This window comes from Pusillimonas sp. ANT_WB101, assembly GCF_008369125.1.
Lineage (GTDB): Bacteria > Pseudomonadota > Gammaproteobacteria > Burkholderiales > Burkholderiaceae_B > Allopusillimonas.
Map to the genome: position 1 here is coordinate 1 of NZ_VOAY01000005.1, position 57,671 is coordinate 57,671.

Below are 57,671 nucleotides of genomic sequence, written 5' to 3' on the forward strand. Positions count from 1 at the left end.
CGCCAAACCCCGTTACTTCATTCGGATCAGGGCTGGCAGTATCACATGCCCGCGTATCGACGGCAGTTGGCAGAACATGGGTTGACCCAAAGCATGTCACGCAAGGGAAACTGCCTAGATAACGCCTGCATGGAAAGCTTCTTTGGCATACTCAAGTCGGAGTTCTTCTATCTAAACAAATTCGATAGCGTTGAACTACTTGACGCTGGCCTGCGGAAGTATATTCACTACTACAATCACGAGCGGATCAAGACCAAATTAAAAGGACTGAGTCCAGTTCAATACAGAACTCAGTGCTCAGTGGGTTAACCACCTGCTTCAAATGTCCAACTAATTGGGGTCAGTTCATTGCCGGGGAAGAGTCAAAAAACCCGCAATGCGTTTAAACATGCGGGTTTCTATACTGTAATCAACTGCCGTAGACTAATTCGTGACGCTGAGGGGGAGCCATATCAAAGCATGAAACCCGTATGGATAAACGCTCTTGCGGTAGTTTTATTTCCCTCCACCCAAAAAAATAACCCTACAATCTAACAGTTGGCGCAAGCACCGGCACTACCCTTCCTATTATCGAGCCTACGCTACCAACTCGCGCAACACCTCCGGATGGCGCACAGCCACCGCCAACAGCGTTTGCGCCGCGCCGGACGGCTTGCGGCGGCCTTGCTCCCATTCTTGCAAAGTGCGCACCGATACTCCCATCAGCTTGGCGAACTCTGCTTGCGACAGCTCGGACGCTTGTCTGGCCTGCGTCACCGGAGAATGCACCACCGTACCCATTCCGGCCTTCATTTGTTTAACGGAGGCTAGCAACTTGCGACCCAGCTCGTCGCCCGTCATTTTTTCAATTTTCGTCATTTTCCAGCTCCTCTTTAATGGCCTTCAGGATGTGCGCCGGGATATTGCCCCGCACCGTCTTGGCGTAGATCACCAGCAGATGAATACGGCCGTTCTCCAGCCGATTGAAGTAGATCACCCGTACACCACCACGCATGCCCATACCTGGGCGCGCCCAACGCACCTTGCGGCAGCCGCCGGAGCCAGGAATCACGTGTCCCGCTTCCGGATGCTGCGCTAGCCAAGCACAAAACTCACCGCGCTCATCTTCTTGCCAGATGGATGCCGCATCTGCGCTGAAAAGCGGGGTTTCGATAATCGTGTACATGCCAAGCTATTATACGTCATTGCCGTATAACAATCATCTGGGCTTGCTGCACCGCCAATGCTATATAGGCCGGACGCTACTCGCTTCATGGCTTTGCAGCCACCGGAGGGGAGGTGGGTCACATCTATTGGCCATTAACAGCAAGCATCAAAAAGCCGCCGTTTTACACCCAGGTACGGTCGAGCGTTGGTACTAGTCTTGCGTCAAGCAGAGAGGGTCTGAGCTATCGGGCCGAAGCCGCCCGCAAGTGCTGGCACAGATGAGTATTTACTTAGCCGTAAAAAGGGCTACGCCACGATGCTGGTGGACTCAAAGAGCCGCAAGGTGTTAGCTGTGATGCTGGAACACTCTGAATCGAGCTTGTGTCGCTATGTAAAGCGTTTGCGAGGGCGCGAACAGGTCAAGGTGGTTGTGATGGATATGTCCGCGAAGTACCGTACACCGATGCGAGACTGCGCTGCGGGGAACCTTCTAGTTTGTCTGGGCGGGACGCGCACTGACCAACAACGTATAGTCCTGCAACTCGAAGCCATGCGCCTGGCTGACAACTAGTCCGACAGCTACCAAACGCTTGAGCGCCGCGTCGACGAAAGCCGACTCCCTACATCTTTGACAATCAGCAGATGCTGGGTTTCGATGGCGGGCAGCGGCTTATCGATCTGAAACAGCACGGTCAGCACTCCGAGCCTGAGCACGGTGACTGACAATCCTGCATCTTGTAATGCGCGCGTAGCCAAAGGGCCAATGTTCATATCAGCTGTCTTCATCTATCCTCCAGCCTCCGCCTAAAACGCGGTATAGATCGACGGCGCTTTGCAGATGCAAGGCTTTCAACTGCGCCGCCATATCCTGGGCTGCGTAGAGCGGTCGCTGAGTGTCGAGCAGCGTAAGCAGGGTCTCGGCACCCGCGCGATACCGGGATTCTGCCAGTGTCAACGCCAGCTGTGCCTGGGTCAGTTCCTCGAATTGAGCGTTAAGCTGTGCTTGCACACCGTGCATTTGCGCCAGCGCCATCTGCACATCCGAAAAAGCCATCACAATAGCCTGACGGTAATCGGCCAACAACTCCTCGCGCCGGGCCTGCGCCAAATCATGCCCCGCAGCCAGCCTGCCAGCATTGAAGATGGGCGCCGCCAGTCCTGCGGCCAGCGAATACAGGGGATTGTCAAAAAGGCTGCCCAGGCGATTGCTATTGGCACCCGCATAAGCCGCAAAGGTCAGATTGGGCAGCATGGCTGCCCGCGCAACGACCACATCGGCATCGGCCGCCGTCAATTGTGCTTCAGCACGAGCAATGTCGGGGCGTCGCACAAGCAGCTCAGATGGCACGCCTGCGTCAATGGCCGGTATGCGGATCGAGGCCAATGTTGGGGTGTTAACCGTAACTTCCCTCGCCTGCCCTGTAAGGTGAGCCAAAGCGACGCGTGCCTGGTTCGCCTGCTGGCGCAACGCGGCCAGGCTTCGTCGCTGGCTCGCGACCAGCGTACGTTGCTGCGCCACCGCCAGCTGCGTGGCCGATCCGGCCTCGTACTGCGATTGCACCAGCGACAGCAGACGTTCAGCTCTGTCCAGGTTGTGCTCAGCAATGGCCGTACGTTCAGCCAGCGCCACGGCTTGCACCCAGGCATTGGCAGTACCGGCCGTCACTGTCAAACGCACGGTATCGTGATCGAAACGTGTTGCCGTCAGAATGTTGACAGCACTATCACGTGCGGCGCGGTTTCGCCCCCAGAAGTCCACCTCGTAGCTGGCGCTCAGGCCCGCTGCGTAAAGGGTGCCATCCACATCAGCATGCCCGCCCAGCCTGACTTGCCGCCCAGCATCCAGCCCAGCCGAGACCTCGGGCAACAGTGCCGCCCCCGCGATCCGCGCGCTGGCCTGGGCCTGGCGCACCCGAGCCGTAGCGGCGGCAATATCTTGGCTCTGCGCCTGGGCTTGTGTCACGAAGACATCCAGCTCGGCGTTATCAAAGCTGCGCCACCAGTCGGCGCTCAAGCTGTCCTGCGAAAGTGTCCCGGCACCACTGTCAGGCTGAGTCCATTGCGCGGGCAAGTCGGGCGGTTGGGCATCCAATGCCGGTGACGTAGCGCAACCCGCCAACGTCAAGGCACCCACTATCGCGAACAAATGTCGATGAAAGCTTCCCATCCTCACTCCCCCGCCAGCGCCACGACCGGATCCAGCCGGGCAGCGGTGCGTGCCGGCATAAAACCGAACAGCATGCCGGTGACTACTGCACAAGCGAACGCCCCGGCCATGGCTGTGACCGAGAACACCAGCGGGACCGCAGCGGCGATCAATGCCGCGCCAATGACTAATCCCAGAGTCAGCCCCAGTACGCCGCCCACGACGGTAAGCAGCATGGCTTCAGTCAGAAACTGGCGCAAGATGTCGCGCTGACGCGCGCCAGTCGCCATGCGGATGCCGATTTCCCGCGTACGCTCTTTAACAGTCATCAGCATCACGTTCATGACCCCGATACCGCCTACCAACAGCGACACGGCAGCGATCAGCCCCAGCATCATGGTCATGCTGCGCCGGGTGGCTGCTTCGGCCTGCAAACGAGCGGCCGCGTTGCCGATGCCGAAATCCGCGCGCCCACCGTGGCGGGTCAGCAGCAATTGGCGCACGGCTTCTTCAGCAGCCAACACCCTGTCGGAAGACACCGCTTCCATCACCACATAATCCGGCTGCGTCTGCGCCTGGTAAACCCGGGCTCGGCCCGTCTGGTAGGGAATAAACACCATGTCGTCATAGTCCTGCGCGCCCGAATCGGCGCCGCGCTCAGCCATGACGCCGATGACCTCGAAGGGTGCGCTGCCAATCAGCAATTGCTCACCCAAGACGTCGGCATCGCCAAAATAATGTGTGCGCGCTTTCGCACCCAGTACGACAAGCGGCGCCAGATCCCGGTCTTCCGCTTCCGTGTAGTAACGCCCTTGCTCTACCGACCAATGGTGAATGCTGGGCATGTCCTCATCCGACGCAAAAACATAGACTTCTCGGCTGACGTTCCCGTAGCGTATCGTCAGCGGATCGCCGATCACAGGCATTACTCGGCGGATGTCGGGCAAGGCTTCCACTGCCTCCAGGTCTTCTTCAGTGAGTATGCCTGCCGGCCCACCGTTAGGCGGCGCCCGGCTGCTCATGTACATGATGGTCGTACCGAGCGTGCCCATCTGCGCCATTACCCGCTGGCGTGCGCCTTCGCCAATGGCGAGCATGACAATGACCGAGGCTACGCCGATGATGATGCCGAGCAAGGTCAGGAAAGTGCGCGAGCGGTTGATACGCATCCCGCGCCAGGCGGTGCGCAATGCTTCCTGCATCTCGGCCCAGCCGGCACGGGGATCTTGATGCGCAGCATTCATATCCAGTATGGGCAAGGCGCGTGGGCTAAGCTCGTCCACGTTATCGGCCGCTTCCAGGTCCGCCTTCTGCGCATCCTCCACAATACGCCCATCGTGGATCTCGATGACGCGCCTGGCCTGTTCGGCCACCTGCCTGTCGTGGGTAATCACGATAACGGTATGACCGACATCGGCCAGCTCGTGGAACAATGCCATGACCTCGGCGCCGCTGTGGCTATCCAGCGCGCCGGTCGGTTCGTCAGCCAGAATAATGCGACCGCCGTTCATAAGCGCCCGAGCGATCGACACCCGCTGTTGCTGGCCCCCCGAGAGTTGGTGAGGCCGATTGTTCTGCCGTTCCGAAAGCCCAAGCCGCGCCAGAAGAACAGCGGCACGCTCTGCACGCACATCAGTTGATGCCCCGGCATAGATGGCGGGCACTTCCACGTTTTCACGCGCGGACTCAGTCGCGATCAAGTGATAGCCCTGGAACACGAAGCCAAACGCCTCGCGGCGCAACCACGCCAGGGCGTCAGCATTCAATGTAGCAACATCTTGACCACTAAAGCGATAGACCCCGCTACTGGCACGGTCCAGGCACCCCAGAATATGCATCAGTGTGGACTTGCCCGAGCCGGACTGCCCCATGATGGCAACGAATTCTCCTGCCCGAATGCTTAGATCAATTCCGTGCAGGACTTCAACGGCAGGCACCCCGTCCCTGCCGCCATATTGCTTGCGAATGCCTCGCAGCTCGATAAGAGGAACTGAGCCAAGCTTGCTTTGCAAGAATGCCGCATCCTCTACCATTGCAACCAGCTCCAGCCTCGCTCGACTGGATGCTCGGCCGTGATCAGGCGCGCTCCTTCGCTCAGACCTTCCAGTATCTCGGCTTGGTGGCGGCTACGTACGCCCAGGCGAACAGGGCGGCTCTGCGCCTGACCGCCTGCATCCAGCACTCGCGCCCGGTATTGCCCATCCACCCTTTGCAATGCCGATAGCGGCACGGCGACGGCTTGGCCGACCTCTGCCGTAATAAAGGCCACCTGCGCGGTCATCTGCGGCATCAGCTCGCCATCCGCATTGTCAACATCAAACAACACCGTGTAGACCACCGCCTTCGTTGCCGCCGGTGCGGCACTGCCCTCGGATGCCGGCACTACAGGTGGTGTAGGCAATACTTGACGCACTGTGCTTTCCCATCGGCGCGGCACATCCTCGCCGCCGCCCAGTGTTGTGAAGAATACCGGCATCCCCGCCTTGACCCGGCTTACATCGGCTTCCGAAACTTCGGTCCAGACGGTCATGCCCGACAGATCGGCGATACGCAGGATGTTGGGTGTCTGATAGGTGGCATTCAGCGTCTGCCCCTCACGGGCTTCGACCGAAACCACTGTACCGGACATAGAAGCATAGATGCGGGTATAGCCCAGCCGCGCCTCTTCGGCCCGCTGGCTGGCCTGGGTCTGATCTATCTGGGCATTCAACTGCGCAATGCGGGCCACAGCGTAGGCCAATTCGGCCTGGGCAACCTGCACATCTTCTTCCCGGGTGGAGCCGTCTTTCGCCATACGCTGCTGGCGCAAATGCTTCAGTCGCGCCAGTTTATGCGCGGCCTGCTGTTCGGCCAGTTGCGCGCGCAAGCCCGCTACAGCAGCGCGGCCTGCATCAACCACCGCCTGCTGCACGCTAGGGTCGATCTCTACCAGCAATTGGCCCTGCTCGACCACATCACCGGGCTGAGCCCCCAGGCGCGTGATCTGGCCGGAAACTTGTGCGCCGACATCCACGTAGCGGCGCGGCTGCAACGTACCAATGGCATTGACCCTGGCCTGGATATCGGCGCGGGCAACCGCCACCGTATCGTAACGAGGGCTGGTTGGCCCTTGCGTCCACAGCAGTACTGCGGCGAGCACCACCAGACCTCCGACCAGCATCCCTATGCGCCCATGCCGGCGCTTCAGCAAACTACGAGACATACGACAGCGTTAGCGCAGATCAATGCGTACCACGCTATCGGCGGCGTCTTTACGCCATGCCGGGTGCTTCTCGCCATGCGGTGCCTTGACCGTTACGTACAAGGTGGCGCCATCTGGCGTCAGCGCCAGGCTGTTGGGATGCACGGGCAGATCGAGCGTACGCTTGACTTCATAGTTCGCGCCGTCGATAAAGGTAAGCGCGCCGCTGCCATCAGGTTGGCTGCGCGACACGCCTCTATTCGTAGTGATCACCTCATTACGCTGCGCGTTGTAGATCACATCAAGTGCCCCTATGCCAATAGGGACAGTCTTGACGGTCTTGCCACTGGCAATGTCGATCACATAAACTTGATTCGTGCTGGCATCGGTGGAAAACAACCGCTGCCCTTTCACGTCTATCGCCAGATTGATGAAGAAATGCTTAGAGTTCTTGGCGACTGTGGCGTCGGTGGTGTCGCCTGTACTGAAGCTATTCACCACTTGGCCCGCATCCGGATCAATCACCAATATTTCGTTAATACCGCCTTGGCTTACATACAAGCGATTCGCCTGCTCATCGTAAGCCGCTCCCGCCGTCCACACACCATCACTGGTAATGGTGTGGGTCAGGGTGTTGGTTGCGCCATCCACGATCCAGATCAACCCCGGCTGCCCAGGGCTAGTGACAAAAACACGATTGTGTTTCTCATCGATGATCACCTTGCGGGTGTGCGGCATCGATTCCTCGCCTTTCTCGTCCTTGACAGGGACTGCCAGCTGTATCACGCCTTTGACGATGCCGCTGGCGCCATCCACCACCGACAGCGAACCTTCCATGGTATTGCCCACATAAAGCGTATTGGTGACGCGGTTCACACCCAGAGCAAAGGAGCGGTGCGGCACCTGAATGGTTTGCAACAGCTGCAAGCTGCGCGCATCAAGGCGCTGGATGAAACCTGCGTTTTCCTTGCCAAAGCCATTGATGCTGGCCACGAACACTGACCCCGCGCCCGCAGCAACCGTGACTTCATAGATGCCTTTGAACGCATCCTGACGCAGCATGGGTGAAGCATCCACCGAAGCCGTCGCATCGATGGCTGCCCGAGGCTGCACACCGGCGGTTTGGCAACCGGAAAGCAAAAGAGCCGCAGCGACCAATGAGGCAAGATGAAGTCTAGACTTGAAGAAAGGAGACATGAAAAATCCGATGGAGGTGAATGGAATATAGTGACGGGCCGGCGAGCGCTATTCAAAAGCACGGCCTTTTATTAATAAGACGTTCGAGCCGCCCAAAACCCGTACTCAAGGGCTTAAATGTTGTAACCAGTGGTTTACAGAAGGTCTAACGAGCTCTACATCCGATATTCTGCGCGTACCATGGCGTTCAGCGGCGCACCGTAACGCACTCCGCTTCCATCCCATGATGCGCCCAGCGCAGTGCGATAACGCCGGTCGAACAAGTTATCGACGTTCAAAACAAGATTGAGGTTCTGATTTACGCGATAGCCGGCCATCAACCCGACCACCGCATATCCGCCCTGGCGTGCCTGGAACGCACCATTATCCACAAATACCGCACTTTGCACGTATACCGAGCCGCCGAAGTTCCAACGGTGCCAGTCGCCGGCAGGTCGATAGTTAGTGAATACCTTAAACAGGTGGCGCGGCACCTCGTCGCTAATGCGTTTGCCTACCCGTGCCGGATTACTGTCCTTGGTATAGCGGGCGGCATTGTAGGTATAGCCGCCGCCTACCTGCCACGCCGGTGTCAGTGCCCCGCTGATCTCAACGTCGATACCCTTGCTTTCGACTTCACCCGCCGCGCGCGAGCACGATATGGGTCCGCCTGCCGGGCAGTTTTCGTCGTCCGAAACCGCGCGATTGCGCTGCTTGATCTGATATAGCGCCAGACTGGTGTTCAGTGCACCGTCAAAATACTCGCCCTTGATGCCGACTTCCAAGTTCGTTCCGGTCATCGGATCAAGCTGCGCGCCATTGAAATCTACCGCGCCTTGTGGCTGGAAAACCTGCGCATAGCTAGCATAAACGGAATGCCACTCGTCCAGATCCTGCACGATGCCTGCATAAGGGGTCAACTCGGCATCTTGACGTACGGCTTCGCCCCATTCGCGCTGGCCGAAGTACCACCCCGTGCCCTGCTGTTCGTACCATCCCAAGCGTGCACCCAGGATCAGCTTGGTGGAATTGGTAAGGCTGAATCGCGTGGTGCCGAATATGCCCGTATTCTTGGAGCGGTTGTCCCACTTCATGGGGTCACTGCTTGGCGTAAGGCCGGAACCAGGCGACATGTGCGGATTGAAATTGTAGGGGTCGACTATATAGGAGCTTCCGTCATCGTCCCAGGGGCTGGCCGCCTTTGAGAGTTCGTTGCGGTAGGTTGCGCCAACAACAATCTCATGCTCGCGACCCAGCAACTGAAAGGGGCCGGTCAGAGTCGCTTCCACATTGGTTTGGCGTGTACTGTAGTCCCAACCGGTACTGCTGAAGCTGAAATGATCCGGATCGCCTGAGATGCGGCTGAAGAAGGGGTAGACCGAATCCGACTCGCCCGTGGTGTGCATAGCGCTCACCTTAGACTTCCAGCCATTGCCAAAATCGTGATTCAAGTCTGCGAAATAAGTTGCAGTTTCACGCTGCTGCGATGACCATGCCTGACCCCATAAGGCGCTGCGCGACAAATCGAAGGGCGTACCGTCCAGATGCGCGGGTGTGCCGGCGTGGATGCCATCCACTCGATAGCGTTGATACGAAGCGCCCATACCAAGCGTCGTGCGCTCGCCGAGGTCAAATTCCATTACCCCGTACAGACTACGGTTGGTGCTGCGCGAAACATCGACGAAACCATTCTCGTTCTGGTAATTGGCTACTAGTCGTCCGCGTACGTTACCCGTGGGCCCGATTGCGCCGCCACCATCAAACATTGCTGAATAGCGGTCATGGGTGCCTGCGCCAATAGAGAGGTTCAACAAAGGATCGGCGGTGGGACGCTTGCGCACCATGTTCACCGCTGCCGAGGGGCTACCCACGCCATATAGAAGACCGGCTGCCCCGCGTAATACCTCGACCCGGTCGTACATGCTCATATCGCCGGAAATGGTGCGCAGGTTGAAATTACGGCGATCCGTGGCCTGTCCATCGATCAGGATGTTGTCTACCCCAAAACCGCGTGACTGAATGTTGACCTCCTGGTCGGAAACACCGTCCGGCCCAGTGACGAACATGCCGGGTGTATAACGCATAACATCCTGCAGCGTGTTGAGGTTGTAGTCTTCAATCTGTTGGTGCGTAATGACGCTGACCGACTGGGGCGTCTCACGCAAGGATAAGTTCAGCCTCGTGGCAGTATTACTACTATCCGTTGTATACGAGTTGGTGCCTTCCGTCGTAGGCGAACGGCTCCCTACAACCCTAACAGCTTCTAGCTGAGCCGCCGATGCAGGCCCGCGGGTCAGGGAAACACGCGTCCCATTGCGCCGGAATTCAACTCCGGTCCCTGCCAATATCTGTTGTAATGCCTGATCCGGTGTCAGGCTTCCCGTGAGCGCAGGTGCATTCAATCCTCGTACCGTCTCTGGCAAATAGAAAATTTGCAGTGACGCTTGTTCACCTAACTGAATCAAGGCATTACTTAGCGATTGCTCGGGGATGCTGACCCGCACGGGGGTTTCTTGCGCATGCGCCTGAAGAGGCAGCGTGCCAAAAGCCAGCGCAATGGAGATCGTCAGCGTATTAAAACCCACACCTAGACCCAATAATCTTGTGCCGCGTGCCGTGGACACTCGCCGTGCATCCTGTTTGTCCGTCATGAATGATGTTCCAGAAAATAAGTTCTCGCGCAATGCGCGCCCGACACTCTTGGCCAAAGGCCACGTCCGGGGCTGCGCTGTCCTGCGCTAAAACCATCCCCTTCACCATTAAGACGTCAGAAACGAAAATATTCCGGAATGATTTTCATTACGAAATAGATACAAAATGTATCTGACTTAAGACGGAATGCGCCAGATACCCGACAGCCTCCGATCTAGAGGGTGGCTGGACTGGTATTCGGCGGAAAGGAAAGAGAGCGTTAACGAGCCGCAAGCACCGCGCTGCCATTCTCAAGACGCAGCACCATGATCGGCGCAATGTCCGGCAGCACGTCCAGGACTGATTCAGGCGAATCAATGCCGACGGTGCCCGATACACGTATACGCCCGACACGCGCATCATTGATGCGTAGCGGTTGCGCGAGATAGCGGTTCAGCTCGGGGACCACTTGGGATAGCGGCGTATCCTGGAACACCAATCGTCCACGCTGCCACGACACAAGCGTCGCGACGTTGTCCTGATACGGCGTCACCAGTGCCTCATTTGCAGAAGCTCGGGATACATAGCCTGCAGTCAGCCGCGCCGTATTGCGGTTCCACCAAGGGCCGGCCGACAACTCCACCGTCCCTTCTTCGACCGCGACGGTCACGGCGTCCTCATCGCGACGTACATTGAAGCGCGTACCAGTAACCAACACCTCGGCGCGGTCGGCATCCACGGTGAATGGCTTGGCGGCATCCGGGCTCACCGAAAACAGCGCTTCCCCGGTAAACAGTTCAACCACACGACGATTACCATAAAAAGCGACAGTAACCTGCGTAGCGGTATTCAGATCTAGGACAGAGCCATCCGGCAGGCCGAATTGCTTGCGCTCGCCCCTGGCAGTGAGAAACTTTGCCGTAAATTCCGGCGTGCCCAGCCAAATATTTTTTCCAATGACACCAACCACCAGTGCGGCGGTACAGGCCGCGCCCGCGCCCATCATGAAATGCCGTCGCCGGTAAAACACAGGAGTGTCTTCTTCGAACTGGGTCAAGATGGCTCGCATTTCGTCTTTAGGTAGTTGATCAGCGATTTCCCACAGGCTCTCCAACGAGCGGTATTGTCGGTCGTGCTCGGGATTCGCTGCCCGCCATGCATCACACTCGTACTGCTCTTGGGTCGAGAGCGTACCAAGGCGCGCCTTGGTAAACCAATGCAGTGCCTGGTCGCGCGGTGTCGCAGAAGGGTTCTGGTCGTTAGATTCGGTCATCACGCGTGGCGTTTGTCCAGCTTACGGGGCTATAAAAACGATACCTCTCATTTATAAGACGCCTGGCACGCCGAAATTCCGGAATCAATGTGGCGCATAGCCTTGTAACTTTTCTTGAATATGGCGTAATGTGCGCTTCATGTGTTTTTCAACCATGCTTTGCGACAGTCCCAGTTTCTGTGCAACTTCTTCCTGGGTATAACCTTCAATTTTATTCCAGAGAAACACTTGCTGACACTTCAAAGGTAATTCCAACAGCGCGAGTTTAAGCGCCTCCGCCAACTGCGCCGCCCGAATAGCGGACTCAGGGTCGTCGCTCAAGGGTTGCTCGTCTTCGGCCAACGCATCCATACTGATCCTCTCGCTCCTGCGTTGCCGCCTAAACTCGCCTACTAAGCGATTTTGGCTGGCACCGTACAGGTAGGATTTCGAATCCAGTACCGCAGCATCACCCTTTTGGAGCAAATTGACTACAACATCGTGTGCGGCATCCTCTGCATCATGCGGCGACGAACTTCTCTTCGTCCACGTCCCGATCAGCCCACGATAGTACGTGAGCCAACCTTTGTGGGACGTAGGTGAGCGAGACATAGCAGACGGAATCGGAAATAAGACAAAGTCGATATATTAACAATCATTCTCATTCGTGTTTGTTTGCGGAGCAGATTTGCAACGCTATACGCCGCTGATGTCAATCTTTACTGCCGCGTGACACCCCAGGCCGACTTTCAAGCTATCTCCTCTCTTACAAACAGGCGTTAAAGAAAAAAGTTCGGTACGCTTACGATAATTATTAAAAAAGGATCTTGCGGTTTGCAAGCCCTACACTTGGCCACGATGCCATGCAAAGCATCAGCATTTTTGCGATGGATGGCTGGTGGACCTTGAGGCAAATAACCCATAACCTCCTGAGTTAATTTAAGTTTCCAAAATTCGAGCTTGGGGAAACGCCTCATTTATGGAGCCTTTCTATCGAGCTGGCAACGCGGACTGATCTTTGGTCTCAAGCCTGAAACTAGCGGATTGGGTGCAGACGACTTCCCCCTTGGACATCGGCATTGGTGTTAAAGACACCTGCAGCCCGACACCGTGGCTTCAGTGCTGGCCACCTTCGGCCAGCGCGCCCCGGCGGGCTCCGTACTGAACTTCGATGCGATGTGCTGGCTGGCCGTCGGGCGCGCCAAGCCGCACCCTTCGGTCATGCACATCGACGCCCAGTTCCACTGGGGGGCCGCGCAAGCTGTCCGACCTGATGCAACCCCATGCGCGCCTGTCGCTGCAGGCGGCCTACCCGATCATGGAAAGCTATAACGCCTTCTATCGATATCTGGCGCCATGCTTCAGGGCCATTACCGGCTTACCACTGTATGCGGCATATGCCCTGCGGAAACACTAAACGCCAACAATGCAAGAATGAAAACAGGGCCGGCCCGCCAAGGAGTCCGTCCAGCTGATACCGTCCTATGTGCTATGTAGTTGGCCGTCATGTCGACCCCTGCCTTAAGACCGGCATCACAACTGGCCGCGCAGGGTCAGCATCCAACTGCGCGGCGCGCCATACCAGTTACTGTTAGAGACACTCCCGACTTTTTCATAGTATGTGCGGCCAAAGACATTGTTCACGTTCAAGCCCAAGACCCATTGCGGCGTCACCTGATGGCAAAACAGGTAAGACCGTGGTCGGCGAAGCCCGACGGCCCCCTAGCGCTATGAGCGCGGATTAACGATTGGGGCACCGACCAGCACATTCCATCAGAGACAGTGGTAAAACCACAGAGAAAGTCCGAACGTACAGGTGCAATCTTTATCTAATGCTTGAAGCGTTGGAGGCTTGGCAAACCGGGAGCGTCCATGTAAGGGGGACACAGGTATTCATTAAACTTAGTTTTGCGAAGAACAAGCCCGTCTATGTCAATCAACCACCGTGAACGGCTGTAGACAATAAAAAACCCGCAATGTGTTTAAACATGCGGGTGATACTGTCATCAATGGTTGTAGATGTATTCTTGGCGGACAGAGGGGGATTCGAACCCCCGATACGCTATAAACGTATACACGCTTTCCAGGCGTGCGCCTTCAACCGCTCGGCCACCTGTCCTACACGCTTCTTGAACAAAGCGAAGTCCGCTATTCTAACAGAACCAAAAATTTTTGGTTTTATGAGTGCGAGATGTACAGCGGTATTTACACCCTCGCACGCAACACCCCAGCAATTTACGCGTCTGCAGCCTGGCGGTAATGCACGGTCGACATCATGCGTTCGACGTAGCGCGCAATCATATCCACTTCCAGGTTAACCAACATGCCCTCCTGCAAGTTCCTCAAAGACGTTACCTGCACGGTGTGCGGTATAAGGTTAATGCGGATCTCACAACCGTCTGGCCCGTCTTCCACCTGGTTCACGGTTAGGCTGACGCCGTTGACGGTCACAGAGCCTTTGTACGCCATATAAGACGTAAGGTTGCCGGGTACCTGTATGCGTAGATCCCACGACTCACCCACAGGCTGAAAATGGCTGACCTGACCCAGACCATCAACATGGCCTGACACCAGATGGCCATCAAGCGAGTCACCCATGCGTAAGGCATGTTCAAGATTGACGTCGCCCATGGCATCAAGACCAGCCGTGCGGTTAAGGCTTTCGCGCGAAACATCAACAGTAAAGCTATCTGCCGTCATCGCAACCACCGTCATGCAGGCCCCCTGGATGGCAATAGAATCGCCCAACTTGGTATCGGCCCGCAAAAACCCGGGCGCGCTGACGACCAAGCGCAAACCAGAGTCGCTTTGATCTTGGCTAAATGGTGTGACCTCGGCAATTTTTCCTACCGCCGAGACTATGCCTGTAAACATGCTATTTCCTTTCTATACCCACGGCATCCAGCAAAGCGCCCCAGTGCGAGGCTTCGCGAGCGCGCAGCCTTACATCGGGCGCAACTGGCCGGGACTCAATAAATTCAAACCGCCGTGCTTGCGACAAATTATGGAGAACGGGCAGGCGTACCAGACCCAGCCCCTCACCCACCAACATCGGGGCCATATACAGCAACAACTCATCAACCAAGCTGGCTTCGAGCAACGCACCGCTAAGCGTAGCGCCCGCTTCGACATGCACTTCATTGATGTCGTGCTGACCCAGCCATTGCATGACTGCAGCCAGATCTACCCGGCCAGCGTGCTCGGACACTTGCACCACCTGCACATTTTTTTGCGCGAGCCGCGCGGCCTTATCTGCGCGCGTGGCAGTGGTAAATATAAACGTACGCGTGCCATCAAAAATGCGTGCGTTTTCAGGGATGTCGAATCGCGTATCGACTACCGCCTTGGCAGGGCGTCTTTCTGTTTCTACATGCCGAACATTCAACTGCGGGTCATCAGACAGTATGGTGCCTAACCCGGTCAGCACAACACAACTGCGGGCACGCCAATGGTGGCCATCGGCCCGTGCGGCAGCGCCCGTAATCCATTGAGACTTGCCGTTTAGCAGCGCAATGCGACCATCTAGCGTGGCAGCCAGTTTGACCCATACCCATGGGCGCTGCCGCGTCATGCGCGACACAAACCCCGGGTTTAGCACCAGCGCCTCTTCGGCCAGTACACCTGTTGTGACCTGAATGCCCGCCTCGCACAGCCGACGCACGCCCGCGCCCGCTACCAGGGGGTTGGGGTCAGACATGGCAATAACGACACGAGAGGGCTTTGCCGCGATCAGCGCATCAACACATGGAGGCGTACGCCCATAGTGACTGCAGGGCTCAAGCGTTACATAAACAGTAGACCCAACAACGTCAGCATTACGCTCGCTGGCCTGCCGTAGTGCCATCACTTCAGCGTGAGGCCCCCCAGCACGTTGTGTGGCTCCTGCGCCTACAACACACCCATGCTGCACAATGACGCAACCCACACGAGGGTTGGGAGCAGTCAGGTACATAACGCTTTCCGCCAACCCCAGCGCCTGGTGCATCCAGTGCGTGTCGTCAGTGGCCAGGCCTGCACTCATGGTTTGGGAGTGACCTTGATTTCGTCAATGGTTTTGACAAACTCACCGATGTCCTGAAAGCTTTTGTACACCGAGGCAAACCGCACATAAGCGACCTCGTCCAGCTTTTTGAGCTCTGCCATGACCAGCTCGCCGATGAAGTCAGACTCAACCTCACGGTGACCACTGGTAAGCAGGCCTTCTTCGATGCGGGCGATAGCCGCATCAACTTCTTCGGTATTAACCGGTCGCTTGCGTAGAGCCAGGCTCAGGCTGCCCCGCAGTTTGGCATCGTCAAACTCGACCCGAGTACCGTTGCGTTTTACCACGGCGGGCATGATCAGCTCAGCCCGCTCATAGGTGGTAAACCGGCGCTCGCACGCCATACATCGACGGCGTCGCCGTATGGTGTCGCCCTCTTCGGAAACGCGAGAATCAACAACTTGGGTATCGATGTTTCTGCAAAATGGGCATTTCATGGGCGGCGGACCCCGCACAAGGCGGGGCTGTCAGGGTTAGCGATAAACCGGCAAGCGCGCGGTAAGCTCGTTAACACGAGCGCGCACAGCGGCGATATGATCGGCATCACGCGGGTTGTCGAGCACGTCGGCGATCAGGTTGCCGGTGAGCTCGGCCTCGGCCTCTTTGAAACCACGCGTGGTCATGGCTGGTGTACCAAGACGCACGCCGCTGGTAACAAATGGCTTTTCGGGGTCGTTGGGGATGGCGTTTTTGTTGACGGTGATGTGAGCCTCGCCCAGCGCGGCCTCGGCCTCTTTACCGGTAATGCCCTTGGCACGCAGATCAACCAGCATGACATGGCTTTCGGTACGGCCTGAAACAATACGCAAACCACGCTTGACCAAAGTTTTGGCCAGTACGTCGGCATTTTTTACAACTTGGGCTGCGTAGTCTTTGAATTCGGGCTGCAGGGCTTCTTTGAACGCCACTGCCTTGCCGGCGATGACATGCATGAGGGGGCCACCCTGTATGCCGGGGAAAATGGCCGAGTTGATGATTTTGGCGTACTCAGCTTTCATCATGATGACACCGCCACGAGGGCCGCGCAGCGACTTGTGCGTGGTGGACGTGACAAAATCAGCGTAAGGAACCGGGTTGGGGTAGGCGCCGCCGGCAACCAGCCCAGCATAGTGAGCGATGTCTACCATGAACAGGGCACCGTTTTCATGCGCAATGCGCGCCATGCGCTCAAAGTCTATACGCAGTGAATAGGCAGACGCGCCGCCCACGATAAGTTTAGGCTTGTGCTCTTTGGCAAGACGCTCAAGCTGGTCATAATCAAGCGCTTCGTCGGCATCAAGGCCATACGAAATAAAGTTGTAAAGCTTGCCTGAGGCGTTAACTGGCGAACCATGCGTCAGGTGGCCACCTTCAGCCAGGCTCATGCCCAGTACGGTATCGCCCGGCTTGAGCACCGCCATGTAGACGCCTTGGTTGGCCTGCGAGCCCGAATTGGGCTGCACGTTTGCGGCCTCGGCACCGAACAGCTCTTTGAGGCGGTCGATGGCCAGCTGTTCGACAATATCGACATACTCGCAACCGCCGTAATAGCGCTTGCCGGGGTAACCCTCTGCATACTTGTTGGTAAGCTGGGTACCTTGTGCCTGCATGACAGCAGGGCTGGTGTAGTTTTCGGAAGCAATCAGTTCAATGTGCTGCTCTTGGCGGACATTTTCTTGCTGAATTGCTGCCCAGACATCGGCATCGACGAGATCGAGAGTACGGGAACGGTCAAACATGGAGATTCCTGAGAAAATGGCGGAAGGCATAAAACGAATTGGCCATTTTAGCCCGAATAGCCGCCACGTTAGGCCCTGAAAGCGAGCAACCCCCAGGAACCAGCCAGTTTTGCCCGGTTAAACCGGGCAAACAGGGGCGTGGCTCAAGTCAGCGTGAGCCACTCTCATGTAAAGACGCCTACTCTTTGACGATGAGGCGCGGGTTTAGGGTATACATGCCGGTGATCGAAGCCTGGCCAAGTATATGGTCTTGCATTGCCTTGATGGCATCATGGCCCGTGAACTTGCCCTCGAAAGGCAGTTCAGCCACATCAAGCGCATACACCGTGAAAATATAGCGATGCAGGATGGCGTCATTCCAGGGCGGGCAAGGACCGTCGTAGCCGAAGTAATCACCGTTCATGTCGCGGTCGGCGGCGAACCACGAGGTAAAGTCGTTAATGCCCTGACGTGTACCATCAAGCGCCAGCGGGCCGGCCTTGCCACGCGGCGTGACACCGTCAGAGTATGCCCCTTCGGCAATTTCTGTTGTGGCGGCAGGAACATCAACAAGCACCCAATGGTAAAAATCGACACGAGGCAACGTGGCAGGCACCTCGCGGTCGGTTTGGTTCACATCGTCGGGTTTACTTGGTACGTCTGGGTCGTGGCAGATAATAGCGAAGGACTTCGTGCCTTCGGGTATGTCAGACCATGCCAGGTGCGGATTAGCATTGCCGGCCAGCGCGACGTGGTTGTGCCCGTCGGGTTTGCCGAAAGCATTACGCTCGGGGATGCTCCCCTGATCCGTAAACGAATTACTGGTGAGCTTCATACGTACTCCTGTAGAAGGGTATCAACCGGTTAAGGTAACACGGGCGAACTTGCGTTTGCCAACCTGCATGACATATGTACCGGCAGGCAATTGCAACGATTTGTCTTCGACACGATCGCCGTTTACCCGCACGCCACCCTGCTCGACGTTGCGTTGGGCTTCGGTGCCCGATGTGGCAAGACCGGCTTCGCGCAATATTTTTAAAATACCGATGGGGGCCCCTGCCACCGAAACTTCGGGCATGTCATCAGGGATGGCGCCATCGCGAAACCGGGCTTCAAATGTAACCAGCGCGTCTTCAGCGGCTTTGCGCGAATGAAAACGCTGCACAATTTCTTGCCCCAACGCCACTTTGGCCTCGCGCGGGTTCAGACCTTGTTCGATCTGTTTTTTAAGCGCTTCAATGTCATCCAAAGACCTGAACGACAGCAACTCATAATACTGCCACATCAGCGTATCTGAAATTGACATGAGTTTGCCAAACATAGAATCAGGCGCTTCGGTAATGCCAATATAGTTGCCCTTGGACTTAGACATTTTTTCAACGCCGTCGGTACCCACCAGCAACGGCATGGTGAGCACACACTGGCGCTCCTGGCCATATTCTTTCTGCAGCTCACGGCCCACAAGCAGGTTGAACTTCTGGTCGGTGCCGCCCAGCTCAAGGTCAGCCTGAAGCTGCACGGAGTCATACCCTTGCAGCAGCGGGTAAAGAAACTCATGCACAGAGATGGGTATGCCGCTTTTGAAACGCTTGGTGAAGTCATCGCGCTCTATCATGCGGGCCACCGTATAGCGCGACGCCAGCTGGATCAAGCCTCGGGCACCAAGGCCATCACACCATTCTGAGTTGTAGCGAATTTCGGTTTTGGCAGGGTCAAGCACTGCACTGGCCTGGGCATAGTAAGTTTTGGCGTTTTCTTGAATTTGTTCGGCGGTAAGGGGAGGACGCGTGGCATTGCGCCCACTGGGATCACCGATGGTGGCAGTAAAGTCGCCAATCAAGAAAATAACGGTATGCCCCAGGTCTTGCAGCTGACGCATTTTGTTAAGTACTACCGTGTGCCCCAAATGGATGTCGGGGGCCGTCGGATCCAGCCCCAGCTTGATGCGTAGCGGCTTGCCAGTTTGATGGCTGCGGGCAAGCTTCGCGGCAAACTCGGTTTCGACCAGCAGCTCATCGCAGCCGCGCTTGGCAATGCGCAGCTCTTCTTCAACGCGAGGAGTTATCGGGGCTTCAGAGGTCGACATAAGAAAGTACTTTAACTAAAAAAGATGAAAAAATGCTCGAAAAATAACGCTTAATACGCTAGCATAGCGTGCAAGCGCAAATTCTGCATGGTGCTTTAAGGCCCGTGCCGGCGGCAGCTGTAACCCAAACCGCCATATATAATACCGCGCTCGGCTACAAAAACGAGGCTCAATTCATATACAGGGCGACCATGTCCCCGGTACGGGCCCGTTTTTTTTAAGCTTTTTTACGCAGCGCACTACCAGGTCCAGCTCTTATGTCCGAATCAGGGAAACCCGAAGCTCCCTCTTATCGTGAAGTGTTACGCGCTCATCGCAAGCGTCACTTCTTTCGCAATAGCCTGGTGCTGCTCGCACTTGGCCTGTTTGCCGGAGCTGCCGCTCTGGCTGTCGTAAAACCGCCTGAAGCACCTTCTTTTTATCAGGCCCGCCAAACCCTGACGGTGCCCGAAAACCCGACAGTGCTGGGTTCGCTGTCAAGCACTCCCTTCATCAGCGAAACGCAAATTCGCCGTGGCGATACGCTGGCCGCACTGCTGCAGCGCTTGCGCATTCAAGAGTCCGGGCTGCAGCAGTTTCTGGTACAAAACAAAGACGCACGATCCATCTACAAGCTTTATCCCGGCCGCACGTTGCAAGTTGCACTTGATCGCGACGGCAACCTGATCTGGCTGCGGTACAACCACACGCCCGGTGCCGCCGACAAAAACGGGTACGTGTCACGGTGGCTTGAAGTCAGCCCAGACGGCAACGGCAGCTTTGTAGCCGCTGAGCACAGCGCCGCCGCCGACGTTCAGGTAAAAGTGGCCGAAGGCCGCATTGAAAGCTCTTTGTTTGGCGCCACTGATCGCGCCGGCATCCCTGATTCCGTAACCCAGCAAATGACCGACATTCTGGGCAGCAAAATTGACTTCTTGCGTGACCTGCGCAAAAGCGATCGCTTCCGCGTAGTTTACGAAGCCTATTCGCATAACGGGCAAGAAATCGGCGGTGGCCGTGTACTGGCGCTTGAATTCCAGAACAAAGACGATGTTTACGAAGCGGTCTGGTTTCAGCCAAATGACAACGCATCAGGCAGCTATTACGATTTCAGCGGCAAAAGCCTCAAGGGTGCTTTCCTGCGCAATGCCATCAAATTTACACGCATCAGCTCCACTTTCGGTCTGCGCAAGCACCCCGTGCATGGCAAGTGGCGGTCACACAAAGGTGTGGATTATGCCGCGCCCTCCGGAACCCCCATCCAGGCAACGGCAGATGGCGTCGTGGCCTTCAAGGGCTGGCAAAATGGCTATGGCAACGTAGTTATTCTCGATCATCACAACGGCATCAGCACCCTGTATGCACACCAGAGCGGCTTTGCCAAAGGCCTGAAAAAAGGCGACCGCGTCAACCAGGGTGATCTCATCGGTTATGTGGGCTCTACTGGCTGGGCCACTGGCCCACACCTGCATTACGAGTTTCGCGTTAATAACGAAGCGATAGACCCATTATCCCTCGACCTGCCGGTAGCCCGCGTGCTTGATGATGCCGAGCGCACTGCCTTCAATGTGGTGGCAGCACAGTACCGCGAGCATATCAACATTGCAGCTCGCCCTGACGACCTCATGGCAAACTCAACCACCGCTCTGGCGCAGGCCGGGTCTTCCACGCAGGGCGCGACGGATCAGGCCCAACCTTGATTGCGTCACCGGAGGCTGGCCGCGAGCACGCCAACCTGCCGGGGCCGCTGTATATTGGCCTAATGTCAGGCACCAGTACTGATGGCGTCGATGGCGTACTTGCTGATTTTGCCCAGCCCAACCGCCCGCGCATCTTGGCATCGTTATCCACGCCCATGCCGCCTTCTCTGCGCGCAGAATTTCTGGCATTAAACATGCCGGGCCATAATGAGCTTGCACGTGCCGCTCAGGCGGGCAACGCCCTGGCCCGGCTGTACGCTGACACCTGCACACGGCTTATCAGCGCAGTAGGCGTTCAGCATAAGCAGGTACGCGCCATCGGGGCGCACGGGCAAACCGTACGCCATGACCCCGCTGCCGGCTACACCATACAGATTAACGCGCCCGCCCTGCTCACCGAGTTAACAGGCATCGACGTCATTGCCGACTTCCGGTCACGTGATGTGGCCGCCGGCGGCCAAGGGGCACCGCTGGTTCCGGCGTTTCACCATGCGCTATTTGGCGGTGACCGTAGCTGTGCCGTATTGAACCTGGGTGGCATTGCAAACGTTACTGTGCTCGCACCAGGGCAGCCCATAGGCGGGTTCGATACAGGGCCAGCCAATGTACTGCTCGACATGTGGGCACACGAGCACACTGGCGTGGCCTACGACGAAAATGGGGCCTGGGCAGCCAGTGGCCAACCACACGCCGGGCTGCTCGCCTACCTTATGCGCAGCGAACCTTGGTTTGCGCAAGCGCCACCGAAATCGACCGGGCGCGATCAATTTAATATGGCGTGGCTAAGCAAACGCCTTGCCGACTATGACACCGACAGCCATGGCCTGGCGCCCGCCGACATACAGGCAACCCTGGTGCAGCTTACAGCCCACACTATCGCGCAGGCCATAGCCAGTCATGGGCCAGACATACAAGAACTGCTTGTTTGTGGAGGGGGTGCGTTAAACGCACAGCTGATGGAGGCGTTGAAAGCGACTCTGGGCTGCCCCGTGCAAACGACTGCAGAACGGGGTGTGCCAGTACAGCAGGTAGAAGCTTTGGCATTTGCTTGGCTGGCCTGGGCGCACGACACAGGTGTATGCGCGGGCCTGCCTTCGGTAACCGGGGCACGCCACCCAGCGCTGCTGGGCTGCCGTTACCCGGCTTAAAACTGGGCTGGCTTAGGGCACAAACGACGAACCACAGCCGCAGGTGGACGTAGCATTGGGGTTGCGAATAACAAACTGCGCACCTTCGAGATCGTCTTTGTAGTCGATTTCGGCGCCCACCAGATACTGGAAGCTCATGGGGTCTATAAGCAACTGCACCCCTTCTTTGTCAATGGTGGTGTCATCGTCATTGGTGGTTTCATCAAATGTGAAACCATATTGAAAGCCCGAGCAACCTCCACCCTGCACAAAAACACGCAGCTTGAGTTCGGGGTTTCCCTCTTCAACAAGGAGTTGCTTTACCTTGCTTGCAGCCGCATCGGTAAAAACCAGCGGCGACGGGGGCGCTTGTAGATCGACTGTTTCGATAAGGCTATTCATGTGTGGCTCCGTGGCGGCCAAGTGGCCGCGCATCAATACATTAATTACTATAACATCGACAAGGGGTTATTCTGCAGGTGCAACGTCAACGGTGTGACTGGCACGAACGGCTTTTCCCTCAAGTACGTTAAGCGTCAGCTTGTCAGGCTCAAAGCCCTCGGGCAGGTTTAGTATGCCGGTACTGCGCTGAAACGCATCAAATTCAAGCTGAGGGCGGTTTTCGAGGGTAACCGTAAGCGGTTTTCCGTCTGCCTGCCCCTCTACTACAAACTGCAAAACACCTTCAAACTTGGGTGCGTTATTTGCATTGCGCATAAATATCGCGCGATATTGCAACTTTGCTCCCTGTCGCTTGGCCTCCAACCCGCGAATGCTGACCGCACCCTGCTTGCCTGGCGGAAATAGCTGCTCAAAGAACGCCAGATGCTCACGCGCCTGACCAAGCTCAGCTTGCGTTGACTGCAGGGTAGTCTCAAGCCCTTTACGCGTACCCTCTTCGACCATAAGGTTGCCCGTTAACGCATCAATGTGTGCCTGCGAGGCGGCGAGTTCAGCCCTTGCTTCGACGAGCTCGTTTTGCAGCATGGATTTCATGGTGTTGAACTGACGGGTAGCCTCACCCTGGAACCAGTACCGCGCACCAAAACCACCCAGCAACACACCAAGTAGAAGGCCCAGCAACAAGAACCAGAAGCCGCCAGCCCGACTAGGTGCCACGTAAACGACTGCTGGGTCTGACATGTTATTTGTTTGTATTTTTGACATGCCAGTAAAGACCAGCATGGCGGGAAACAGTTCCCGCCATATCGCGGTTAGGGGAGCACCGCAACCTGCTCAAGGCCAGTGGACTCCGGCAGCCCAAACATGAGATTCATGTTTTGCACAGCCTGCCCGGACGCACCTTTTACCAAGTTGTCTTGCACAACAAGAATAATGAGCTGGTCGCCACCGTCTGGCCGATGAACAGCGATACGCAAGGTGTTGGAGGCACGCACGCTACGGGTTTCGGGCACGCTACCCGCCGGCATGACATCAACGAACGCTTCATCTGCATAGCGCTGCTCGAACAACGCCTGGAAATCGGTATCGCGGGCTTCTGGCAGAATATTGACATAAATGGTCGAAAACATGCCACGGATCATGGGGACCAGATGTGGCACAAAAGTTAGCCCCACCGGCTCGCCTGCCAAGGCCTGAAGCTGCTCGGTAATTTCGGCCTGATGCCGGTGCCCGCCCAGGCCATAGGCCTTGAAGTTATCGCTGGCCTCGGAAAACATTGACCCTACCGCCAGGTTGCGACCTGCGCCCGACACACCTGACTTGCAGTCGGCAATAATGCGGCCGCAATCTACAAGCGGTTTACTACCCCCAAACAAGGGTGCCAAACCCAGCAACACGGTGGTGGGGTAGCAGCCTGGGTTACCAATAACACGGGCAGCTGCAACTTTTTCGCGATTAAGCTCAACCAGCCCGTAGGCGGCTTCGCGAAGAATGTCGGTACACGCGTGCGGCATTTTGTACCATTTCTCGAAGGCAGACGTGTCTTGCAGACGAAAATCTGCCGCCAGATCGATAATGCGCACATTGTGTTTAAGCAGTTGCTCGGCCTGGCTCATGGCCACCCCATGGGGTGTGGCAAAAAACACCACATCACACTCATGCAGGGCCGCCTTGTCGGGCGTCTGAAAGCACAGATCGGTGCGACCGCGCAGATTGGGGTACATATCGGCAACAGGGAGGCCGTCTTCTTTGCGCGAGGTAATGGCCGTCAGTTGCGCATTAGGATGTTGCGACAGCAGACGCAGCAGTTCTACACCGGTGTAGCCGGTGCCGCCCACGATGCCGACCTTGATGTGGGTTGTCGCTGCTGAAGTCATAGCCATCTCCGAAAAAAAACAATATGAATAGATTATGCAACAAGCTCGCCCGAAAATGGTAATACACCATGGCACGCCTGTATGTAATGGCAAAAACCCCGGCCTTAGCCGGGGTTTTTGGGTACTGCAAGGCCAGAGGCCCCGGATTAGCGCTTGCTGAACTGCTTGCGACGGCGCGCCTTGTGGAAGCCGACTTTTTTACGTTCGACTTCACGAGCATCGCGGGTCACGAAGCCAGCTTGCTTCAGGGGCGACTTGAGCGTTTCGTCGTAGTCGATGAGCGCACGGGTAATACCGTGACGCACCGCGCCTGCCTGACCACTTTCACCGCCACCGTGTACGTTGACGTGGAAGTCAAACGATTCGAGATGGTTGGTGAGTGTCAGGGGCTGACGAACGACCATGCGGCCGGTTTCGCGAGCGAAATATTCATCAACAGGCTTGCCGTTGACAACGATTTTGCCCGAGCCTTTTTTTAAGAACACGCGAGCCACCGAAGTTTTACGGCGGCCTGTTCCATAGTTCCAGTTACCGATCATGACCTATCCTTAGAATTCGAGCGGCTTGGGCTGCTGAGCGGAGTGCGGATGCTCGGCGCCGGCGTAAATCTTGAGCTTCTTGGCCATGGCGTAACCCAGGGGGCCTTTAGGCAGCATGCCTTTGACGGCTTTCTGCAGGGCACGGCCAGGAAAACGCTCTTGCATCTTCCGGAAGTTAGTCTCGGTGATACCACCCGGGTAATTGGAGTGCCGGTAGTATTTTTTGTCTTCATTCTTGTTGCCGGTGACGATAACATCGGCAGCGTTGATAATGACGATGTAATCACCGGTGTCAACGTGGGGCGTGAATTCGGGCTTATGCTTGCCGCGCAAACGACGTGCGACTTCGCTGGCCACACGACCGAGGACTTTGCCCTTGGCGTCAATCACGTACCAGTCACGCTTGACTTCATGCGGCTTGGCCACAAAGGTCTTCATGATGGTTCCTAATAAAAGTTGGGAAGTTTCCGAGCCTGCTAACCTGTCTAGACGTTATGATCCGCCCGTACAAAGCCTGGAAAGCCTGACATATTAGCACGTTTCAGGTACGCCCCTGGAAATTTCGTACTCATACGCAGCCAGTGCCGTAAGCAAAGCCGTGTGTGCCACACGAAAAAAAGCCTCTTTGCACAGCGCGCATGCGGTGCACAAAGAGGCTTTTGCAAGCAGCGGCAGCAGGTAACCCTGAAGCCGCCGACAGCGGGTTTAACCCTTTTTCTGGTTGGCCAGTGCCAAGCCCAGATAGTTTTCGTAAGAGTCTTCGGCCACACGGAACCATGGCACGATGCTGTCGCGGAAGCCCATGTAGTTGTCGTGAATTTTCTTGAATTGCGGGTCTTTATCGCTGAACTCTTTGAAAACCTCGTTAGACATCTTGAACGAAGCGTCCATGACATCACGCGGGAACGCCTTGAGCACGGCGCCGCTACCGATCAGCCGACGCAAGGCTGCAGGGCTGTTTGCATCGTAGTAGGCAGCCAAATTGTTACCGGCTGCGCGCGATACGATGTCAATAAGTGACTGGTAGTTTTTGGGCAGCTCGTTATATGCGCCGTCATTGATATATAGCGACACCTGCGCAGAGCCTTCCCACCAGCCTGGGTAATAGTAGTACTTGGCCACTTTCTGGAAACCAAGCTTTTCGTCATCAACCGGGCCCACGAACTCTACGGCATCAAGCGTGCCTTTTTCGAGCGACGGGTAAATGTCGCCAGGTGGAATTTGCTGAGGGATCACGCCCATACGGGAGAGCACCTCACCGGCAAAACCTGCCGTACGCATTTTGAGACCTTTGAGGTCTTCGATCGACTTGATTTCTTTACGATACCAGCCGCCCATTTGCGTGCCCGTGTTACCCATCGGGAAGTTAACGATATTGCGCGGCGCAAACAGTTCACGCAATAGCTTCAGACCGCCCGCTTCGTACACCCAGGCGTACATCTGGCGCTGGTTCAGGCCAAAGGGCACTGCAGTATCGAAGCAGAAGGAAGGATCTTTACCGTAGTAGTAGTACGAAGCGGTCTGGCCAGCTTCTACCGTACGATTACCGACGGCGTCCATAACGCCAAAGCCCGGGACAATCTCGCCTGCGGGATAAAGACGGATAGAGAAATTGCCATCAGAGGCTTCTTCTATCATTTTGCAGAATGTTTGAGCCGAGCCGAAGAGTGCGGGAAGCGAAGGTCCGAAAGTAGATGTCATCTTCCAGCTGATCTTGGGGTTGGTCTGGGCGAATGCGGGTGCCGCAACCGCTGCTCCCGCCACTGCCCCAAGGCCGGCCTTTTTTAGAAATGAACGACGTTGCATCAAAAACTCTCCTTTGGATCACTTACGACTGTAATTAGATGGATAACTTCACGGCAGATATTACACCGTGCTGCAGAATTTGTAACGTTTTGCGCAAGCAAAACGGGGCACGCAGCCCCGCCAATATTACTGACCCGCAATCGCCATCTGTTCGATGAGCACGGAGCCGGTAGACTTTGACCCGCGCGTAATCGTGTCTGCCCCGATTGCCACGATCTGTTTGAACATGTCGGCCATACTGCCCGCGATTGTGACCTCTTGCACCGCATGCTGGATCTCGCCGTTCTTGACCCAGTAGCCAAAGGCCCCTCTTGAGTAGTCACCCGTCACATAATTGACGCCCTGACCAATAAGCTCTGTTACCAGAAAGCCAGTGCCCATTTTTTTGAGCATGGCGCAAAGATCGTCATCAGGCGAAGTAAGCCGCGAGCTAAGCCTGAGGTTATGCGAGCCGCCCGCATTACCCGTGGTTTGCATGTTGAGCTTGCGCGCCGTGTACGTAGACAGAAAGTAGCCATTAAGGCTACCCGCCACCACGACATCACGGGCCCGGGTGCGCACCCCTTCGGAGTCGAACACCGAGCTGCCCATGGCACCAGGCGTGAACGGGTCTTCGGAGACGTCGAGATGATCTGCCAGCACTTGTTTGCCCAAGGAGTCAAGCAGAAAGCTGGCTTTGCGATAAAGCGCGCCACCACTGGTTGCCTGTACCAGAGCACCCAGCAGACCGATGGCCAGCGGCGCCTCAAACAGCACCGGGAAACGGCCTGTCTTGATACGACGTGCGGACAGGCGCGCCAACGTGCGTTCGGCAGCGTAGCGCCCGACAGCAGCCGGATCGGCCAGGTCGCGTGCTGCGCGGGCCGAGGTGTACCAGTAGTCACGCTGCATGTTCACGCCCTTGCCGGCAATGGGTGCAACCGACAGACCATGACGCGAATAGGGATAACCACCCATGAAACCACGGCTGTTGCCCATCACGAAATGGCCTTCAGACGTATCAACCGAAGCGCCATCAGAGTTGGTGATAAGCGGGCTGACTTCACGCGCGGCACGCTCCGCCTTGAGGGCCAGCACAGCAGCTTGTTCCGCAGAAATATCCCAGACGTGGTGAAGCTGCAGGTCGAGGAACTCAGTGGCCAGTTCGCTGGCCTCTGGCAAGCCGGCTGCGGGATCGGCGGCGGTGTAGCGCGCTATATGCCAGGCTGCTTCGACGGTTTCGCGCAGCGCCTTTGCGGAAAAATCGGACGTTGAGGCCGAACCACGCTTTTGGCCCGCATACACGGTGACATCAAGCGAGCGGTCACGCGTTTGCTCAACGGTTTCAACGTCGTTATTGCGCACGGCAACCGACAGCCCCCGGCTTTCGGAGACCTCGGCGGCGGCATCGGAAGCCCCAAGGGATTTGGCATGGGCCAGCGCGTCGCTGACCAGTTCACGAAACCAGGCCTGGTTCTGCGTGACGGGTAAAGAAGAAATAGATTGGTCGCTCATAATACTCTTTTGGGTGAGACGGTTATGATAAAGCAATTAACGAATTAGCTTTTGGCGCTGCCATGCACAATACACCTACTGAAGACACTGAATCGGGCTATGACGGCCCAAGTAAATCCCAGGTAAAGCGCGATATGCTCGCATTACTGGATCTAGGCAAAGAGATGGTTGACCTTTCTGCCTCGCAACTGAAACAGTTGCCGCTACCCGAGAAACTATATGACGCCTTGATTCTGGCACAACGCACAACAGCCCGCGAAGGGCGGCGGCGCCAGATACATTACGTCGGCAAACTCATGCGCAACGTCGATGCTGAAGCTATCCGCACCCAGATAGATGTCTGGAAAAACGGTTCACGTGAGCAGACTCGTGCCATGCACAGGCTCGAAACCCTGCGCGACATGCTGCTGCGTGACGATGCCACGCTCACTGAACTGCTACAAGAATACCCTGACGCCGATGCTCAGCATCTGCGCACCCTGATCCGCCAGGGCCGCAAAGAAACGCAGACCAATGCCGCTCTTCAGCCAGGCCAGGATCCACAGCGCAAACATTACCGGGCGCTTTTCCAGGCGCTCAAGACCCTGGACGAACAGAAGGAGAAGTAACAGAGATGAGCACAACCGCCTTACTGGAGTGCATTGAGATCGAAACGGGGCCAACCCCTCAACGGGCTGTGATCTGGTTGCATGGCCTGGGTGCCGACGGCAACGATTTTGCGCCCTTAGTGCCCGAACTGGGTCTGAATGATGTACCACCAACCCGATTCATATTCCCGCACGCACAAGTACGCCCGGTCACCATTAACCAGGGCATGGCCATGCGCGCATGGTATGACATCTTCGCCCCCGACCTGGTGCGCCGCGAAGACGACGCGGGCATACGCGAATCTGAACAGGCCATAGCAGCATTAATCGCCCGAGAGAACGAGCGTGGCATCGCCACTGACAAAATCGTGCTGGCCGGGTTCTCGCAAGGCTGCGCCATGACACTCCACACAGGTCTGCGCCTGTCGCAGAAGCTTGCTGGCATGTTGGCACTCTCAGGCTACCTGCCCCTGGCGGCAAGTGCTGAAGCCGAACGGCACGACGCCAACCGCGACACGCCGATATTTATGGCCCATGGCACCATGGACCCTGTTATCACCCTCGACCGGGCCCAAGCTTCACGCCAGGCGCTCGAGAAAATGGGTTACCCGGTCAGTTGGCACACCTACCCCATGCCGCACTCGGTATGCCTGGAAGAAGTGCAAGACATCGCTGCGTTTTTGCGCAAAGTGCTTGCCTGAAGAACCGACCAGCGCAAGACACACCGCAGCACAAACAGGCCTGTTCGTAAACGTTCGGGCCTGTTTACAATTGCGCTTGCCACTCGCCTTGCTGGCAACGCCTTCGCATGAGCAGGCACGGCCATGCGCCTGTGCCTAGCGCGAGCATGCGGGCCGACGCTCGGCAACAAGCCTGAAATCCTGCATGATGCCTTGTGCTGCGTTTGTGCCGTGCCTTGTGCCCTATGCCCTATGCCCTGTGCCCTGTGCCCTGTGCCCTATGTGCTGTGTGCTGTGTGCTGTGTGCTGTGCGTAGCATCATGCCCTACTCACCCAAAAAAACGGTGAAACCAGCAGCCCCCCACTATCGAGACTGGCTGGTTTCGCCAAGATCCAGCCAGACGCGTCGCATGCTGGGGTCTTCTTCGTCAACATCATTACGAAAACCCAGGTGCGTCATCAGGCTCAGCATAGGTCGGTTGCTGGCAAGCACGACGCCATCGATATAGGTCAGGCCCTGGTATTGCGCGGCCTCAATCAGCCCACGCATTAATTGCGCCCCCAGGCCGCGACGCTGCCAATCGTCGCCAATAACCAGAGCATATTCTGCTCCACGGCCATCGGCGTTACGCAGGTAATGCGCAAAGCCAATAATCTGCTCACGGGGATGCCCGCGATTCTCGGGGTTGGGTACCGTTACGGTCGCCACCAATGCCAGCTCACGGTCATAATCGATACGCGAGTAACGAGCCAGCATACGCGGCGTCAGCTCGCGCAGCATGGACACAAAACGCATATAACGTGACTCATCGGAAAGGCCACGAATAAATTCTTGCAACGATTCGGCGTCTTCAGGGCGGATGGGCCTAAGCATCCAGGAGCTACCATCTTTGAAGGTTTGCGGCTGCACCAGGCGGCGTGGGTATGGATGTATGGCCATGTGGCCATACCCTGATGTTTCGGGCAGCACCAGCATTGATCTTGGGCTGAGCTCTATACGCACGTTGCGCGCCTCAAGCGTGTTGTCCCGGGCATACAGTGGATCAATCGTCAGCGTTTCGAGCGTGGGCAGATCACTGACTATTTGCGATACGCACTCAAGCACTTCAATAAGGGCTTCAAGCGCCAGTGGTTCAATCTGTTTGGAAAGTGCGCGACGCCACAGGTTGCTGCGCTGAATCAATTGCCGGGCAAGATAACTATTTAACGGAGGTAGCTCAAGGGCTTTGTAGGCGACGGTTATCAACGCATCCTGACCACCCGAGCCGAATGTAATATAGGGGCCAAATTTTGGATCGCGGCGTACCCGTATGGCCATGGGCAGGCTTTCTTGGGCCGCATCACCACAGCCATCGCTGCCTGCAGATGCATAGCTCAGTGGCGCATGAAAACAATCAAGCACGCGCTGGCTTTCTTCAAACCCAAGCTGCAACCGGCGCTCCGACTCGGCCTTGCGCACCAGAGCGCGTGCCTCATCAAGCAAAGGAGGCTTACCTAGAGGCTCGGACGGCAAGGTTTGCTGAGACAAAACCTGGTTGTAGTGATACGAGGCCAGAATGCCGAAGGCATTGGCAGCCGACTCAGGCGTGCGAAAAGCCGGAGACCCTGCAGCGTCAAGAACATGACGCAATGGCCGCATGGTGGCATCGCCCAGAAAGCAGGTGATGAGCGGTTTGCGCGTCGACGGTACCATGCTGGCCAACTGCCGCGCCACACCTGGCAGGTCAGACAGCGGATCGGGCGAAAGCAGCGCCAGCACGCCGTCTACCCCCTGATCGGCCAGAAGAATTTCCATAACCTTTTTGACAGACTCGGGCGTCAGGGCCGAGTAGGTGACCACAGGGTTGCTTGAACGCGCACCTTCTTCCAGAATCTCATCAAGCGCCTTGATACTTGCGTTAGACAGCTTGGCCAGCGACACTGTGCTGCCGTCCATGACATCAATCGCAAGCTGGGAGGCTCCGCTTCCGTTTGAAAAAAGCGCAATGTGCTTACCCCGAGGACGCTGGGCATAAACCAGCACCTTCAACGCCGAGAACAACTGCACAAAGAAGCGAACCCGCACAGCGCCTGCCCGGTTCAATAAAGCGTTGAATACGGCGTCTTGTACCGATGAGTTTTCGGATTCACGGCCTACTTTAAGCACAATAACAGGCTTGACGCTGGCAGCCGCCCGCAGCGCACTGCTGAAACGGCGCGACGAGGTGGCCTCTTCGAGATACAGCGCAATACTGTCTGTGCGGGCGTCGAGTGCCAGGTATTCAAGTACCTCGGCCATATCCAGCACCGCTTCATCGCCAATGGAGATGACAGTCGAAAACCCCAGGCTGATGTCTTGCGCCCAGTCGAGAACCGCCGAAGCAATGGAGCGCGATTGTGCCACCAGCGCCACACGACCCTGCAAGGCGGAGCGCGGCTGCTCACTAAGGTTGAGACCAAGATGAGGCCGCTGTACACCTGACGAGCGTGGCCCGAGTATGACGCAGTTATTCAGTGCCGCCCATGCCCGACAGTACGCCATATCTTCGAGCGGATAGGCCGAAGGTTGATGGTGCAAAAGCAGTGAAACACACCGTGGCTGGTAAGCCCGCAACGCCTCCAGCACCTGGGGCACCTGGGTTGGAGCCACCCGCACAATGGCCTGATCAAGACGGCCTCCTTCAGGCACGCCCGCAAGCCCTGCAGGCAGGTTAACGGGCTCGTCTGCATGAGTTTGAACGTAGCTGAAGGAATTGCTAAGACGCGCAGGCGGGTTGTCGACCATGGGTAATGGCCGATCAGCAATAACCAGCACGCTGCGCGGCTCAAACAGGGCGATTAGACGGTGTCGTGGCATAGGTATGGCAGAGCTCGAACAAGATTGTCTAAGCGTACTCTAAAATAGCGGTTTGATTTCATTCCAAGCGCGCGGCCCGCGCCTGCGCATACTTTAAAGAGTAGCAATGACCACGTCCACCTCTTCCGCCATTCGCACCCGCTTTGCACCCTCGCCCACGGGTTATCTGCATTTGGGCGGCGCCCGCACCGCCCTCTTCTCATGGGCGTTTGCCAGGCACCATCAGGGCGTGTTCGTACTGCGCATTGAAGACACTGACGTCGCACGCTCAACCCCTGAAGCGGTGCAGGCCATACTTGATGGCATGCAATGGCTGGGCATGCAGCCAGACGAGGGCCCGTTCTATCAAATGCAACGCATGGATCGCTATCGCGAGGTCATTGCACAGATGCTGCAAGAAGGCACGGCCTACTACTGCTACAGCAGCCCCGAAGAGGTCGAGGCCATGCGCGAAAAAGCACGAGCTGCAGGCATGAAGCCGCGGTATGACGGCACCTGGAGACCCGAGCCCGGCAAAACCCTGCCCGCCGTGCCTGCCGACCGCAAGCCTGTGGTGCGTTTCAAAAACCCACTAGAAGGCGTAACAAGCTGGGACGACCTCATAAAAGGCCCCATCGCCATTGACAATGCCGAGCTCGATGATCTCATCATCGCCCGGCCCGACGGCACGCCTACGTATAACTTCTGCGTTGTTGTCGACGACTGGGACATGCAGATTACGCATGTGCTGCGTGGCGACGATCATGTCAACAACACGCCCAGGCAAATCAATATTTTGCGGGCGCTTAACGCCACCCTACCACAATATGGGCATTTGCCCATGATTCTCGGCCCCGACGGCCAAAAGCTCTCCAAGCGACACGGAGCCGTCAGCGTCATGGAATACGACAAGGCGGGTTACTTGCCCGAAGCCATGATTAACTACCTGGCCCGCCTGGGCTGGAGCCATGGCGACGATGAGCTGTTCAGCCGCGAGCAATTGATACAGTGGTTCGACACCCACAGCCTTACCAAGTCAGCCGCGCAATGGGACCCAAAAAAGCTTAACTGGGTCAATGCCCACTACATCAAGCAAAGCAGCGACGACGATCTTGCCGAACGCGTGGCCCCACGTATTCGCGATCTGGGCGGCGACCCTGCCGTCGTCGATCTGCGCCCAGTGATGGCGCTGCTCAAAGACCGTGCCGAAACGCTTAACCAGCTAGCCGAAGGGGCAATGCTGTTTTGTGGCCCCTACGAGCCCGCCAGTGCAGAACTGCTTGCCGAGCACGTTGATCATGCTGCACGGCTGGTGTTGAAAGACTTCGCCGCAAAAGCGTCGGTGCTGCCCGACTGGTCTGGCGATGTACTTGAAGCACTCATCAAGGCCATGCTGGTGGATCATGGCATCAAAATGCCCAAGCTGGCGATCCCGCTGCGTCTGGTTACTACCGGCAAAAAACAGACGCCCGCCATCGGGGCCGTACTGGCAATCATGGGGCGCGAACGGGTGTTGCAGCGGCTAACCGCAGCCATCGCCTGAACCTGGGTTGGTTGTAGCAGCTGCCGGCAGCTGCTACGCATAAATAAAACTGAGGCTTGTGTCCAATGCAGTCAAGACTGACGGCCACACTACCTTCTGGCCGCCGGGTAGGCCCAGGCCTAATCCGGCGTTCATTGGCCTGGAATGCGTGCACTCAGAAAGGCAAGCGATACCCCGGCGACATACGCCGTGCCTTGATCCGCGCGCCCTCTTCATTGCGCAGCGTTAGCGAGTCGCCGCCGCTGGCCTCTACGATGTAGCTGTTTTTGTATATGGGATCGTCCATGCTTACGGGCGCGCCGTTTGAAAGCAGCGTTTGCAACACCAGAGCACCTTTAATGCGCGACCAGCAGCCGGTTTCAGATAGCCCCTGAGACGGGTTTTTGCCGCGTTTCAAGAGCTCGGTGTAGGCCATGGTGCCGTCCTGGTTCAACGTGAACAAGGTGCGAAGCTCACCGTTGACGCCTTTTTGCCGCCTGACACTCAACCAATTGCCTGTAAGTGCATCGTTTTCTGCGGCAGCCTGGCACGCAGGCGGTTGCGCCTCGGGCTCGGGCGCCGGAGGCGGCTGTGTGGCGCAGCCTGCGATCACGACGGCAGCAACAAAACCAGCAACAACCCTGGCTCGACGGAAGGTAACTCTATGCATGTAGTCTTCCCTGGAAAGACGCGAGCGGCCCACCGCGCTCGCAGCCTGTAATCGTACCATCTACAGGCGCCTGATACTCAGACCACGCCAGCTAATGAACACTGGCCAATGCGTGCCGACGCAGCAAGACGAAAACCTGATCCCCTCTTCTTCCTGCGCTCGCCAGTTGCACGGAAGGCCTGCCGCGGCCACCATCGACGTCATGCCTAAAATTTACAAAAAAAACCATAAAATCAGGGCTTTTTTGTCTTGTATCGAGCATAAGCGATCACTACAATTAGTGTTTTAAAAAGCAGAAACCACAACATCTTGTGGCAAGTAGGTCAAATAGCCATCTCCATCAATATCTTGTAGCAAACACGCAGTCGGGCCTAACACCGCCCATAAAACTGATCGAGCGCAACCATGCGTGCGTTGTTATCTCAGGAGTATTCATGCAGACTCACAGCGAAACAGAGCAACCCTCCGCTCAACCCATACATTTCGCGCAATCCCCCTATCGTATCGCCAGCCGTCAATGGGATAACTTCCACATTATCCGCCGCAATGGCGCCGTGGTTATTTTTGAGCCCAACAAAATCTCCGTGGCGATTACCAAGGCTTTTCTGGCTGTACAAGGTGGCCAGAGCGCCGCCTCTGCGCGTATTCGCGAGCTGGTTGAAAACCTCACCCTTCAGGTCGTCAATGCGCTTGTACGCAATCGCCCAGGCGGTGGCACCTTCCATATCGAAGACGTACAAGATCAGGTCGAGCTGGCCCTTATGCGTTCGGGTGAGCACGACGTGGCCCGTGCCTATGTACTGTATCGTGAAAAACACGCACAAGAGCGCGCGCGCGCCAAGCAGCCTGCACAAACCAACGCTGGGCAAACCACCCTCCATGTCACTGACGACGGCGTCAAGCACCCACTCGATCTGGCCAAACTGCGGTCCACCATTGAAGAAGCCAGCGCCAACCTGCCACACGACATTGACGTTGAAACCATCCTGACCGAAACCGTCAAAAATCTCTATGACGGCATCCCGGTCGACGAAGTGTTCAAGTCTGCCATTCTTTCGGCACGGGCGCTGGTCGAAACCGATCCCGCTTACAGCCGGGTCACGGCTCGCCTGCTGCTTCACACCATCCGCAAAGAAGTATTAGGCGAAGAGGTCGCCCAGTCTGAAATGACAACGCGCTATGCGTCGTACTTTCCTCAGTTCATCAAAGCAGGCATCGAAGGCCAATTGCTTGACGCCAGGATGGCCCAGTTTGACCTCGAGCGTCTGGGTGCCGCACTCAAGGCCGAACGCGACCAGCAATTTAATTACCTGGGTTTACAAACCTTGTATGACCGCTATTTTCTGCACCTGCGTGGCCATCGCATAGAGCTGCCCCAGTTGTTTTTCATGCGCGTCGCCATGGGCCTGGCCCTCAATGAAATAGAACGCGAGGCACGCGCCATCGAGTTCTATGAAATTCTTTCGTCATTTGACTTCATGAGTTCCACGCCTACCTTGTTCAACGCTGGCACCATGCACTCACAGCTTTCGTCGTGCTATCTCACGACCGTGTCCGACGACCTTTGCGGCATTTACGACGCCATCAAAGACAATGCGCTGCTTGCCAAATATGCCGGCGGCCTGGGCAACGACTGGACGCCCGTGCGCGCCATGCGCAGCCACATCAAGGGCACCAACGGCGAAAGCCAGGGTGTCGTGCCCTTTCTCAAGGTCGTTAATGATACGGCCGTGGCTGTCAACCAGGGTGGTAAACGCAAAGGTGCCGTATGCGCCTATCTTGAAACCTGGCACCTCGACATCGAAGAGTTTCTCGAATTGCGCAAGAACACCGGTGACGAACGCCGCCGCACCCACGACATGAACACGGCCAACTGGGTCCCTGACCTCTTCATGAAGCGCGTCATGGAAGATGGCGAATGGACACTGTTCTCGCCTTCCGACACCCCCGATCTGCACGACAAGTATGGACGCGCGTTCGAAGAAGCGTATGTGGCCTACGAAGAAAAAGCAGCTCGCGGCGAACTGACACTTTACAAGAAGGTTCCTGCGCTGCAGCTATGGCGCAAGATGCTCTCCATGCTGTTCGAAACCGGACACCCCTGGATCACGTTCAAGGATGCGTGCAATGTGCGTTCGCCGCAACAACATGTGGGCGTTATACATAGCTCCAACCTTTGCACTGAGATCACGCTCAATACCAGCGAAACCGAAATCGCAGTCTGCAATCTGGGCTCGGTCAATTTGGCAGCACACCTGCGCCAAGATGCCAACGGGCACTACGAGCTTGACCACAATAAACTCGAACGTACCGTCACCACGGCTATGCGCATGCTCGACAACGTTATCGACATCAACTATTACGCCGTGGCCAAGGCGCGCAATGCCAACGTACGTCACCGTCCGGTCGGTTTGGGGGTCATGGGCTTCCAGGACAGCCTGCACATAATGCGAGTGCTATTTGCGTCCGAGGCCGCTGTCGAGTTTTCCGACCGCTCTATGGAAGCCCTCTGCTACTACGCCTACTGGGCGTCAAGCAAACTGGCGGCAGAGCGTGGCGCCTACTCCAGTTTTAAGGGCTCGCTCTGGGATCGTGGCATTCTGCCACAAGACACGCTGGCCATGCTGCGTGAAGAGCGCGGCGGCTACGTTGAAGTCAACGACAGCAGTTCACTTGACTGGAGCGCGCTGCGTCAACATATCGCCACCTATGGCATGCGCAATTCCAACTGCGTGGCCATTGCCCCCACCGCAACCATCTCCAATATCATTGGCGTGTCGCCATGCATTGAACCCAATTACCGCAATCTCTACGTCAAGTCGAACCTGTCCGGCGAGTTCACCGTCGTCAACGACCACCTGGTGCGCGACCTTAAAGAACGCAAGCTGTGGGATGAGGTCATGGTTGCAGACCTTAAATATTTTGACGGCAGCCTGGCCCGCATTGATCGCATACCTGATGACCTGCGCACGCTGTACGCCACGGCATTCGAAATCGACCCAACCTGGGTTATCGAATGCGCAGCCCGCCGTTCAAAATGGATAGACCAGGCCCAGTCACTCAATATTTTCATGGCCGGCGTATCGGGCAAGAAGCTCGACGACACCTACAAGCTGGCCTGGAAACGCGGTCTGAAAACCACGTATTACCTGCGCTCCATTGGTGCCACTAATGTCGAGAAATCAACCGGCCGTGGCGGCGAACTTAATGCCGTGCCCAGCAACAGCATGGCCATGGGCGCAGCCGTCTCTATGGCTGCCACCACCCTGCCACCACAAAAAGTTGTAGGTGCCGCATGCACCATGCGCCCGGGAGACGAGGGCTTTGAAGAATGCGAGTCTTGCCAATAGGCTTCGAGGCCAGAAACGCGCCTGCCAACAATCTACTACAGGACACCGACATGCCAAATTGGGACGACACCCCCATCACACAAGCAGCCGCCTCCACCTCTACGGTTGGCACAGCGCCAACAAAGCCGCGTATACAGGCCTTTAACGATAACGCCATGCCGGCACCATCAGCAGGCACTGGCGCGCACGCCACGGGCCGCGTACGTGTCGCTGACAAGCGCATCATCAACGGTAAAACAGACGTCAATCAGCTGGTGCCGTTCAAGTACAAATGGGCCTGGGAAAAATACCTGGCCACGTGCGCCAACCACTGGATGCCGCAAGAAATAAACATGTCACGCGACATCGCCTTGTGGAAAGACCCCAACGGGCTGACCGAAGACGAACGCCGCATCGTCAAGCGTAATCTTGGGTTTTTTGTCACGGCAGACTCGCTGGCTGCCAACAATATTGTGCTAGGCACATACCGTCACATTACAGCGCCTGAGTGTCGCCAGTTTCTGCTGCGCCAGGCCTTTGAAGAAGCCATCCATACTCATGCTTATCAGTACATTGTCGAAAGCCTCGACCTTGACGAAGGCGAGATCTTCAACGCGTACAACGAGGTTCCGTCCATCGTCGCCAAAGACGAATTTCTCATCCCCTTCATCGACGCAATTGCCGATCCGCATTTCAAAACCGGCACCACAGCAACTGATCAAACCCTGCTTAAATCGTTAATTGTTTTTGCATGCATGATGGAAGGCCTCTTCTTTTATGTTGGATTTACGCAAATTCTCGCGCTTGGCCGACAGAACAAAATGACCGGCGCAGCAGAGCAGTACATGTACATTCTTCGTGACGAATCCATGCACTGCAATTTCGGCATCGACCTCATCAATACGATCAAGCTCGAGAACCCACATTTATGGACAGTACAGTTTCGCGAAGAGGTTCGCGAACTGTTCAAACAGGCTGTAGACCTTGAATATGCTTACGCTGAAGACACCATGCCTCGCGGAGTGCTGGGTTTGAACGCATCAATGTTCAAGTCTTATCTGCGCTTTATTGCCAACAGACGTTGCCAGCAAATCGGCATCGAACCGCTGTTTTCGCAAGAAGAAAACCCCTTTCCATGGATGGCCGAAATGATCGACCTGAAGAAGGAGCGCAACTTTTTTGAAACGCGCGTAATCGAATATCAGACCGGCGGCGCACTTAGCTGGGAATAATGCTTGGAATACAGGCAGAGCTTACGTTAGACTCTAGGCGTGTAAGACACTTCGTGCATTACACGCTTGCGCCATTTGAGATGGGTCGCATCCTTTTCGTGGGGGCCATATCAAATGGGTAGACGTTCTCTTCGACTCGATCTCAAGGAGCATTACTATGGCAACAGCCACAAAGGCCGCCAAGAAAACGGCAACGAAAAAAGCTGCACCCGCCAAAAAAGAAACACCTGCAAAAAAAGTGGCTGTTAAAAAAACCGTAGCTGCCACCAAGGCCGCACCTGCCAAGAAGACAACGGCAGCCACAAAGAGCACAACGGCAAAAAAGGCCGTAGCCAAGAAAGCACCCGCTAAAACAGCCGTTGCCCAAAAGACCGCAGCCAAGAAAACCGTCGCCAAGAAAGCGCCTGCCAAAAAGGCAGTAGCCACCAAGGCTCCCGCAAAAAAAGCAGTTGCTAAAAAAGCAGTCGCTAAAAAAGCCACAGCTACCAAAACACCTGCCGCCAAGAAAGCCACAGTAGCAAAAAAGACAACTGCCGTAGCGAAAAAAGCGGTGGCCAAGAAAGCAGTCGCTAAAAAAGCGCCTGTTAAAAACACAGCAACCAAGTCACCCGTAGCCAAGAAAGCGCCTGCCAAAAAGGCAGTAGCCGCCAAGAAGGCTGCACCGGCCAAAAAATCCAGCTCGGTTGCTAAAACATCTGCGGCCAAAAAAGCCGTTGCTAAAACATCCGTTGCAAAAAAGGCGCCTGCAACTAAAGCGCCTGCAAAGAAAGCCATGACCAAGAAAACGATAGCAACCAAAGCGCCTGCAAAAAAAGCAGTTGCCAAAAAGGACGTCACCACGAAGGCGCCAGCAAAACAGGCTCCGGCTAAAAAAGCGGCAACGAAAGCCGGCGCCAAGAGCGCAGCGCCTGCGGCCGCCAAGACTACAGAAACCCCAGCCACGACAGCTAAGGCGCCGGCCCGCAAGGCGGCTCCCAAAAAAGCCAGTGTCAAGACTGAGGCCAAGGCAGCCAAAAAAACAGCTCCTGCACCTGACACTAAAAAAACCATCAACCCGGCAGCTTCCTGGCCTTTTCCGACAGGCGGTCGTCCTTAATCAATAAGGCCTTGCAAGCTTTGCAAGGCCTTATTGTGGTTGGCTGGCAAACACGGGTTTGCCATGCCTGCCCAACTGTCCGGTTAACCCAGGCAATGGGTACCTTGATGGCGGCTTTTACCCTGCCCGCCATCATGCGACAATGATGCGTTTTCATAACTTGTGGCCCCGCCATGTTCAGCGACGCATTACAGTTTCTCATCAACCTCATTTTCTCTTTGTTTGGCATCGCGCTTATTGTTCGCGCGTGGCTGTATGCAATTCGCATGCACCCATTCAATCCTTATTCACAAGCCATACTGAAACTTACTGACTGGCTGGTGCGTCCATTGCAAAAGGTACTAGGCACCGGCAATCGCATAGACTGGCCCACCTTGCTAACATGCTGGCTCACGGCTTTTGCATTGCTGATACTGTCGTTTGTAGTGGGCACGGGCCAACTACCTCCAACCAGCAGCCTGCTCCCTGCAGCGCTGGCGGCGCTGCTCAGCGTGTTTAAATGGGCTTTTAATGTCGTGCTCTGGATAACGCTGGTGCAAGCCATATTGTCTTGGGTTAACCCACTGGCACCGATAATGCCTGTGTTACACACGATGACGGCACCACTGCTTGAACCGATTCGTCGCATACTGCCAAATCTGGGCGGGCTAGACTTATCTCCGCTGGTTCTGATTGTGGTGGCGCAATTGGCCATGATGTTTATTCAGCAATTTACGCGGTCAGCTTTCGGTATTTAACGCAGTTCTGCAAGCCACTAAAACAGCAAGGCCCCACCGTATTATGCGGTGGGGCCTTGCTGTTTTAGGGTTGACACCAACCCGGTAGCTGAGCTGCTTTTAGAAAGGCACGACACGAGTGGGGCCGTTACCGCTGATCATCCGCACGCGCTGGCCGGCACTAATTGCCACGTCGGCTTCTTGCGCAACGACACGGGTTTCGCCATTGTCGAGCCTGACGGTAATTTCCAGGCCGTTTTTGCGGTTGACCTGGTTTTCAACAGCATTGCCAGCCAGAGCGCCAAGCAAACCGCCGCCTATGGTGGCAAGAACATTGCCGCGACCGCCGCCCACAGCACTGCCCGCAACACCACCCAGCGCGCCACCAGCCACGACCCCGGCACCAGAAGTTTTATCAAGCTGAATGGTAATTGGGCGGACTGACTGCACAGTGCCGACACGGACAATCTGCTCACGCTGCGCCTGGCCATAGGTGTAGACGGAAGATGAGGCACTGTTATTGGCGCAGCCTGTTACGAACGCCATAGAACCAAGCAGCGCCGCCAGCACGAGCACACGCGCTGGGCGCAGCCCCGGCTGGCGCAAATTGAAAGACTTCATGGAAAAACTCCTTAGTATCGCTAGCCCGATATTGGCTAAATAAGCTTACGTTAACAATTTGCCCGAAAAAAAAGGACGCGGCCCCGTGCGTTCGCTTCAAGGCTTAGTACGTGACCTTATCCGAATAGAGCAACTAGGGCAGGCTAAGCCCGAAATTATCGTTGAGTACGGCGTTAATATCACCCCTGGTAGGACGGTGATTCTGCGGCCCTTTGGACGCGATTTTAAGACTACCCATTACATTCGCCAAGCGGCAAGAATCGGCCAGACTCCAGTTTTTAGTCAGGCCATACAAAAGGCCGGCGCGATGTGCATCACCGCAGCCTGTCGGATCAACAACCTGTTCGGCCGTGACGGCATCAATATGCGTTTCAGTGCCGTCAGCATACAAGGTGGCGCCCTCGGCACCGCGTGTCACAACGACCGCACGCAGGGTGCCGGCTATTTCTTGCATGCTGCGGCCCGTGCGCTGCTCAACCACGCTTGCCTCGTAATCATTGGCCGTAAATATGTCGGCTAATTCAAGCATCTGGTTAAGGTCTTCGCCATTAAACAGCGGCATCGCCTGGCCCAGATCAAAAACAAAAGGTATTGCCTGCGCCTTGAGGCGCCCGGCATGAGCAAACATACCGTCTTTGGCATCAGGCGCCACAATACCCCACGCCGCCTCACAACCCGTGAGGTCATTATCTGCAGAGCGCTCCATGGCACCCGGATGAAATGAAGCGATCTGGTTGTTGTCGAGGTCTGTAGTAATAAAGCATTGGGGCGTGTACATATCAGGCAGCATGCGTACCATGCTGGTGTCTATGCCCAGGCCTTGCATGTACGCGATATAGTCAGCGGCATCTGCGCCCACGGTACCGACAGGCACCGGGTTACCGCCAAGCAACCTTAGGTTGTAGGCAATATTGCCGGCACACCCACCGTAATCTTTACGCAGGGTTGGGACAAAGAACGAAACGCTCAATGACTGAATGCCATTTGACAAAATATGATCTTTGAAATGGCCTTCAAAGACGGCAATGGTGTCGAAGGCTATAGAACCACAAATCAATACTTTGTCAGTCATTGTTTTCCTTACTGAAAAAACTTGTCAAGCTGATACCCATTGACTTTATTGTCATTGAGAACGATGGGTACACGAGCGGTTATTTCACTGCCCGCCGGAAACGGCTGGCTGGCTATATTGGCCGGCAAATAGGCTTCGGGCGGCAAGTTTCTGCGCACAACCAGCGTACCAGAGAAGTCAGTCAGCCCAAGCGCCAGCGTGGGCCACTCTTGTGGCTTGGCGTAATCATTGCGCAACGTGACCGACAAAACCATTATGTTGGGAGACCCGACGCTCTGTTCAGTTTTGCCAGACGTTGAGGCTGTTTCAGCGCGCAAGGCAGAGTTCATGATGGAGATGGCACTGATTTCACGCGAGTAAGGCACATCGCAGGCTAAGCTGGCGCACGCGGTTTCAAGCATAGGGCGCACCAGGGGAACCTGGTTGGCGATCTGGACGCGATACACATACACTAACTGAGCAAGCAGTACTGCCACACCCAGAACAGTCAGCACCCGCCAGGCAGCCCTGGCGAGCATGCTGCCCATACTACTGCGCTCATGTGTATCAGCTGCAAAATCTTGACTCTCCACGCGTACACTGCGGGGCTCAATATACACGCCGTCTGATTTTGCGCTGGTCGCCAGTGTTTCACGCGAACGGATCGGCAGTGCTGGCTCAGGCCTCTCAGAGGTGTGGCGCAGCTCTGCACCCGCAATACGCGGCTCCCGCACATCGACGACTGGTTCACGCATGCGCGCAGACGGCACTGATGCCGCAACGGGCGACGGAACCACAGTGTCAGGCTTGGGTGAGGCCACGAAATGGGGTTGTTGCGTCGCGCGAGCCGGTAATGTGTGCTCACCGAGAACCGGCTCTTGGCGCGCTCCAGACTCGACTCCTGTGACATCATAGGTGGCCGTGGCCATTGTTCGCTGACCACTTTCAGGTTCAGATGCGCTTACCCGCTGCTCGGAGCGACGCCGCACAATTGCGCCGATGCTGAATTCTGAGTCGTCAGCACCGCCAACGTTGCTGCCTGGCGCATCTTGCGATGATACGTCCGAAATAATAAAGGACGGCCCACGCCCTGCACCGGCGGTTGCGGTCGCACTGCCCGACTCCGAAATAATATGTGAAGGCGTCGACACAGCTGGAGCTGCCTGAGCCGAGATCTGATGCGTTGCTGGCCCGCTGCGGCTCTGCTCTTTTACTGTCCGCTGCAGAAGGTTTGAGTCTGAAAGGTCTTCCGACACAGAGGCTGCTCGCTGTGGCACAGCCGGTACCTGAACCACATCGTGCGTCGGTGACGAAGAAATGGTCTGCGACACCGGCGTTTCACGCCGCGACGATGCGGATACGGAAGCCACGTACTGAGGTGGTGCCGAAGGGCTGACCTCTGGCAGTGCAGCTTCGCGCTGCAGCTCCATGGGTACAGGCGTAGCGTCGGGCGGTGCCGGCGAAGGGGTAACCTCAGACGGCGCCGTTTCACGCTGTGTATCAGTGAATACGGAGGCCTTGCTGGGCAGTTGAGACGAAGAATCAGGCGCTGTAATAGCTTCGCTGGCAGCACTGGCTGGCGGCTCAGACACAGGCGGGTGCAATGGCGGCGCGGGCTTTGAAGGCGGTGTGGCAGGGTGTGCAGCAGGATCGCCAGACACAACGGCTTCATAGCCATCAAAAATATTGGCGCAGTTAATGCAGCGGATATACCCCTTACGCAACAAGAGTTGCTCGAGGCTAGCCGGAAAAGTTGTTCCGCAATGAGGGCAGCGCGTGGTCAGGTCCATAAGCGACAAGTATAGAGGCTGATGTCAGAGTGCGCGCTGGCCATGCAGGCAAACCCAGCCCTCCCGCTCCTGCCAGACCTTAAGCTGAAGCCAGGGCGCGTAGGCCTGGGCAACTTCCTCGGCCTGACGCTCAAGCACGCCGGAAAGCGTCAGACGCCCCCCGGGTGCCACCCGATTGGCCAACATGGGAGCAAGCACTTTGAGTGGGTTGGACAATATATTAGCCACCACGATCTGAAACTGGCCTTCGGCCAACGCGTCAGGGAGCATGGCTTGCACCTGAACGCCGTTAACACTGGCATTGTGGCGGGTAGACTGCACGGCCTGCTCGTCAATATCTACGGCAGTGATGCTTTCAGCGCCGAGCATTTTTGCGGCAATTGCCAAAATACCCGACCCGCAGCCATAGTCGAGCACGGTTTCGTGCCCCTTGATATGTCGCTCAAGCCAGGCCAGACACAGATGGGTGGTGGGGTGGCTACCGGTGCCAAATGCCAGCCCCGGATCAAGCTCGATGTGCAGGGCCTCGTCGACGCCTGCAACGTTGCTGACTGGCGGTACGTCGGGGCTGTCACGGTGCCAGCTGGGCACGATCCAGATTCTGCCTGCCACCTGGATGGGCGGAAACTGCGACTGCGTCAGCCTGACCCAGTCTTCATCGGGCACATCGCGCAGTAGCCACTCGCCGTCACCATAGTCACCCAGGCCGGCCTCGCGCAATTCCTCAATAACTTGAGCGGGATCGAGGCCGTCAGGCATTAACGCGACCACTCGGTTTCGGTCCCAGGCCTGCACGTCAGGCTCAAACCCAGGTTCGCCAAACAAGGCGCGCTCGGCCTCGGTGTTGCTGTCAGCATCTTCTACCGAAACTGACAGCATGCCAGACTCAAGCAGGGCATCGGAAAGCGCTTCAGCCCGCTCTTCGGGGCACAGGAGCACAAGTTCTCGCATCGTAGATTCCGTTAATAAAACAGGGGCATGGCCCCCGTTTTTTATGCTGGCGACGGCGGCGTATCAGGGCCGCTGCGACAGTTTCTGTTCGAGATAATGAATACTGGTTCCGCCTTCGCGGAAACGAGCATCTTGCAGCAGTTCACGGTGCAGCGGGATATTGGTTTTTACACCCTCCACGATCATTTCTGACAGCGCGATTTCCATGCGGACGATAGCCTGGGCACGTGTGTCGCCAAACGTGATGAGCTTGGCAATCATGGAGTCATAGTAAGGCGGAACCGTATAGCCACTGAAAACGTGCGACTCTATGCGAACCCCCGGGCCACCCGGCGTATGCCAGGCCGTAATGCGACCGGGACTGGGCGTAAACTTGAACGGGTCTTCAGCGTTGATGCGGCACTCGATCGCATGGCCTTTAAGCACAACATCGCGCTGGCGCAACGTGAACTTTTCGCCAGCGGCAATGAGAATTTGCTGCTGAACCAGATCAATGCCGGTAATCATTTCTGTGACCGTGTGCTCGACCTGAATGCGGGTGTTCATTTCAATGAAATAGAACTCGCCGTTTTCGTACAAAAACTCAAACGTACCTGCACCACGATACTTCATTTTGCGGCAGGCTTCGGCACAACGCTCGCCAATACGTTCGATAAGCCGACGCGGGATGCCCGGCGCAGGCGCTTCTTCGATGACTTTCTGGTGACGGCGCTGCATGGAGCAGTCACGTTCGCCCAGCCAGATTGCGTTACGCACACCATCGGCCAGAACCTGAATTTCAACGTGGCGCGGGTTTTCGAGAAACTTCTCAAGATAGACTTCGGGGTTGTTGAACGCCGAACCTGCTTCATTACGCGTCATGGCTACGGCAGTAAGCAGTGCGGCTTCAGTGTAGACAACACGCATGCCGCGCCCGCCACCACCGCCCGATGCCTTGATGATGACCGGGTAACCCACGTCTCGCGCTATGCGCACGATTTCTTCGGGGTCATCAGGCAATGCGCCTTCAGATCCTGGCACCACCGGCACCGAGGCTTCGATCATGGCGCGCTTGGCACAAACCTTGTCGCCCATAAGACGTATGGTTTCAGGGCGTGGCCCAATAAAGGCAAAGCCGCTTTTCTCGACGCGCTCGGCGAAGTCAGCGTTTTCGGCAAGAAAACCATAGCCAGGGTGGATGGCTTCGGCATCAGTGACTTCGGCTGCCGAGATGATGGCAGGCATATTGAGATAGCTGTCACGGGGCTGGGCCGGCCCAATGCACACAGACTCGTCGGCCAAACGCACGTATTTTGCGTCACGGTCAGCCTCAGAGTGCACGACTACTGTCTTGATGCCCAGTTCGCGACATGCGCGCTGAACGCGAAGAGCAATCTCGCCCCGGTTAGCAATGAGGATTTTTTCAAACATGGATCAGCCAATTACAAACAAGGGTTGACCGTACTCGACGGGTTCGCCGTTTTCGACCAGAATTTCCTTGATGACACCTGACTTGTCGGCCTCTATTTCGTTGAGCAGTTTCATGGCTTCGATGATACACAAGGCATCGCCTTCTTTCACCGACTGCCCCACCTCAACAAACGGCGACGCGCCTGGATTGGGTGAACGGTAAAACGTACCAACCATAGGGGCCTTGACCGAATGACCCACCGGAGCAGCTGGCTCGGCAGGTGCCGCTGCTGCAGCCGGTGCAGCGGCGGCAGGCGCCGACTCGGCCATAGCCACGGGCTGCACGCTTTGCGAAAATTTGACGATACGTACCTTACCGTCGCCTTCGGTAATTTCGAGTTCGGCAATGCCCGAGTCTGCCACAAGGTCTATCAGGGTTTTAAGTTTTCTTAGGTCCATACCAGCTTCCGGTGAACAACTCTGCGATCAGAGCGCAGAGTTAACGTTAATTGTTAAATATATTAAGTAACGGGCTCTTTCGCGCCTAACTGGCCAACGCGTACTGCATGGCGGCTTCATAGCCGAACGGACCCAACCCGGCAACCACACCTTGTGCCGTCGCGGCGAGAAAGGAGTGATGGCGGAAGGTTTCCCGCTTGTATACGTTAGACAAATGTACTTCGATAAAAGGAATATCGACAGCAGCAAGCGCATCGGGCAGCGCAACACTGGTGTGTGTATACGCTGCAGCATTGATGATGATGAAATCGGTGGAGTCTTGCGCGGCGGCCTGGATGCGATCAACAAGCTCACCTTCGTGATTGCTCTGAAATGCGCTGCAATGAGCCCCCTGCCCTGCGGCAAGTTGTTTCAGGCGCTGGTTGATATCAGCCAAAGTCTGCCGCCCATAGATACCCGGCTCTCGGGTGCCGAGCAGGTTAAGGTTGGGGCCATGCAAGATCAGGATTCGTTGCGCCATTACCAATATTCAAACAAGAGTGACCGTCTTTTTACGCCAAATAGTCGTATTTGTCTATAAAAACACACACATTGCAGCGCAACACGAAATGAAACAGGTCACTTCTGCATAATGGTTTTTTCGCAAAACCGGTGTTTTCGATAGCAACGCCGCCAAGGCCAGCCAGATCCATCAGATGCCCTTTATAAACTGGGCAAGCTCGTCGGGATCGATCTGACCAAGAATACGCTTGATGACATTGCCATCTGCATCAAACACCACCGTAAATGGCAACCCACCTTGTTTATTACCCAGCTGGCGCATCAGCTTGATGCCGCCATGACCGGCAATCAGAAGTGGGTAGCTGACTTGCACTTTCTCGCCGAACTTGCGTACATTGATCTCGGTATCCACCGCCAACCCGACAAACTGCACGTCATCGTGTGCATTGTGCAGCGCATCGAGATCTGGCATTTCTTTGACGCACGGCGGACACCAGGTAGCCCAAAAATTAAGCACTACGGGCTTGCCCAAAAACTGCGTAAAGTCGTGTTCTTGGCCCTGCAGATCTGAAAACGCCTGAGCATAGAACGGATCGGCCGCCGCATGCGCAGTAAGCATGGGTACCAGTACACCAGAGACGCCGATAGAGGCCATCATGGCTTGACGCAGAAAATCTCGCCGCTTCATATCAAGGAAAAATCCACAAGAAAAATAGCCCGTTCATCATAACACCGCCACCCCGAAAGGCTCTTGCGCCACCACGATGCGCACATGGCGCCAGCCGCTTGCGGGGCAAGCGCATCACGTGGTCGGAACACACCGCATCGCTTGTGCACCGAGCGGCGTATGGTCTGCCCCTATGACGGAATATCATTTATACGCGCAGTGACGTAGCGTCTGCCCGGATGACGGAATACCGTCTGATCGCGTGACGGCGTAGCGTCTGCCCATATGGCGCACGTCGTCTTGTTCACGGGGCCACGAGCGCCCTGTCCGCCGGATTATGCATTGCCTCAGTAAGGTACAACGCCCCCTCGAGCCACCAAGCATGGCGGCGACTGGCTAAAATAGCCTCCGGAGGATTCTCATGCACTTACATATTCTTGGCATCTGCGGCACATTCATGGGCGGCCTGGCACTTATTGCAAGGTCTGCCGGCCACACGGTCACGGGCTGCGACGCGGGTGTGTACCCGCCAATGAGCACCCAACTCGAGGAACAGGGCATACGCCTGATCGAAGGTTTTGACGCCAGCCAGACCGGGCTGGGCGCCGATATGTACATTGTCGGCAACGTCGTGACTCGTGGCAACCCGCTTATGGAGGCCATCCTGGACGCTGGCCTGCCCTACGTTTCGGGGCCACAGTGGCTGGGTGAACAGGTCTTGCGCGGCCAGCATGTGCTTGCCGTGGCGGGTACGCACGGCAAAACGACCACCAGCTCCATGCTGGCATGGATACTTGAGCACGCGGGCAAAAAGCCTAATTTCCTGATCGGTGGCGTTGCCCCGGGCCTGAAAGTATCGGCGCGCTACGAACCAGAGGCCACCAACAAGCACTTTGTCATTGAAGCCGACGAGTACGACACCGCTTTTTTCGACAAACGTTCAAAGTTCGTGCATTACCGGCCTCGCACCGCCGTACTGAACAACCTCGAATATGATCATGCGGATATTTTCGCCGACCTGGCAGCCATCGAAACGCAGTTTCACCACCTGATTCGCACAATTCCTTCCCAGGGCATGATCATCCGGCCCGCTGACTCTGATGCGCTGGATCGCGTGATCGCCCGCGGATGCTGGACGCCTGTTCAAACCATAGGCCCCGATGGCCGCTGGCAGGCCCACTCTAGTGACCACGCTTCGCATTTTGAGGTCAGTCTCGACGGCAAATCAGTGGGCATGGTGTGCTGGACATTAACCGGCGAGCATAATCGCATGAACGCACTGGCGGCGCTGGCAGCAGCAACCCACGCAGGCGTGGAGCCCGAAGCGGGTATTGAGGCCTTGTCATGCTTTGCGGGCGTCAAGCGCCGTATGGAATTACGCGGCACGGTGAGCGACATAAAGGTTTACGATGACTTTGCGCATCATCCCACCGCCATTACCACGACACTTGAAGGGCTGCGCAAGCAGGTGGGTGGCGGTCGCATCCTCGCGGTGCTCGAGCCTCGCTCTAACACCATGAAACTTGGCGCGATGGCGGCACGCCTGCCCGCATCGCTCGAAAAAGCCGACCTGGTATTTTGCTACGGTGCCGCCGAAGGCAAACACGCGCTGGGCTGGAACCCCGAACAGGTGCTGGCCCCACTGGGGAAACGCGCAACGGCATGGTCAGATATCGATAAAATGGTATGTGCCATTCGCAGCGCGGCACAAGCTGGAGACACCATCCTGGTTATGAGTAATGGCAGCTTCGGCGGCATACATCAAAAACTGCTCGATGTGCTGTAACAACGCCAGCAGTGTGTAAAGCGTGTGTCATAAACACTTATTTTCCGACAAGGCAGCCATGATTCTTTATTTGCACGGTTTCCGATCTTCGCCCCAGTCGCACAAAGCAACACTGATGGCGCACGCCATGCAAGAGCGAGGCTTGCAAGACCGGTGGATCTGCCCTCAGCTGCCTGCCAGCCCGTATGAGGCCATCAAGCTGTGCAAGCAACTGGTGCAACAGGCTCAGGCCAGAACTGGCGTCGACCTGTCTGACGGGCTGGCGGTTATTGGCTCATCACTGGGTGGTTATTACGCCAACTGCCTTGCAGAGCACTGGAAGTGTCGCGCCGTTGTGCTAAACCCGGCCGTGCATGCTGCTCGCGACCTGGCAACCCAGGTGGGCGAGCACAACATGTATCATTCTGACGCGCCATTTGTTTTTTTGCCAGAGTATGTCAACGAGCTTGCGGAAATGGCCACCGGGCGTCCTGCTGACCCCAGCCGCTATTATCTGCTCGCCGCAAAGGGCGATGAAGTGCTCGACTGGCGTGAAATGGCTGACTGGTACGCAGGCAGCCATGGTCACATTCTTGAAGGCGGCGACCATGGCCTGACCGGGTTTGAACACTGGTTGCCAGAGGTGCTTAACTTTGCACTCGGGTCCACGCCAACTGACCCCATTCCAAAAATCTGATACGGCTCCCCGTATCGCTATGGATCATTATGTACGTTCTCTACGAAGACAGCGGTAATTTCAAGGCTGAAAAGGTATTCTCGGAGAGCGACTCCACCATGCAGGTCGAGTCGGCATCGGGCAAGCGCAGCAAAATCAAGAGGGCCGTCGTGCTGTTCAGCTTTGAGCAGCCGGCGCCGGCCGAGATGTTGCAGCAGGCCCAGGCCCTGGCTGATACCCTTGATGTCGATTTTTTGTGGGAATGTGCACCACAAGACGAGTTTGCTGCCGAGGTCTTTGCCGAAGAATACTTCGGCCACCCCCCAACAGCTGTCGAGAAAGCGGGCCTTATTTTTGCGCTCAACAGCGCCCCGGCGTATTTTCACCGCCGCGGCAAAGGCCGCTATCGCCCGGCACCACCAGAAATCCTTAAGGCAGCTCTGGCCGCAATTGAAAAAAAGCGCAAGCAGGCCGAGCAGCAACAGCAATGGACCGACGAGCTTGTGGCTGGCAGGTTACCAGAGCCCCTCGCCGCTGTGGCCAGCACATTTCTCATTAAGCCAGACAAAAACACGCTTGAATGGAAAGCCTTTGAAGCAGCCGTGCAACAGCGCCAGACCTCGCCCGAGAAGCTGCTGCTCGAATGCGGTGCATGGCCCAACGCCCTGGCTCTGCATCAGCATCGCTTCTTTTCGACCCACTTTCCCAAAGGCTCAGAGCACCCGCCTATTACTGCAACAAACCTGGGTGATGACTTGCCGATGGCAGAGGTTACGGCGTATTCGGTTGATGACACCAGCACCATAGAGGTTGATGACGCCATGTCGGTCACGCCGATGGGCAATGACGTGGTTCGCATAGGCATTCATATTGCCGCCCCCGGCCTGGCCATAGCGCGTGACAATGATTTCGACCGGATGGCGCGCGAGCGCATGTCTACCGTATACATACCGGGGCTAAAAATACCCATGCTGCCCCGCGAACTGATCACGGCGTTTTCACTCGACGCCGGTCAGGTGCGCCCCTGCCTGTCGCTTTATGTTACGGCCAACCTTGCCACAGGCGAGTTGCTTGCTGAAGAAACACGCCTCGAACGCATAAAAATACAAGAAAATCTTCGCCACAATACGCTCGACGCCTTGGTCACCGAAGAGGCATTAAACAACCCTGACGCCGAGCTTCCGTACAGCGAATGGCTGCGACCGCTCTGGCGCTTTGCCCAGCACCTTTCTGCCCAGCGCGATGTAGTGCGGGGAAAGCCTGAAAACAATAACCGGGTTGAGTACTCGTTCGAACTCGACGGCCCCTTTGATGACCCGCAAACGCCGGTGCGGCTGGTGCCGCGCCGCCGCAACGCACCGCTTGACCGTCTGGTGGCCGAGTACATGATACTGACCAACAACCTGTGGGGTGGTTTGTTGGCAAAACATGGGGTGCCGGGCATTTACCGCTCGCAGCAGACAGGCAAAGTACGCATGTCTACCCACGCTTTGCCGCATGAAGCCATCGGCGTACCGTATTACGCCTGGTCAACCTCACCACTGCGCCGCTATGTCGATCTGGTAAACCAGTGGCAAATTATGGCAGCGGCCGAGCATGGCATCTCTGCCCGTCTGGTGGCGCCCTTCAAGCCTAAAGACGCAGACCTGTTCGCCATTATCGGCAGCTTTGATTCACAGTATTCCGCCTGGGGCGATTTCCAGTCATCCATGGAACGTTACTGGTGCATGCGCTGGCTGCAGCAACAAAACATGCACACCGTTCAGGGCACTGTGATCCGCGACGATCTGGTGCGACTCGACTGCGCACCTTTCGTCACCCGGGTACCCGCTTTGCCTTCACTTGAGCGCGGGCAGGTCGTAACTCTGGACATCCTGGGCTACGATGAACTGGCCCTTGAACTTGAGTGCAGGCTGCGCGAAGCCGCAGCAGCCTGAGCACACCATCTGGTCTTGTAATTACGCATGCCACTATTTACTGCCTTGCCGGAGGCCCACCCGGCTCACCTCCGGGTACAACGCAGCGATTACATGGCGATTGCGGTCATTATCTCGCTGGCGATACACGCGACGCTACTCGCCTTGCGCTTCGCCAGCCCCCCCACGCCGGCATCACTGCCCAGCAGGCTTGAAGTAACACTTGTCAACACCTACACCGAGGCGGCACCTTTGCAGCCCCAGCTCCTGGCCCAAAAACAGCTCGATGGCGGGGGCATGGCAGCCGCGGGTTACGCCACATCACCCCTGCCCCGAACGGTAGAGCAGTCTGCCGACGAAGTCGTTCTGGCTGCGTTGCGCAAGCGCCAGGAAGAACTTGAGGAAGAACAGCAACGTCTTTACACCCAGCTGCAATCACAGCAACAGGTACTGGCCGAGCGTAAAGAACCTGATCTGTTTGAACGATCTGACGCGCCCGGGCCCGATTCCCGCAACCAGGAAAGCCTGATACTCAATGCGCGTATCAGTGCCATTAGAGAGCGGGTCGAGCAGTACAACGCCCAACCTCGCAGACTGTATCTGGGGCCCTCGGCAGCCCAGGCCGACTATGCAGAATATGTGGAGGCCTGGCGCAAGAAAATTGAGCTGCTGGGTACGCAACACTACCCGCCGGAAGCGCGGGGCAAGGTATACGGCAGCCTGCAACTTACGGTATACATTAAGCGCGATGGTTCGCTTGAGCGGATAGAGGTCAACCGCCCTTCGCAACATGCCATCCTGAACCTGGCCGCAGCTCGCATTGTTCAGCTGGCGGCGCCCTTTGCACCATTGCCTGAGCCCATTGCCGACAAAACAGATGTGCTTGTCATTACCCGCACATGGAACTTCATCAACCAAAAACTGGAAACCGCCGTCCCGTGACCCCCTCCTCCCTTCCCCATCGCTACGCTGTTATCGGCAACCCTGTCGAACATAGTCGCTCGCCGTTCATTCATCATGCCTTTGCACAACAGACAGGCAAGGTTCTTGTGTATGACCGACTTCTGGCTCCCATCGACGGGTTTGTCCGCGCGGTTGATGAGTTTTTTGCTCAGGGAGGCGATGGCCTGAACGTTACCGTGCCTTTCAAAGAGCAAGCCTGTGCACTCGCAAAAGATCACCTCAGCCCAAGGGCCCAATTAGCGGGTGCCGCCAACACGCTGTGGATGCAACAGGGCCAGCTCCACGGCTGCAATACCGACGGCGTGGGGCTGCTTGGCGACTTGCAAACCCTGGGCTTTCCACCGCGCGACCGCAATGTGTTGCTTATCGGTGCCGGGGGTGCGGCAAAAGGTGTTATTTTCCCCCTGCTGGATGCGGGCTGCGCTCAATTGCGGGTCATCAACCGCAGCCCTGAGCGGGCTCATCAGCTGCGCGACCATGTACTTTCCCAAGCCCGCCAGTTCCGCAATATCTTGCAGGCAGGGTCGCTGGACGAAGCCCAAGGGCCGTGGGATATCGTCATAAACGCCACCTCAAGCAGCCTGGGCGATACCCCGCCGGCGCTACCGCAAGGCATATATGCGCCCGACGCACTGGCCTATGACATGATGTACGCCGCACAGCCAACCCCGTTCATGCGTCAGGCGGCCAGCGAAGGCGCCTCCCAAACGGCCGACGGCCTGGGTATGCTGGTAGGACAGGCGGCAGCAAGCTTTATGATCTGGCATGGCGTCATGCCTGACGTGCAGGTTGTTTTGAACGCTGTGCGCAGACAGTTGGCGCAAGGCTAGGCCATGACGCAGCGCAGGGTTAACAAACTAAAGGTCGCAGTGATTGCGTTGCTGCTGGCCTTTGTTGCACTGCTGCTGTACCAGTTTGGCCTGTTCGTCATGGTGTTGTGGCTAAGTTTGCGCAACCCCTCCAGTAGCTCGTTCATGAACGCCGCGCAGGCAGAGTTGCGCCAGCAAGACCCAAATGCCATGGTCGCACAGCAGTGGGTACCCTACGACAAGATCAGCAATAACCTGAAACGCGCCGTGGTCGCCTCTGAAGATGCCAATTTTATGAACCATGGCGGAATCGAATGGGACGCCATACGCAAGGCATGGGAGTACAACCGCAAGCAGGCCAGCAAGGGCAAAAGCAAGCGGCGAGGAGGGTCAACAATTAGCCAGCAATTGGCCAAAAATATGTTTCTGTCGGGCTCGCGCACTTACTGGCGCAAAGGCCAGGAGCTTATACTGACCTATATGATTGAACTGGTCATGAGCAAGGAGCGTATTCTTGAACTGTATCTTAATGTAGCGCAATGGGGCACGAGCGTATTTGGCGCCGAGGCTGCAGCAAGGTATTACTTCAAGACAGGCGCCGGCACCCTTAACGCCGCGCAGGCTGCAAAGCTGGCTGCCATGCTGCCCAACCCGGTTTACTATGATGCGCATCGCAATACGTCTTACCTGCGCTCGCGCGCCAGCACCATACAGCACCGCATGCGGCTGGTAGAAGTCCCCTGACCACCCTCCTCACCAGACTTACTTCACAACAGGCAGCCAGCCGCCCTCTTTTGGCTTCGACCGACACGCTCTGCGCCGCCAACTGGCGCTCAAGTGTTAATCTTGCTGTTTTATACGTACAGAACCACGTTACAAGCGTCAACCACCCTCAATGCGAACCGCCCGCCGCTACCTAGCCAGCGAAATTTATCGTTCCAGTGCAGTTGTATTAGTCGCACTGATAGGTCTATTCTCGTTCTTCTCTCTCATTGAAGAGCTGGACGAGATCAGCACCCAATTCTCGCTGCTCAACCTGTTTTACCTGCAGGCCCTGGCATTGCCCACCCGCCTGTATGATCTGCTGCCTATAGGGCTGCTGATTGGCGCGATTCTGGCGCTTGCGGGCCTGGCCCAACGCAATGAGTTGGTGATTCTGCGCGTGTCGGGCGTCAGCGGCATGAAGCTCATGCGCATGCTCTGGGTGGCCACCATACCGCTCGTCTTCATGGCATTCATCTTGTCAGAATTCGTGACGCCAGCTGCAGAGCTGAAAACCAGCGAGGCCAAGCTTGTATTACTGGGCCAGACAGACGGCGGCCGCTTCAAGAGCGGTTACTGGTTCAAAGAGGCTGACGGCAAAGACGGTACGCGCATTATCAATATCGAAACACTCAAGCCTAGCGGTGCCGTCGGTGACATTAAGCTTTACGAGCTTGATCATGACATGCGGCTGCAGAAATTTTCGCAGGCTAAAGAGGGCCGTTTCACCGATGGCAAACTGGTGCTGAAAAACGTGCAACAGACAACCATTGACGCAGGCGCGGTGTCAGCCTTGGCAGATGCTCGCGCGCCCCAAGCACCAATTACCCACATTACTGACCTGCCCGAACGTGTGCTCCCCACCACACTGACACCCGCACGTCTGATCGCGCGTATTTTGACCCCTGAGCGCATGTCGATGCTCGATCTTTATGACTACATCAGCTATCTGCATGCCAACCACTTACAGACAGACCGGCAAGTGGTCGCGCTGTGGCGCAAAATGGCTTACCCCTTTACGCTACTGGTCATGATTACTATCGCGGCCCCCATAGGCTTCATGCAAACTCGACGCGGCGGCGTAGGCAGCAAAGTATTTATCGGTATTTTGCTGGGTGTTGGCTTTTTCATGCTGAACCAGCTTGCCCTAAACGTGGGTATGCTGGGCAAATGGCCACCCTGGATGACAGCGCTAATCCCCAATATTGGGGCACTGGCCATTGCCTTAGGCGCACTCTTTCTGATGGAAAACCAGCACAACGTGCGCCGCATCAATCGCACACGCATGCCTTGGAGCAAGAGGGCTGTATGAAATCCAAGCTGAAACCAGCCACCCGCGCACGGGTATTGCGGCCTCGTGCCCAACGGGTATTATGACGGCGGGCACGCCTGACACGTGGGTGGTCGGAGACTTGCAGGGGTGTTGCCAGCCCCTGGAAACCCTGCTCACGCACCCTGACATCGCCCTGCCCCCCAACACGCGGCTATGGTTTGCTGGCGATCTGGTTAACCGCGGGCCAGACTCGCTGGGCACCCTGCGCAAAGTCATCGCCATGGGCGACCGGGCTGTATGCATACTCGGCAATCATGATCTGCACTTGCTGGCGATTGCCGCCGGAGCGGGCCGGCTTAAAAAGGGGGATACGCTTTCAAATATTCTCGAAGCCCCTGACGCCGACGAGCTGATCGACTGGTTGCGCCATCAACCTCTTGCACACTACGGCGAGGGTTATCTTATGGTGCATGCGGGTATACCTCCACAGTGGGACACCCAAAAAACACTGGCACTTGCGGCCGAAGCTGAAGCGGCCCTGCGCAGTGCCAACTGGAAGCAAAAACTGGCCACCATGTATGGCAACCAGCCTGATATGTGGCACGACGACTTGCGTGGAGACGACCGACTACGTGCCATTATCAATGCACTGACGCGCATGCGCATGTGCGATGCTCAGGGGCGCATGGATTTTGACGAAAAAGGCGCCCCCTTTCATGATGGGCATCTGATGCCATGGTATGACACGCCGGGTCGAAAAATGGCCGACCCCGTGGTGTTCGGCCACTGGTCCACACTGGGCCTGCTGATGCGCCCTGACGTAATCTGTCTTGACACGGGGTGCGTGTGGGGAAGCCAACTAACCGCCATGCGTCTGCGCGACCGAGCTCTGGTTCAGGTGCCTTGCACACAGTAGAAGCTGTCTTGGCCGCACCGCAAGCCGTTAAGAACCATCAGCCGGATGCGTTTGCTGATCGGCAACCATAACGACCTTGCGAATGCCCTGGCGCGCATGCGCTGCCGCATGTGAGCGGCCTTGCTGAAAACAGTCGGCATGGGGCATAACAGGCAAAAACACGGCCTCTACAGACACGCCAGTGGTGCCCAGCAAGCGCCAGATATTTTGCAGCAAGCTTTGCTCACCTACGAA

Annotated in this window: 54 protein-coding genes and 1 tRNA gene (1 of these 55 running past the window's edge); 20 read left to right on the plus strand and 35 right to left on the minus strand. The window is 56.6% G+C overall.

The genetic code is table 11. The annotated features are described in order from the left end of the window. The coding region (locus FQ179_RS18520; protein WP_149398811.1) for an IS3 family transposase at positions 1–309 on the plus strand (309 nt) is incomplete at its 5' end. 267 nt (positions 310–576) lie between these two features. Here the strand turns inward: FQ179_RS18520 and FQ179_RS18525 are convergent. Beyond that, complete coding sequence (locus tag FQ179_RS18525) at positions 577–858, minus strand: DNA-binding transcriptional regulator (protein WP_149398812.1); 282 nt, start codon at positions 856–858, stop codon at positions 577–579. Further along, complete coding sequence (locus FQ179_RS18530) at positions 845–1,165, minus strand: transcriptional regulator (protein ID WP_149398813.1); 321 nt, start codon at positions 1,163–1,165, stop codon at positions 845–847. The genes FQ179_RS18525 and FQ179_RS18530 overlap by 14 nt, the downstream gene beginning before the upstream one ends. A gap of 225 nt (positions 1,166–1,390) precedes the next feature. Between FQ179_RS18530 and FQ179_RS18535 the strand changes: the two genes are divergently transcribed. Further along, positions 1,391–1,717, plus strand: coding sequence for a transposase (locus FQ179_RS18535; RefSeq protein ID WP_255475088.1), 327 nt, complete (start codon positions 1,391–1,393; stop codon positions 1,715–1,717). Positions 1,718–1,725: 8 nt separating this feature from the next. On the opposite strand, the gene FQ179_RS18540 is transcribed toward FQ179_RS18535, so the two are convergent. From FQ179_RS18540 to FQ179_RS18575, 8 genes are all read right to left on the minus strand, one after another. Continuing rightward, positions 1,726–1,932, minus strand: a complete 207-nt coding sequence (locus tag FQ179_RS18540; protein WP_149398815.1) for a hypothetical protein — start codon at positions 1,930–1,932, stop codon at positions 1,726–1,728. Next, entirely contained in the window at positions 1,919–3,313 is a 1,395-nt protein-coding gene (locus FQ179_RS18545; RefSeq protein ID WP_149398816.1) for an efflux transporter outer membrane subunit, read from the minus strand. The genes FQ179_RS18540 and FQ179_RS18545 overlap by 14 nt, the downstream gene beginning before the upstream one ends. Positions 3,314–3,315: 2 nt before the next feature. Then, the gene (locus FQ179_RS18550) at positions 3,316–5,304 is read right to left on the minus strand and encodes an ABC transporter permease (RefSeq protein ID WP_255475063.1); all 1,989 of its coding nucleotides are present in this window, start codon (positions 5,302–5,304) and stop codon (positions 3,316–3,318) included. A gap of 14 nt (positions 5,305–5,318) precedes the next feature. Beyond that, positions 5,319–6,494, minus strand: coding sequence for an efflux RND transporter periplasmic adaptor subunit (locus FQ179_RS18555; protein ID WP_149398818.1), 1,176 nt, complete (start codon positions 6,492–6,494; stop codon positions 5,319–5,321). Between the two features lie 9 nt (positions 6,495–6,503). After that, positions 6,504–7,670, minus strand: a complete 1,167-nt coding sequence (locus FQ179_RS18560) for a YncE family protein (RefSeq protein ID WP_149398819.1) — start codon at positions 7,668–7,670, stop codon at positions 6,504–6,506. A 155-nt stretch (positions 7,671–7,825) separates the two neighbouring features. Further along, a complete protein-coding gene (locus FQ179_RS18565) occupies positions 7,826–10,300 on the minus strand; it encodes a TonB-dependent receptor (RefSeq protein ID WP_149398820.1) in 2,475 nt (824 codons plus the stop codon). 260 nt (positions 10,301–10,560) lie between these two features. Continuing rightward, positions 10,561–11,553, minus strand: coding sequence for a FecR family protein (locus tag FQ179_RS18570; protein ID WP_149398821.1), 993 nt, complete (start codon positions 11,551–11,553; stop codon positions 10,561–10,563). Between the two features lie 84 nt (positions 11,554–11,637). Then, positions 11,638–12,144 (minus strand): sigma-70 family RNA polymerase sigma factor, encoded by a 507-nt coding sequence (locus tag FQ179_RS18575; protein ID WP_149398822.1) that lies wholly within the window; start codon positions 12,142–12,144, stop codon positions 11,638–11,640. A gap of 498 nt (positions 12,145–12,642) precedes the next feature. Here FQ179_RS18575 and FQ179_RS18580 point away from each other — a divergent pair, with 498 nt between their 5' ends. After that, a complete protein-coding gene (locus tag FQ179_RS18580; RefSeq protein WP_149398823.1) occupies positions 12,643–12,864 on the plus strand; it encodes a hypothetical protein in 222 nt (73 codons plus the stop codon). Between the two features lie 696 nt (positions 12,865–13,560). Here FQ179_RS18580 and FQ179_RS18590 read toward each other — a convergent pair. The 7 genes from FQ179_RS18590 to tyrS form a co-directional block, all read right to left on the minus strand. Next, positions 13,561–13,651, minus strand: a tRNA-Ser gene (locus FQ179_RS18590). Positions 13,652–13,767: 116 nt separating this feature from the next. Beyond that, on the minus strand, positions 13,768–14,406 hold the full coding sequence (locus FQ179_RS18595) for a riboflavin synthase (protein WP_149398824.1): 639 nt from the start codon (positions 14,404–14,406) through the stop codon (positions 13,768–13,770). A gap of 1 nt (position 14,407) precedes the next feature. Further along, positions 14,408–15,553 (minus strand): bifunctional diaminohydroxyphosphoribosylaminopyrimidine deaminase/5-amino-6-(5-phosphoribosylamino)uracil reductase RibD, encoded by a 1,146-nt coding sequence (gene ribD, locus FQ179_RS18600; RefSeq protein WP_255475064.1) that lies wholly within the window; start codon positions 15,551–15,553, stop codon positions 14,408–14,410. Then, complete coding sequence (nrdR, locus tag FQ179_RS18605) at positions 15,550–16,011, minus strand: transcriptional regulator NrdR (RefSeq protein WP_149398825.1); 462 nt, start codon at positions 16,009–16,011, stop codon at positions 15,550–15,552. The genes ribD and nrdR overlap by 4 nt, the downstream gene beginning before the upstream one ends. Before the next feature lie 36 nt (positions 16,012–16,047). Then, the gene (glyA, locus tag FQ179_RS18610) at positions 16,048–17,292 is read right to left on the minus strand and encodes a serine hydroxymethyltransferase (protein ID WP_149398826.1); all 1,245 of its coding nucleotides are present in this window, start codon (positions 17,290–17,292) and stop codon (positions 16,048–16,050) included. 178 nt (positions 17,293–17,470) lie between these two features. After that, on the minus strand, positions 17,471–18,106 hold the full coding sequence (locus tag FQ179_RS18615; protein WP_149398827.1) for a YbhB/YbcL family Raf kinase inhibitor-like protein: 636 nt from the start codon (positions 18,104–18,106) through the stop codon (positions 17,471–17,473). 21 nt (positions 18,107–18,127) lie between these two features. Continuing rightward, a complete protein-coding gene (gene tyrS / locus FQ179_RS18620; RefSeq protein WP_149398828.1) occupies positions 18,128–19,357 on the minus strand; it encodes a tyrosine--tRNA ligase in 1,230 nt (409 codons plus the stop codon). 257 nt (positions 19,358–19,614) lie between these two features. Here tyrS and FQ179_RS18625 point away from each other — a divergent pair, with 257 nt between their 5' ends. Both FQ179_RS18625 and FQ179_RS18630 read left to right on the plus strand, forming a co-directional pair. Beyond that, positions 19,615–21,036 carry a M23 family metallopeptidase gene (locus FQ179_RS18625; protein WP_149398829.1) on the plus strand — a complete coding sequence of 474 codons (1,422 nt, stop codon included), beginning with the start codon at positions 19,615–19,617 and terminating at the stop codon, positions 21,034–21,036. Beyond that, positions 21,033–22,184, plus strand: a complete 1,152-nt coding sequence (locus tag FQ179_RS18630; RefSeq protein WP_255475065.1) for an anhydro-N-acetylmuramic acid kinase — start codon at positions 21,033–21,035, stop codon at positions 22,182–22,184. Before FQ179_RS18625 ends, FQ179_RS18630 begins: the two co-directional genes overlap by 4 nt. Positions 22,185–22,196: 12 nt before the next feature. Here the strand turns inward: FQ179_RS18630 and erpA are convergent, their stop codons facing one another. From erpA to pmbA, 7 genes are all read right to left on the minus strand, one after another. Then, positions 22,197–22,565 (minus strand): iron-sulfur cluster insertion protein ErpA, encoded by a 369-nt coding sequence (gene erpA / locus FQ179_RS18635; protein WP_149398830.1) that lies wholly within the window; start codon positions 22,563–22,565, stop codon positions 22,197–22,199. 66 nt (positions 22,566–22,631) lie between these two features. Then, complete coding sequence (locus FQ179_RS18640) at positions 22,632–23,306, minus strand: DUF6776 family protein (protein WP_149398831.1); 675 nt, start codon at positions 23,304–23,306, stop codon at positions 22,632–22,634. A gap of 71 nt (positions 23,307–23,377) precedes the next feature. Beyond that, positions 23,378–24,442 (minus strand): N-acetyl-gamma-glutamyl-phosphate reductase, encoded by a 1,065-nt coding sequence (argC, locus tag FQ179_RS18645; RefSeq protein WP_149398832.1) that lies wholly within the window; start codon positions 24,440–24,442, stop codon positions 23,378–23,380. Between the two features lie 146 nt (positions 24,443–24,588). Further along, complete coding sequence (gene rpsI / locus FQ179_RS18650; RefSeq protein WP_137237598.1) at positions 24,589–24,981, minus strand: 30S ribosomal protein S9; 393 nt, start codon at positions 24,979–24,981, stop codon at positions 24,589–24,591. A 9-nt stretch (positions 24,982–24,990) separates the two neighbouring features. Further along, positions 24,991–25,419 carry a 50S ribosomal protein L13 gene (gene rplM, locus FQ179_RS18655; RefSeq protein ID WP_149398833.1) on the minus strand — a complete coding sequence of 143 codons (429 nt, stop codon included), beginning with the start codon at positions 25,417–25,419 and terminating at the stop codon, positions 24,991–24,993. A gap of 267 nt (positions 25,420–25,686) precedes the next feature. Further along, positions 25,687–26,787 carry a TRAP transporter substrate-binding protein gene (locus tag FQ179_RS18660; RefSeq protein ID WP_149398834.1) on the minus strand — a complete coding sequence of 367 codons (1,101 nt, stop codon included), beginning with the start codon at positions 26,785–26,787 and terminating at the stop codon, positions 25,687–25,689. Between the two features lie 126 nt (positions 26,788–26,913). After that, positions 26,914–28,281 carry a metalloprotease PmbA gene (gene pmbA, locus FQ179_RS18665; protein WP_149398835.1) on the minus strand — a complete coding sequence of 456 codons (1,368 nt, stop codon included), beginning with the start codon at positions 28,279–28,281 and terminating at the stop codon, positions 26,914–26,916. A 62-nt stretch (positions 28,282–28,343) separates the two neighbouring features. Between pmbA and yjgA the strand changes: the two genes are divergently transcribed. Together yjgA and FQ179_RS18675 are read left to right on the plus strand one after the other, a co-directional pair. Then, positions 28,344–28,889, plus strand: coding sequence for a ribosome biogenesis factor YjgA (gene yjgA, locus FQ179_RS18670; RefSeq protein ID WP_149398836.1), 546 nt, complete (start codon positions 28,344–28,346; stop codon positions 28,887–28,889). 5 nt (positions 28,890–28,894) lie between these two features. Further along, positions 28,895–29,569 (plus strand): alpha/beta hydrolase, encoded by a 675-nt coding sequence (locus tag FQ179_RS18675; protein ID WP_149398837.1) that lies wholly within the window; start codon positions 28,895–28,897, stop codon positions 29,567–29,569. Between the two features lie 343 nt (positions 29,570–29,912). Here the strand turns inward: FQ179_RS18675 and FQ179_RS18680 are convergent, their stop codons facing one another. Beyond that, the gene (locus FQ179_RS18680) at positions 29,913–32,384 is read right to left on the minus strand and encodes a GNAT family N-acetyltransferase (protein WP_149398838.1); all 2,472 of its coding nucleotides are present in this window, start codon (positions 32,382–32,384) and stop codon (positions 29,913–29,915) included. Between the two features lie 106 nt (positions 32,385–32,490). On the opposite strand from FQ179_RS18680, the gene gltX reads away from it, so the two are divergent. Beyond that, complete coding sequence (gene gltX, locus FQ179_RS18685) at positions 32,491–33,906, plus strand: glutamate--tRNA ligase (protein WP_149398839.1); 1,416 nt, start codon at positions 32,491–32,493, stop codon at positions 33,904–33,906. Between the two features lie 154 nt (positions 33,907–34,060). Here the strand turns inward: gltX and FQ179_RS18690 are convergent, their stop codons facing one another. After that, entirely contained in the window at positions 34,061–34,555 is a 495-nt protein-coding gene (locus tag FQ179_RS18690; protein ID WP_149398840.1) for a hypothetical protein, read from the minus strand. Positions 34,556–34,989: 434 nt separating this feature from the next. Here FQ179_RS18690 and FQ179_RS18695 point away from each other — a divergent pair, with 434 nt between their 5' ends. From FQ179_RS18695 to FQ179_RS18710, 4 genes are all read left to right on the plus strand, one after another. Beyond that, positions 34,990–37,905, plus strand: a complete 2,916-nt coding sequence (locus tag FQ179_RS18695; RefSeq protein WP_149398841.1) for a ribonucleoside-diphosphate reductase subunit alpha — start codon at positions 34,990–34,992, stop codon at positions 37,903–37,905. 50 nt (positions 37,906–37,955) lie between these two features. Then, positions 37,956–39,116, plus strand: a complete 1,161-nt coding sequence (locus FQ179_RS18700) for a ribonucleotide-diphosphate reductase subunit beta (protein WP_149398842.1) — start codon at positions 37,956–37,958, stop codon at positions 39,114–39,116. 157 nt (positions 39,117–39,273) lie between these two features. Beyond that, the gene (locus FQ179_RS18705) at positions 39,274–40,212 is read left to right on the plus strand and encodes a histone H1-like repetitive region-containing protein (protein ID WP_149398843.1); all 939 of its coding nucleotides are present in this window, start codon (positions 39,274–39,276) and stop codon (positions 40,210–40,212) included. A gap of 173 nt (positions 40,213–40,385) precedes the next feature. Then, positions 40,386–40,949 carry a YggT family protein gene (locus FQ179_RS18710; protein WP_149398844.1) on the plus strand — a complete coding sequence of 188 codons (564 nt, stop codon included), beginning with the start codon at positions 40,386–40,388 and terminating at the stop codon, positions 40,947–40,949. A 99-nt stretch (positions 40,950–41,048) separates the two neighbouring features. Here the strand turns inward: FQ179_RS18710 and FQ179_RS18715 are convergent, their stop codons facing one another. The 8 genes from FQ179_RS18715 to FQ179_RS18750 all read right to left on the minus strand — a co-directional run bounded on the left by FQ179_RS18715 (position 41,049) and on the right by FQ179_RS18750 (position 48,378). Then, a complete protein-coding gene (locus FQ179_RS18715) occupies positions 41,049–41,549 on the minus strand; it encodes a glycine zipper 2TM domain-containing protein (protein ID WP_149398845.1) in 501 nt (166 codons plus the stop codon). 133 nt (positions 41,550–41,682) lie between these two features. Beyond that, positions 41,683–42,621: a carbohydrate kinase family protein gene (locus tag FQ179_RS18720; protein ID WP_149398846.1), complete on the minus strand. Its 939-nt coding sequence runs from the start codon at positions 42,619–42,621 to the stop codon at positions 41,683–41,685. An 8-nt stretch (positions 42,622–42,629) separates the two neighbouring features. After that, positions 42,630–44,390: a DUF3426 domain-containing protein gene (locus FQ179_RS18725; RefSeq protein ID WP_149398847.1), complete on the minus strand. Its 1,761-nt coding sequence runs from the start codon at positions 44,388–44,390 to the stop codon at positions 42,630–42,632. 24 nt (positions 44,391–44,414) lie between these two features. After that, on the minus strand, positions 44,415–45,341 hold the full coding sequence (gene prmA / locus FQ179_RS18730) for a 50S ribosomal protein L11 methyltransferase (RefSeq protein WP_149398848.1): 927 nt from the start codon (positions 45,339–45,341) through the stop codon (positions 44,415–44,417). 63 nt (positions 45,342–45,404) lie between these two features. After that, positions 45,405–46,751 (minus strand): acetyl-CoA carboxylase biotin carboxylase subunit, encoded by a 1,347-nt coding sequence (gene accC, locus FQ179_RS18735; RefSeq protein ID WP_149398849.1) that lies wholly within the window; start codon positions 46,749–46,751, stop codon positions 45,405–45,407. Positions 46,752–46,754: 3 nt separating this feature from the next. Next, positions 46,755–47,189 (minus strand): acetyl-CoA carboxylase biotin carboxyl carrier protein, encoded by a 435-nt coding sequence (gene accB / locus FQ179_RS18740; protein ID WP_149398850.1) that lies wholly within the window; start codon positions 47,187–47,189, stop codon positions 46,755–46,757. Positions 47,190–47,274: 85 nt separating this feature from the next. Beyond that, positions 47,275–47,709, minus strand: coding sequence for a type II 3-dehydroquinate dehydratase (gene aroQ, locus FQ179_RS18745; protein WP_149398851.1), 435 nt, complete (start codon positions 47,707–47,709; stop codon positions 47,275–47,277). A gap of 171 nt (positions 47,710–47,880) precedes the next feature. Next, a complete protein-coding gene (locus FQ179_RS18750) occupies positions 47,881–48,378 on the minus strand; it encodes a TlpA disulfide reductase family protein (protein ID WP_149398852.1) in 498 nt (165 codons plus the stop codon). Positions 48,379–48,778: 400 nt separating this feature from the next. Here FQ179_RS18750 and mpl point away from each other — a divergent pair, with 400 nt between their 5' ends. The 8 genes from mpl to FQ179_RS18790 all read left to right on the plus strand — a co-directional run bounded on the left by mpl (position 48,779) and on the right by FQ179_RS18790 (position 57,437). Next, positions 48,779–50,143, plus strand: a complete 1,365-nt coding sequence (gene mpl, locus FQ179_RS18755) for a UDP-N-acetylmuramate:L-alanyl-gamma-D-glutamyl-meso-diaminopimelate ligase (RefSeq protein ID WP_149398853.1) — start codon at positions 48,779–48,781, stop codon at positions 50,141–50,143. A 58-nt stretch (positions 50,144–50,201) separates the two neighbouring features. Continuing rightward, complete coding sequence (locus FQ179_RS18760) at positions 50,202–50,819, plus strand: YqiA/YcfP family alpha/beta fold hydrolase (protein WP_149399425.1); 618 nt, start codon at positions 50,202–50,204, stop codon at positions 50,817–50,819. A gap of 29 nt (positions 50,820–50,848) precedes the next feature. After that, positions 50,849–52,735, plus strand: a complete 1,887-nt coding sequence (locus FQ179_RS18765; RefSeq protein WP_149398854.1) for a ribonuclease catalytic domain-containing protein — start codon at positions 50,849–50,851, stop codon at positions 52,733–52,735. Between the two features lie 27 nt (positions 52,736–52,762). Next, positions 52,763–53,656 (plus strand): energy transducer TonB, encoded by an 894-nt coding sequence (locus tag FQ179_RS18770; RefSeq protein ID WP_149398855.1) that lies wholly within the window; start codon positions 52,763–52,765, stop codon positions 53,654–53,656. Then, complete coding sequence (aroE, locus tag FQ179_RS18775; RefSeq protein WP_255475066.1) at positions 53,653–54,507, plus strand: shikimate dehydrogenase; 855 nt, start codon at positions 53,653–53,655, stop codon at positions 54,505–54,507. The genes FQ179_RS18770 and aroE overlap by 4 nt, the downstream gene beginning before the upstream one ends. A 3-nt stretch (positions 54,508–54,510) precedes the next feature. Further along, positions 54,511–55,230, plus strand: a complete 720-nt coding sequence (mtgA, locus tag FQ179_RS18780) for a monofunctional biosynthetic peptidoglycan transglycosylase (protein WP_149398857.1) — start codon at positions 54,511–54,513, stop codon at positions 55,228–55,230. 151 nt (positions 55,231–55,381) lie between these two features. Beyond that, a complete protein-coding gene (lptG, locus tag FQ179_RS18785) occupies positions 55,382–56,560 on the plus strand; it encodes an LPS export ABC transporter permease LptG (protein WP_149398858.1) in 1,179 nt (392 codons plus the stop codon). 61 nt (positions 56,561–56,621) lie between these two features. Then, positions 56,622–57,437: a symmetrical bis(5'-nucleosyl)-tetraphosphatase gene (locus FQ179_RS18790; protein WP_149398859.1), complete on the plus strand. Its 816-nt coding sequence runs from the start codon at positions 56,622–56,624 to the stop codon at positions 57,435–57,437. A gap of 27 nt (positions 57,438–57,464) precedes the next feature. Here the strand turns inward: FQ179_RS18790 and FQ179_RS18795 are convergent, their stop codons facing one another. Then, on the minus strand, positions 57,465–57,671 hold the final stretch of the coding sequence (locus FQ179_RS18795) for a 1-acyl-sn-glycerol-3-phosphate acyltransferase (protein ID WP_149398860.1). The gene runs 567 nt beyond the window's last position; only the last 207 of its 774 coding nucleotides appear in the window; its start codon lies beyond the right edge, outside the window; its stop codon occupies positions 57,465–57,467.

Coding starts and splice junctions, on each gene's coding strand:
- FQ179_RS18525 (WP_149398812.1), bottom strand. CDS start 858: ATGACGAAAATTGAAAAAATGACGGGCGACGAGCTGGGTCGCAAGTTG.
- FQ179_RS18530 (WP_149398813.1), bottom strand. CDS start 1,165: ATGTACACGATTATCGAAACCCCGCTTTTCAGCGCAGATGCGGCATCC.
- FQ179_RS18540 (WP_149398815.1), bottom strand. CDS start 1,932: ATGAAGACAGCTGATATGAACATTGGCCCTTTGGCTACGCGCGCATTA.
- FQ179_RS18545 (WP_149398816.1), bottom strand. CDS start 3,313: ATGGGAAGCTTTCATCGACATTTGTTCGCGATAGTGGGTGCCTTGACG.
- FQ179_RS18555 (WP_149398818.1), bottom strand. CDS start 6,494: ATGTCTCGTAGTTTGCTGAAGCGCCGGCATGGGCGCATAGGGATGCTG.
- FQ179_RS18560 (WP_149398819.1), bottom strand. CDS start 7,670: ATGTCTCCTTTCTTCAAGTCTAGACTTCATCTTGCCTCATTGGTCGCT.
- FQ179_RS18565 (WP_149398820.1), bottom strand. CDS start 10,300: ATGACGGACAAACAGGATGCACGGCGAGTGTCCACGGCACGCGGCACA.
- FQ179_RS18570 (WP_149398821.1), bottom strand. CDS start 11,553: ATGACCGAATCTAACGACCAGAACCCTTCTGCGACACCGCGCGACCAG.
- FQ179_RS18575 (WP_149398822.1), bottom strand. CDS start 12,144: ATGTCTCGCTCACCTACGTCCCACAAAGGTTGGCTCACGTACTATCGT.
- FQ179_RS18595 (WP_149398824.1), bottom strand. CDS start 14,406: ATGTTTACAGGCATAGTCTCGGCGGTAGGAAAAATTGCCGAGGTCACA.
- ribD (WP_255475064.1), bottom strand. CDS start 15,553: ATGAGTGCAGGCCTGGCCACTGACGACACGCACTGGATGCACCAGGCG.
- nrdR (WP_149398825.1), bottom strand. CDS start 16,011: ATGAAATGCCCATTTTGCAGAAACATCGATACCCAAGTTGTTGATTCT.
- glyA (WP_149398826.1), bottom strand. CDS start 17,292: ATGTTTGACCGTTCCCGTACTCTCGATCTCGTCGATGCCGATGTCTGG.
- FQ179_RS18615 (WP_149398827.1), bottom strand. CDS start 18,106: ATGAAGCTCACCAGTAATTCGTTTACGGATCAGGGGAGCATCCCCGAG.
- tyrS (WP_149398828.1), bottom strand. CDS start 19,357: ATGTCGACCTCTGAAGCCCCGATAACTCCTCGCGTTGAAGAAGAGCTG.
- FQ179_RS18625 (WP_149398829.1), top strand. CDS start 19,615: ATGTCCGAATCAGGGAAACCCGAAGCTCCCTCTTATCGTGAAGTGTTA.
- erpA (WP_149398830.1), bottom strand. CDS start 22,565: ATGAATAGCCTTATCGAAACAGTCGATCTACAAGCGCCCCCGTCGCCG.
- FQ179_RS18640 (WP_149398831.1), bottom strand. CDS start 23,306: ATGTCAGACCCAGCAGTCGTTTACGTGGCACCTAGTCGGGCTGGCGGC.
- argC (WP_149398832.1), bottom strand. CDS start 24,442: ATGACTTCAGCAGCGACAACCCACATCAAGGTCGGCATCGTGGGCGGC.
- rpsI (WP_137237598.1), bottom strand. CDS start 24,981: ATGATCGGTAACTGGAACTATGGAACAGGCCGCCGTAAAACTTCGGTG.
- rplM (WP_149398833.1), bottom strand. CDS start 25,419: ATGAAGACCTTTGTGGCCAAGCCGCATGAAGTCAAGCGTGACTGGTAC.
- FQ179_RS18660 (WP_149398834.1), bottom strand. CDS start 26,787: ATGCAACGTCGTTCATTTCTAAAAAAGGCCGGCCTTGGGGCAGTGGCG.
- pmbA (WP_149398835.1), bottom strand. CDS start 28,281: ATGAGCGACCAATCTATTTCTTCTTTACCCGTCACGCAGAACCAGGCC.
- yjgA (WP_149398836.1), top strand. CDS start 28,344: ATGCACAATACACCTACTGAAGACACTGAATCGGGCTATGACGGCCCA.
- FQ179_RS18675 (WP_149398837.1), top strand. CDS start 28,895: ATGAGCACAACCGCCTTACTGGAGTGCATTGAGATCGAAACGGGGCCA.
- FQ179_RS18680 (WP_149398838.1), bottom strand. CDS start 32,384: ATGCCACGACACCGTCTAATCGCCCTGTTTGAGCCGCGCAGCGTGCTG.
- gltX (WP_149398839.1), top strand. CDS start 32,491: ATGACCACGTCCACCTCTTCCGCCATTCGCACCCGCTTTGCACCCTCG.
- FQ179_RS18690 (WP_149398840.1), bottom strand. CDS start 34,555: ATGCATAGAGTTACCTTCCGTCGAGCCAGGGTTGTTGCTGGTTTTGTT.
- FQ179_RS18695 (WP_149398841.1), top strand. CDS start 34,990: ATGCAGACTCACAGCGAAACAGAGCAACCCTCCGCTCAACCCATACAT.
- FQ179_RS18700 (WP_149398842.1), top strand. CDS start 37,956: ATGCCAAATTGGGACGACACCCCCATCACACAAGCAGCCGCCTCCACC.
- FQ179_RS18705 (WP_149398843.1), top strand. CDS start 39,274: ATGGCAACAGCCACAAAGGCCGCCAAGAAAACGGCAACGAAAAAAGCT.
- FQ179_RS18710 (WP_149398844.1), top strand. CDS start 40,386: ATGTTCAGCGACGCATTACAGTTTCTCATCAACCTCATTTTCTCTTTG.
- FQ179_RS18715 (WP_149398845.1), bottom strand. CDS start 41,549: ATGAAGTCTTTCAATTTGCGCCAGCCGGGGCTGCGCCCAGCGCGTGTG.
- FQ179_RS18720 (WP_149398846.1), bottom strand. CDS start 42,621: ATGACTGACAAAGTATTGATTTGTGGTTCTATAGCCTTCGACACCATT.
- FQ179_RS18725 (WP_149398847.1), bottom strand. CDS start 44,390: ATGGACCTGACCACGCGCTGCCCTCATTGCGGAACAACTTTTCCGGCT.
- prmA (WP_149398848.1), bottom strand. CDS start 45,341: ATGCGAGAACTTGTGCTCCTGTGCCCCGAAGAGCGGGCTGAAGCGCTT.
- accC (WP_149398849.1), bottom strand. CDS start 46,751: ATGTTTGAAAAAATCCTCATTGCTAACCGGGGCGAGATTGCTCTTCGC.
- accB (WP_149398850.1), bottom strand. CDS start 47,189: ATGGACCTAAGAAAACTTAAAACCCTGATAGACCTTGTGGCAGACTCG.
- aroQ (WP_149398851.1), bottom strand. CDS start 47,709: ATGGCGCAACGAATCCTGATCTTGCATGGCCCCAACCTTAACCTGCTC.
- FQ179_RS18750 (WP_149398852.1), bottom strand. CDS start 48,378: ATGAAGCGGCGAGATTTTCTGCGTCAAGCCATGATGGCCTCTATCGGC.
- mpl (WP_149398853.1), top strand. CDS start 48,779: ATGCACTTACATATTCTTGGCATCTGCGGCACATTCATGGGCGGCCTG.
- FQ179_RS18760 (WP_149399425.1), top strand. CDS start 50,202: ATGATTCTTTATTTGCACGGTTTCCGATCTTCGCCCCAGTCGCACAAA.
- FQ179_RS18765 (WP_149398854.1), top strand. CDS start 50,849: ATGTACGTTCTCTACGAAGACAGCGGTAATTTCAAGGCTGAAAAGGTA.
- FQ179_RS18770 (WP_149398855.1), top strand. CDS start 52,763: ATGCCACTATTTACTGCCTTGCCGGAGGCCCACCCGGCTCACCTCCGG.
- mtgA (WP_149398857.1), top strand. CDS start 54,511: ATGACGCAGCGCAGGGTTAACAAACTAAAGGTCGCAGTGATTGCGTTG.
- lptG (WP_149398858.1), top strand. CDS start 55,382: ATGCGAACCGCCCGCCGCTACCTAGCCAGCGAAATTTATCGTTCCAGT.
- FQ179_RS18790 (WP_149398859.1), top strand. CDS start 56,622: ATGACGGCGGGCACGCCTGACACGTGGGTGGTCGGAGACTTGCAGGGG.